Genomic DNA, 56884 nt, shown 5'->3' with positions numbered 1-56884 from the left:
CCAGCAGAAAAAGGCGGCTGCATTCCGCGTCGTCCAACCGGAGCGCCTTCGCCACCTTGAGCAGAAAGCTCTCCGAGACCTGAACGTCGCGGCCCTGCTCGAACCACGTATACCAAGTGAGGCCGACCCCAGCGAGTTGGGCCACTTCCTCACGGCGCAAGCCCGGCGTGCGTCGGCCGCCGGTCGTCGGCAAGCCAACATCGGCCGGCGTGAGCTTCGCCCTGTGCCGGATCAGGAAATCGGAAAGATCGGTTCGCGTGCGTGCGAGGGTTCGGGCGGCCAAGGTGTTGCTCTTGGTAACAGGATAATTTCTAACATTGTAACAGTTATCATTCTGCCTCGATAATTCACCTCCGACAAGGAGGCGATGATGAGTTCCCCGCACGAGACTGACACACCCCAAGCCCGGATACTGACGAACGACGCATCGTCGCCTCCGGCGAGGGCCGGCCTTCGTGAATGGCTGGGGCTGGCGCTGCTCTCGCTGCCGACCATCCTGCTCGGGCTCGACCTGACCCTTCTGCACCTGACACTTCCGGCACTGGCGGCGGACTTGCAGCCCACCAGCACGCAGGCGCTATGGATCATGGACGCCTATGGCTTCATGATCGCCGGCTTCCTCATCACCATGGGCACGCTGGGCGACCGCATCGGCCGGCGCAAGCTGCTGATGATCGGCGCGACCGCCTTCGCCATCGCTTCGGTGTTCGCCGCTTTCTCGGCCAGCGCCGTCATGCTGATCGCGGCCCGCGCCATGCTCGGCGTATCGGCAGCGACGCTGATGCCTTCGACGCTCGCCCTCATCAGCAACATCTTCAAGGACCCTCAGCAACGTGCCCTCGGCTTCGGCATTTGGGCCACCATGTTCGGTGTCGGCTATGCGCTGGGGCCTGTCGTCGGCGGCGTCCTGCTGGAGCTGTTCTGGTGGGGGGCGGCATTCCTTATCGCGGTGCCGGTCGTCTTGCTCCTGCTGATCCTTGCGCCCTTTCTTCTCCCCGAATATCGAGCCCCGAACAGTGAGCGGCTGGACCTTTTGAGCGTCGCGCTGTCGCTCGCGGCGATGCTGCCGGTCATCTACGGCATCAAGCAGATCGCAAAATACGGCATCGTGGCGGATGCACTCATCGCCATCGTCCTCGGAATAGCCTTCGCCGTTCTCTTCGTCAGGCGGCAGCGGCGGCTCGCCGATCCACTGCTCGACATGACGTTATTCTCCAACAGGGCCTTCTCGGCGGCCCTGATCGTCCTGCTCGTAGGACTTGTCGCCGTGGGCGGGGCCATGCTGCTTGTCGCGCAATATCTCCAGCTCGTAGCCGGCTATTCGCCGTTCGGCGCAGGCCTCTTGATGGGGCTTGCGGCGCTGGCGATGATCATTGGCGGCGTCACCGCGCCGCTGATCGCCCGCCATATCAGGCCCGGTTATGTCGTCGCCGCCTCGCTCGTTCTGTCCGCTATCGGCTATGTCCTTCTGGCGATCATCGGGAACGATGCGCCATCTGGGGTGGCGCTGGCGGTCTCGGGACTCGCGCTCGCCTATCTCGGTAACGGCACAATCGCCGCACTCGGCACCGACCTCGTTGTCGGCTCGGCACCGCCAGAGAAGGCGGGTTCGGCCTCGGCCATGACCGAAACCGTGCAGGACCTCGGCATCTCGCTCGGCATCGCCGTGCTCGGCAGCGTCAGCGCCGCCGTCTATCGCCACATGATTGCTCTCAGCACCCCGGAAAGCCTGAGCCAGCCGACCCGCGAGGCCGTCAGCGACAGCTTGTGGGCGGCGCTGGCTGCGCAGGCGGAATTGCCGGCGGGACTGATCGAGGAAGCGCGGGCCGCATTCACGACGGGCTTGAACGGCGCATCCGCTCTTAGTGCCGTCAGCGTGGCCGTTCTTGCGATCCTCGCGGCAGTGGCATTACGCCATGTCGGAAGGCTCGGGCAGCCGGAGGATTGAGCGCGATGCGGCGGCGATTGCGCAATACTTCCGCAGTTGACGAGCCATCGCTACTAATGCGCGGCTGCGTTCCAATGGCGTCGCTGATTCAGACGCTTGCCGTCGCCGAGTATCTGAACTTCCGCCATGCCGCCAATGCGCTCGGCGTCGCGCAATCCAGCGTTAGCGCGCGCGTGAAGGCGCTGGAGGAAGACCTTGGCATCCTCCTGTTCGAGCGTCACGCACGCGGCGTCCGATTGACCGAAGCCGGACGCCACTTCGTCGAGCGGATCGCGATCGGAGTCGATCAACTCGACCATGCAGTGAAGACTGCAGCCATCGCGGCGCTCGTGCTGCTGGTCGTGCTGCAATGGCTGCACCGCGTGCGGCGGCTGGTGCTGCTCGTGGTGCAGCCCGCATGGCGTCCGGTGCGGCTGGTGTCACTCGCGCAGCTGTCGGTTATTTCCGTGGTCGCAAGGCAGGGTGAGCAGCTATGCATGATCGCTGCATCGCACCTGCATCACATCTGCCTCATAGCCGCATCATCCCAATGCGCCTTGCGCATTGGGGCCAAGGTTTGACCCCCTTAAAGTGCGGTGTGTCTCGGGCATGGCAAAACTCTAATTATTCCCATTCATTGGCCCTTAACACGTCTATAGACAATACGCACCCCCAGGTGCGGCGTAATACATTGATTTGTAAAGGGATTTTGTGGTTTGCATCATGGGCCATTGTAGTGTTCGACCACTACAAAACGGCCGCAAACCCGCATGAATGCTGGCCCTCCAACACTACAGGGACACTACAAGAGGCGTTTTATGGCGGGTGACATGCAGATCATCAAAGCCGTTATATCGCCCGACCTAAAAATGCGGTTTAGGCAGGCTGTTGAGCGTCAAGACCGAGTGGTAAGCCAAGTTTTGCGAGACCTCATCCGCGAATACATCTGGCGGGCGTCCAAGAAGCGCCTGAACTATGGCGCGGTCTATTTGCCTTCTGGCGGCGACATCATCAGAGCGGCCATTGCCCCGGAATTGAAAGCTCAATTTGAGGCGGTCGCCCGGCAAAACAACGTCATTCCCAGTCGCGTACTGCGCGATCTTATCCGCGAGTATGTCGAGCGGCACGCGAAGGGCGACATTTGGGAACCGGGAAGGGAAATCAAGCGAAAGCAGACACTGAAAACAGGAGGCGGAAATGTCCGATAAGTTCAAGGCCAGATTCACCCGTATCAACCGGGCGGTTCAGAAGGGCCTCGCGGCGTTATTTGCGGTGATGGGGGTGCTGCTGTGCCTTGCATTCTTGCTGATGGCTCCTGACCTTTTGACCGCAGAAAGGCCCTTGGAAACCATCATGAATGCGGCGGCGGCCGTTGGCTTGTGCTGGCTGCAATGGCGTTACCGCCATATCGTCTACCCGCAGCTCCGGCGCGACTATCTGGCTGAAAAACGGGCCTGATTAGCGATTTCACGTGCTGACTTGTCGCAGAAATCCTAGTTTCTGCGACTCCTTCCCTCTTGCTGCTTCTTTTCGATTATCAGTGTCGCAATTGTTTGTCGCGATATGGAGGCATATCATTGTGATATTTGCGACAGGGGACACTATGCAGATCGGCTATGCTCGCGTTAGCACTGACGCCCAAGACTTGACCAATCAGCGCGAGCAATTAGCGGCTGCTGGCTGTACGCGCATTTTTGCCGAAAAGATCACCGGTACTCATGCTGACAGGCCAGAGTTGGACCGGATGCTAGATCATCTGAGGCCGGGCGATGTTGTGACAGTGGTGAGCCTCGACCGCTTAGCGCGTAGCACCCGTGACCTGCTGGACATTACCGAGCGGCTACACGAGGCAGGCGCGGGCCTGCGCAGCTTGTCCGAGCCGTGGGCTGACACGACCAGTGCGGCAGGCCGAATGGTGCTGACCGTGTTCGCCGGAATAGCCGAGTTTGAACGTTCTCTTATCATCGAACGTACAAGACGGGGCCGATCTGCCGCCAAGCGGCGGGGCGTGCAGTTTGGCCGTCGCCCTATCCTTTCCGCCGCCCAGGTCGAACACGCCCGCGAACTGCTGACTGAGGGCCGTACCGTGGCAGAAACGGCCGATTTGTTGGGTGTGCATCGAGCCACCCTTTACCGTGCGCTACGCGCTCATGAGAGCAGCAATGCCAAGCCGCGTGAGCTGCGGCAGGACGACCCTGCTTTTATTACGTATGGCCCGCCCTCCGATGACCTGCCGATACCACCATACCGCACCGAGAATCTAGGAAAAGCACGGTGAATGAATATTCAAATAGCATTGCTTTGCTATTGACATGAGGCGTAGCGACTCAGCATAATTACCCCATCGTTTGAATATTCAGATGGGGTGATAATGTGATTATTGCGATAGGCAATACAAAAGGGGGAGTCGGCAAAACCACATTAGCGGTACAGCTTGCCATTACCCGCGCCCTAGAAGGCCGGGAAGTGTGGTTGGTCGACGGAGATAGGCAAGGCACCGCTGCGGCGGCCATTGCCGCCCGCGCTGAGGCAGGCAAGCAACCGGGCATTGCCTGCGCTCAGTACCCAGACGGCCCCACGCTGCGGGCACAAGTCCAACAGCAACGCGACAAGTGGGGCGACATCATCATTGATGTGGGTGGCCGCGACTCTACCGCGCTACGGGCTGCGCTCATCCTGGCCGATGTTCTTGTAGTGCCCTTTGCGCCGCGTAGCTATGACGTTTGGGCGCTGGATGACATGGCGGCATTAGTTGATGAGGCCCGTAGCGTTCGAGATGGCTTGCGGGCTTTCGCTGTAATGAATCAAGCCGACCCCGGCGAGAACTCGACCGACAACGCGGACGCCGTTGCCGCTGTCGCAGAGGTTCCGCAGTTCACTTACCTGCCGACGCCGATCCGCCGTCGCAAGGCGTTTAGCAACGCCAGCGGTGCCGGGCTGTCCGTGGCGGAGATGACGCCGCGTGACCCCAAGGCTGTTGCCGAAATCAAAGCGCTGGCTACATCTCTTTTTAATCCTGTTTGAATATCCGTTGGATGTTAGGAGAATATGAAATGGCCATTCAACGTAAGCCAAAAACTGCAATTGCCAGAGAAGCGGCGGCAGATGCCTTCGTAACTGCTGCACCCGACGCAGCGGCAGCAAAACCAGTGACGTATGAGAAGGGCTTGCCCAAGGGGAAAAAGCGTCAGATCAGCCTGACTATCGCGCCGGATTTACTCCGGCAGGTGGATGAGCGCGCTGCAAAGGCAGGGATAGGCCGCGCCGCCTTTATTAGCATGGCGATCTACAAGGCTCTAGAAGAGCTTTAATAGTCAAATTCACCGCAAAGGATATTCAAAAAATATTCTTACAGAGTCCATTATGGGGGAAGTTATGGAAGATAACCAAAACGGCCCGAAACCGGTAGGTCATGCCTTACTCAGTGCTCTCGATCGCCTTAGCGCGAGCCGGGAAGCCTACGTCAAACGAGTTGAGGCGTCGGCCCTGCCCGGCGAAACTTTCGAGCAAACCGAAATGCGTTTGCGCCGTGAGCAAGATCAGCGCGACCGCGCTCGAGCGGCGATGCCGAACGGTTCTATTAAGCCGGGTTCCCCCTCCATGATTCGCAAGCCGCCGAAGGGCGATGAGCAGCCCGATTTCTTTGTTCCGGGTCTCTATGACATGGGCAGTCGGGACAACCGAAGTGTCATGGACGTGGCCGTATTTCGCTTGTCGAAGCGGGAGAAGCGGGCCGGTGAGGTTATCCGATATGACCTCCCGGATGGCTATGTAGAGGTGAAAGCAGGGCCGGACGGTATGGCTTCCGTGTGGGACTATGACATTGTGCTGATGATGGTCTCGCATCTCACCGAAGCTATGAACCGCTACAAGGAAGCCAAAGGAGAAAAACCGGGCCGCACATTTCGTCCCCACGTCTCCGACATTCTGAAATTTGCACGGCGCGGTGATGGCTCACGGCAGATAGAGGAAGTAGAAGCCGCCCTAGACCGGCTCCCGTCATCAGGATGTCGCCAGCCAGGGCGCCGGACGTGAAGGTCTTGCGGGCGGAGATCTGGTATCCGCCCTCAACCTTCTTCGCCCTGCCCGATCCGGGGATCCAGTCCGAACCGCCGCTTGAAAGGATGATGATCTTCTCCGACGCTATGCGTTTGAGAAGCGGCTCGACCGCAGTGACGTTCTGGTAGCGCCAGCGCCACGCCGGCACCGCCACCTGGTGGGTGTGCATGGACAACGCAAGTGCCGTGGAACTGCACGCGTGGGCCATGCGGCGAAGCATGTCGGCGAGCTCCGCCACTTCCAGGCCGCCTCCTCCCAGCTCTTCGGGCACGCCGGCATCGACCAGGCCGGCTTCCTTGAGAAGTGGGTAGTTTTCCGCGACGAAGATATCGTTCTCGTCAGATTGCGCTGCCCGTTCGGAAAGAATTCCGCTGATCTGGCGGACAGCTTCTGTTGCATCGAATCCTGGCTTTTCTGTTTGTTTTACTTCTGCCAGTGCGCTCGTCATTTGTGGTCTCCTCCTGCCACGTTTCTTGACGAGACCACCTTCCGCCAAAGTACTAAGGCGTTCCAGTTCAGGATCTGTATCACCCCGCTGGCGCAAATACCCCGTTTGGGTTATTCTTGCGCATTCACGGAGGCCTCAATGGAGGACCGGGGAAGCTACGGCCAATTCTGCCCCGTTTCCATGGCATCGGAGATCATATGCTCGCGGTGGACCACTTTGGTCGTGCGCGAGCTTCTCTGCGGCACGACCCGGTTCAACGACCTGCGGCGCGGCGTTCCGCGCATGTCGCCGGCGCTCCTCTCGAAACGGCTGAAGGAACTGGAGCGCGCAGGGGTCGTCTACACCAAGCGCAATGAGCAAGGCGTCGTCGAATATCATCTCACCGAGGCGGGCGAAGACTTGCGGCCGGTGATCATGGGTATCGGCTTCTGGGGGCAGCGGTGGGTAGAATCCCAGCTTTCGCTCAAGAATCTGGACCCCTCCCTGCTCATGTGGGACATGCGTCGGCACCTCAATCCGCAGCCGCTGCCGCCTCGCCGGTGCACGATTCAGTTTCAGTACCCCGAGCTACCACCATCGAAGCAGCGATGGTGGCTGCTGATCGAGAACGGGATGGTGGATCTGTGCAAGATCGACCCCGGCTTCGAGATCGACCTGCTGGTAACAAGCTCCCTTCACTGCATGACCGCCATCTGGATGGGACTGACCGTCGTGCGCAAGGAGATCGACGCGGGCCGGCTCGCGCTGGATGGCGACCCGAAGATCGCCAGCGCCATGCAGCAGTGGCTGGGGCTGAGCCCCTTCGCCAAGGAGCCCCGGCGCGTGGCCTGAGCCGCCGACGGCAGCGAACCTATTCCCAGCCTACACCGGACATCGAAACCGCCCGCCTTGCGAGCTTCAGATAGCGCTCGTGACCCTGCTCGCGCGCCGCTTTCTCCAGCCGCGCCCAGGCTGCCCGCCAGGCCGCCATTGCCGTCAACCGCATGAAGCCGTGCGCCTCCTCGGCAGGAGCGGGGCTTGCGGCGACCCGTCTTGCCTCTTCCTCCCACGTTCGCGCCACGTCATCCAGTTCAGGCCCGCTTGCCCGCAGGAATGCGGCAAAGGCCGCAGCGCCGGCGCCACCTTCGCTCTTCAGCGAGCGCGTGGCGTTGGTGAGCGCGTGAATGCCGTTCGTCCCCTCGTAAATCGCGCAGATGCGAACATCGCGCCAGTTCTGTTCGGCGCCATATTCACGGAGGTAGCCGTAACCGCCCATCACCTGGATGGCGAGATCCGCCGCGCGGATGCCGCCTTCCGTGCAGAGCCACTTGCACACGGGCGTCATGAAGGAAAGGAACGTTTCGCCTCCGGGCTGGCTCCCCTCCACCATGGCAAGATGCACCAGCGCCCGGCCGCCGACAGCCCAGGCGTCGGCTTCCTCGATCATGCGCACGACATCAGCGTGCCGGTCAATGGTGACAGGCTGACCGGAGGCGCCACGCCCCTGCCGCCGCTCTGCCGCATAACGTTGTGCGAGATCCGCCCCGCGGGCGGCATGGGCAACGCCCTGCAGAGCCACGTCAAGACGGGCGTGGTTCATCAGAGCGAACATGGCCCTGAGGCCCATGCCCTCCTCGCCCAAGAGCTCGCCTTCAGCGCCATCGAAGGCGAGCTGACAGGTCGGCGAAGCATGGAGACCGAGCTTCTCCTCGATCCTCAACACCGAAATGCGGTTGCGGGATCCATCGGCCAGATGGGACGGGCAGGCGAACAGGCTCAGCCCGCGCGAGCCATCCTCCATGCTTCCGGTGCGCGCGAGCACCAGGTGAAGGATTCCCTCGCTCATGTCCTGGTCGCCGCCGGAGATGAAGATCTTCTCGCCTTCGATGCGCCAGCGATCGCCCTCGCGGGTGGCGCGGGTACGGATGACCGAGAGGTCGGAGCCTGCCCCGGCCTCTGTCAGCGCCATGGTTGCCAGCCACCGGCCTTCGATGAGCGGCGGGATGAACCGCCGCTGCTGATCTTCCGAACCGAAGCGCAGGAGCGTGCTGATGGCGCCGGGCACCAGTCCGGCCACCATCTGGAGCGAATGGTTGGCGCCGGCGAAGATTTCGCAGATCGCGCCGTTGATGGCGACGTTCAGGTTCTGCCCCCCGAACTCTTCCGGTGCAGCCAGCCCCTGCCAGCCCTGTTCGGCGAGCTCCCGAAAGACGTCGCCGAAGCCGGTCGGCATGCGTACGCGCCCGTCTTCCAGGCGGCAACCTTCGACATCGCCGGGGGCGTTGAGCGGCGCAATTCGCTCCTCCGCGAACGCGGCAAAGTGGCTGATTACTTCGCGGGCAAGCTCGGCGTCCCAATCGGGAATCCGGCTCGCGCGGGCCACATGCTCAAGGCTGAAAAGGATGTCCTCGACAGGTGCGTGAAATTCAGGGGATGTCGTCATGGTCCACGGAAACTAGAAAACGGAGCGCGGATTGCGGGCGACGGCTGAAATGCGCTCTGACGGCGGTTCGGATTTCACGTGACGACCTCCCTCTTCAAGCTTCTGGCGGACAGTCGGCGTTCCTCCTCCCCGAATGTCCGCGTTCATGATGACCAAATGACGCTTCGCGTATCAAGTCCCGACCGGCGAAAGGGACGATCTGTCGCCCGACCGGAGAAGGCCGCTCGAGTGAGGGTCTCGGTGACCTCCCCGGACGGGTCCCGTAATGCTCGCAGGAAATCTGATAAAGCCGCTAGATCGTTCCCATGCGCTTGGCGACGGTATGGGCGGCCTTTTCGAGGTCCCGGATTACCGAACGGTTGTCGTCGGCGCGCCAGGCGAGCGCGGTTTCAATGGGCGGCAGGTCCAGCTCGACGAATGCAATGCCGGGATGGGTGAAGTAGTTGCGGGCGCGGGCTGCCAGAATCATCACGCATTCCCCGGCCGCAACAGCCGCAAGGCCCTCGCGGACGGTCGTGATCTCCGGCCCTGTCGCAATCGGCCTGCCCATGGGAGTGCTTGTCGGCAGATGGTAGGATGTCCACGCATCAGAGACGTGTCCCGGCGGCAGTTGCGCCATCGTCTCGTACTGCAGTTCCTCGGGATCAAGCAGGCCACTCCCCGCGAGACGGTGATTTTCGGGAATGACCAGCAATCGCGCATCCCGAAAGATCGTCTGTCCGCGCACAAGACCCGCACTCGGCAGCGGCAGGCGCACCACCGCCACATCAACCTGGCCGTGTACCACGGCCGAACCTTGGTTGAGGTAATTGAGCTCAAGGAAGCGCAGCTTCACATCGGGGCGCCGGCGCTGAAACTCGGCGACAACGCCGGACGTCAGCTCATAAAGACCGCCACCCAGATAACCGACGGTCAGCTCCAGGGGCCTGCCCTGGGCCCGGCGGCGCGCGTCCTTGACCGCCGTCTGAAGGGTCATCACGGAAGGCTCGATGTCGGCCAGGAACGCCTCGCCGATCGGAGTCAGCGCCACGCGGCGGCTGGTGCGTTCCAGCAGCTTTCCCCCGATCGCGTCTTCGAGCGCCTTGACGGACTCCGAGACGACCGACTGCCTGACTCCCAACATTTCCGCCGCACGCCCGAAATGCAACAATCGGGCAACGGCAATGAAGCATTCCAACTTTCTAAGATCTATCGCGCTCATCAATCGGTGTTTCCGATCAATCCGAGGGATTTTTAGCGTTGAAGCATGACTGTTTCAAGCCGTTAATGACCCCTGTGAAATGCTGCAGTCCGGCGCGAGAGAGAGGATCCATCCGGGTCTGCAGAACAATTGGAAATTTCGATCCATCCGGATGTCTTCGCGATGGGTAGATCGGAACGATAGGGAGGCCATTCCATGGAAGTCACGGAACATGCCGTGTCCTTTCCATCGTATGATCTGACCATACGAGGCACACTTTACATTCCCGAAGGCAAGCACGACACCCCTCTTCCCGCCGTTGCGCTGGGCCATGGCTGGGGAATGGTCGCGGGTGGTGATCTGGAAGACTATGCGCGCGTTATCGCAAGCCGCGGCATCGTCTGCCTGACCTTCGACTATCGCCGTCTCGGCAAGAGCGAAGGCGAACCGCGTCAGGAGATTGACCCCTCCTGGCAGCAGGAGGACTACCGCGCGGCTGTCACCTATCTCTGCTCGCGCAGCGAAGTTGATCCGAAGCGCATCGGTATCTGGGGTTCGAGCTACAGCGGCGGGCACGTCCTCGTCGTCGGCGCGACCGACGCCCGCGTGCGCTGCGTGGTCAGCCAGGTCCCGACCATCAGCGGTTACGAGGCGGGCCTGCGCAAGACCCATCCCAACAACCTGCAGGCGCTGCACGACTTCTTCGCAGAGGACCGCCTCGCGCGGCTGCGCGGCGAACCGCCGCGGACGATGAAGCAGGTGGGTCTCGACGGGGAAGCCAACGTCGCCTATCCGGGCCAGGAGTCTTACGACTACATGATGGGCCAGGCGAAGCGTTGCCCCGAATGGCGCAACGAAGTGACGGTCCGCTCGCTGGAACTGGCGCGCGCCTACGAGCCCGGCCGGTGGATCGACCGCATCGGGCCCAAACCCCTGCTGATGATCGTCGCCGAGACGGACCGGCAGACGCCGACGGACCTGCAGCTCGACGCGTTCAACCGTGCGCGGGAGCCCAAGAAGCTGCTGATCATCAAGGGAGGCCATTACGCCGTCTATACGACACACTTCGAGCAGACGAGCAAGGCGGCGGCCGACTGGTTCGAGCAGTACCTGAAAGCATGAACTGAATGAGACAAAGCCCCGGGGAGGAGCAACCCCGGCAATCAATCGGAGGAAACATGGCAAACACAGAGACTGCCTCGGGCTTTGTCGGGGCCGGAGCTACGCTATCCGAACGTCAGAAGGCACTCCGTTCGCTTCGTGCGGCGGTTTTCGGCAACCTGCTTGAGTGGTTCGACTGGACGCTCTACGGCACATTCGCCGTCTACCTGGCGGCCAACTTCTTCGACAACAGCAACCCGACCTCGGCGCTTCTGTCGGTGCTGGCCGTCTTTGCCGTGGGCTTCGTCGCCCGTCCGGTGGGCGGAATTGTCTTCGGCCGCTTCGGCGACAAGATCGGCCGCAAGAACACGCTCATCCTGACCATGTCGACGATGGCGTTGGCAAGCTTCATCATCGCTTTCATTCCGAGCTACGAGAGCATCGGCATCTGGGCTTCGGTCCTGCTGCTGACCGCCCGTCTGCTGCAGGGCCTGGCCCATGGTGGCGAGTCCGGCGTATCCTATGCCTACGTGGCCGAGATCTCCCCGCCCGAACACCGCGGCCTCTGGTCGAGCTCGGTTTTCGTAAGCGTGACGCTCGGCGTGATGGGCGCCACACTGCTCGGTATCCTGCTGACCTCCATCTTCACCAAGGAACAGATGATGGAGTACGGCTGGCGCATCGGCTTCGCCTTCGGCGGTCTGCTCGGCATCTTCGCGCTCTACATGCGCCGCGCGAGCCATGAGACGCCGGTCTACACCAAGACCTCCGCGTCAAAGGCCGAACCGCGCCCGCTGACGCGGCAGGAGAAGATCCAGATTCTCTTCAAGGTGATCTTCTTCTCCTCCTCCTCCAACGTCGCCTACTACACCTGGGTGACCTTCGCCCCCAGCATGGCCATCTCCAACCATGGCATGGATGCCAACGGCGCGTTCATCGCCAGCCTGTGCGCTCAGGTGGTGACCCTCTTCCTGCTGCCGTTCTTCGGCCATCTGGCTGACCGCTTCGGACGCAAGACCATGGTCGCGATCTATGGCTTGGGCATCATCCTGGCTCCGTTCCCGGTCAACGCCATCCTGACCTCCGAGCCGTGGACGCTGTTCGTCTCGCAGGGCATCGGCCTGGCGGTCTGGGCCATCATTGCCGCGATCTACCCGGCGCTCATCGCCGAGCAGATCCCGACCAAGCAGCGTGCTCTTGGCGTCGGCTTCCTGTCCTCGCTGTCGGTGGCGATCTTCGGCGGTACGGCCCCGTACCTCAACACCTGGCTCACCTCCATCGGCATGTCCTGGGTGTTCTCGGTCTACATCATGTTCCTCGGTCTGCTCGCGGTCATTGCCGCGACCATGATCCGGGAAACCAAGGGTATCCCGCTGAGCGAGATCAGCGGCGACTGACCCCTCCCCCTCCTGCGGCTGCCCTCTGCGGGCAGCCGCTTCTCGTTTCATCAGAATTCATCTGACAATCGGATTGCAGAACAACACAATGACCCAAGGTAAAGTAGCTGTCGTCACCGGAGCCTGCGGCGGAATTGGCAGGGCAATCTGCAAGCGCCTGAAGGCGGAGGGCATGAAGATCGTCGCGATCGACGTGGTGCCCCCGAAGGAGCCGGACAGCGATATCGATTACCGCACCTTCGACATTACCGACACGACAACGCTCCGCCAGACCGTCGAGGACATCGTTGCAACCCATGGCGCAATCGACGTCTGGGTGAACAACGCCGGCTTTCTGGAACGCCGGGAAGCCCTGGAAATCTCTGAGGAGGAGTGGAACCAGACGCTGGCGATCAACCTCACAGCCGCATTCTTCGGCGCCCAGCAGGCCGCTCGCGTGATGCGCGAGAAGGGCAAGGGCGGCAGCATCATCAACCTTTCCAGCTATGCCGGGCTTAAGGCTCGCCCCAACTGTGCCCCCTATGCCGCCGCCAAGGCTGCCATCGCCCACCTGACATCGTGCCTCGCGATCGAGTGGGGGCCCTACAACATCCGCGTCAACGCCATAGCGCCCGGCTATATCGAGACGCCCATGAGCGCCTGGATGCACCAGGACGAGCAACAGCGCACGATGCTGCTCGCCCGCACGCCGCTCGGCCGCATTGGTCAGCCGGCGGAGATCGCGGACGCCGTCGCGTTCCTGGCGGGCGAAGGCAGCAGCTACATCACCGGCCATACACTGAGCGTGGATGGAGGCATAGTGAGATCATGACGGACACCTACTGGGTCAACAAGACATTCATCGTCACCGGCGGCGCACGCGGACAAGGTGCGGCGGAGGTCAATCGCCTGCTGCGGCTTGGCGCGAATGTCGTTGTCATTGACCCGCTTGCGCCGGACAGCCCCGACTGGGCCATCGACCGCAGCCGCGCCGATCACCTGAAGATCGTGTCGGGCAGCGTGGCGGAGGAAGCGACCTGGCTTGAGGCTCTAGACGCGGTAAAGGCGCTTGGATCGCCACTCTCTGGCCTGGTGAACAACGCCGGCATCACGCTCCGCAAGACGGTGACGGAAACCACGCTCGCCGAATGGGAAAACCTGCTCAGCGTGAATCTCACCGGCGCCTTCCTCGGCATCCGCATGACCGCTCCCGCCATGGAGGCCGGCGCCTCGATCGTGAACGTGTCCTCTACGGCTGGGCTCACCGGTTATTTCAGCGCCGCCTACACGGCCAGCAAATGGGCCCTGCGCGGACTTGCGAAGGCGGCAGCCATCGAACTCGCCCCGCGCAAGATCCGGGTCAACACGATCTGCCCCGGTCTCATTGACACGCCGATGATCAACCGGCCCAACGCCGGATACAACGCAAACCAGGCAAGTGCCTTCTTCGAGGGCAACCGGGCCATGACGCCGCTCGGACGCGGAGCCGGCCCGGACGAGGTGGCGGGTGCCGTGATCTTCCTGCTGGGACCGGACAGCCGTTTCATCACGGCCGCGGACCTTGCCGTGGACGGCGGCATGATCGGCGCCGGCATTTACAGCCAGATCGGCCGCCAGGTCGGAACCATCAAGGATCCGGACTGACCCCACGCATCGTTGTTCCGCGCCGGCCGGCAACCCCGATACTCTTCCCCCAGAGCCGGCGCAAACAACCGGCGATCCGAAAACCGGGGCGCCGGTTGCCTTTCAGATCGCCTTCTCCGCTTTAAGCCGCGGAGAGCCCCCGGTGCCCGGCACTCTTCTTCCTCACGCAATTTGCGAGCCAGACTAAAGAACGCCCCAGGCCCTGAAGCGCTTGCGACCGGTCATTTCCCGCAGTGCCAATTCCTCCACCAGATTGATGGCACCCTGTTGGGTGACCTTGAGCGCCTTCTGGATCATCGTCGTGGAGACCATCGGCCGCGCAAGAACAAGCTCGATCAGTTCGGGAAGCCGGGAGTTCGACCGGCGTTTTGCCAGCCGGCGCTCCATCTGCGCCTTCGCCAACATCAGCTTGTCGTGCTCCTTGATGCCGAGTTCAACAGCAGCCTCGATGGAAGACAGAAATGCCAGCAGGCGCCGGGTCTGGTCTGGAGACCGGCGCCGCTCGCGGGCGATCGCGCGGCTGCCGAGATGCAGGCAGGGCAGATGATGCAGCGTCAGTCCTTCCCGTCGCAGGAGGGACGCCACAAGCAGCCCGCCGAGCCAGCCGCCATGCTGCAGCACATTGATCTGCTCCCACGCGTCGAGCAGTACGACCGCGCGAAGCATGGCCGGAAGCCCCTCCGTCCGTTCCAGAACCGCGGTCCATTCCGCCATGCGCGCGCTTTCGTCCCACTCGAGATCATAGACAAGCTCCGAGCGCACGCGCAGCGGCACCGGCTGTGCGGTTTCTTCCACGCTGTCGGGACGGCGTTCCACGCGCTTGCCGTCAAGAAGCAGGTTGGCCCGCTCGAGGACCGCATCCAGCGCCGCAAAGTGAGCGGCAAGCGGATCCGCCTTGTCGCCGGTTGCTCCGACAACAAGCTCATCATCCTGATGGCCAACTCCCGGCACGGACGCATGATCCCGGGATTGATCCGCCGGGCCTTCTTCCTGCGGCGCGCTCAATCCGGCCAGTTCGCGCAATCCGGCTCGTGACAGCGCCCAGTCCGGCTTCGCCGCGTGGATGCGGCGGCGGGCGCGCAGAACCGCATGGGCGCGCGTAAGCTCATGCGTCGGCGCCCGCACGTCCATGCGCTCGTCGTGGAGCACCAGGTCCTCCATCTGCACGAGTTCGCCTTCGAGCCAGAGTGCCGCGGCGGCGTCGAGGAAATGTGTGCGCTCGATCCAGCCGGTCCGCACCGGACTTGAGTGCAGACGCTCGTCCAGCCGCGCCAGTGCAGCACTCGCACTGACCACGGGCACGAGCAGATCGTGAATCGGCAACTTGTCGAACGAATAAGACATTGCCCGAGCGATACCACACGGCGCTTGCTCAAGCTAATGCAGAGTTTCTTTTTGCACTGCTCTCGGCACCTCAGCAGCACCAAGGACCCGGCGCATCGGTCACCTTCCGCGAAACCCGCATGCACGCCCGAGCCTTGATCGCCCCCGCTCGGGGCGCTCCCTGACGACGCTTGAACCCTCCGCACGCAACCACCAGATCATGGGTGGGCGGCAAAGCCCGTCGAATGACTTGCTCTGACAACAAAGACAATAATGGAGGAAGCAATTGACGGATATCACCTTTCCTGAACCTGTCATCGTGCGCATGCCTGACCGGCCCGAGCGAAAGGTGTCGACCGCTTTTGAAGCCCTTGAATGCCTGGAAAGTGCGTGGCCTCAATCGGCCCGCGGCGCCCATTGGAGACGCGCCATGATCGCCTGTCGGGATGCACTGGACGGCTGGCGAACCGGCGCTGAAGCGCGCCGCCTGTTTCTCGAAGCCGCATCCTATGCCGGCGTTGCCTACAGCGGGCGCCGGCGTTCGGTGAACGCCAGACCGCCCATCAGTCAATCCCCGCTTGCAACGTCAGCCGGTTAGCCGGCACACCTTCTTAACGCCGCGCCGGCGGGGCCACGAGCGGTGGACCGGCGAAGGTCCCCGCTTGATCCCGGCAGGCGGCAACCCGCTTCACCACCTCGGTTATCAACAGACTTTTCCACTAGAAAATCAACCAATTAGCAGTCCACCCATGCGAGTGCTAAATTTTTTTGTCTCCCCTCTTGAAAACTTTTTCGACTGAAACCAGATCGTCTCGCGCGCAACGCCGCAAGGGTTGCGTGACCTCGCTACCGGCCTCGCGGTGGCCGGTGCGGAGGGATTCGGTCAATCATTGTTTGTCCTTTAGGAGAACGAAATGACGTTCCGTCCACTGCATGATCGCATTCTAGTCCGCCGCATTGAAGCTGAGCAGAAAACTGCGGGTGGCATCATCATCCCCGACACCGCGAAGGAGAAGCCCAGCGAAGGTGAAGTGATCGCAGTCGGGCCGGGCGCGCGTGACGATTCCGGCAAGCTCATTCCGCTGGACGTCAAGGTCGGCGACCGCATCCTTTTCGGCAAGTGGTCGGGCACCGAAGTCAAGATCGATGGTGTCGACTACCTGATCATGAAGGAAAGCGATGTTCTCGGCGTGATCGAGAAGGTGGAATCCGAAAAGAAGGCCGCTTGAGGCTTCTTTCCGCATCAGTCCAAGAAAGCTGCCTATAACAGGAGTGTTCAATGGCCGCAAAAGACGTGAAGTTTAGCACTGATGCCCGCGAGCGCATGCTGCGTGGCGTCGACATTCTTGCGAATGCAGTCAAGGTCACCCTCGGCCCGAAGGGACGCAACGTCGTCATCGACAAGTCCTTCGGCGCTCCGCGCATCACCAAGGACGGCGTCTCCGTTGCCAAGGAGATCGAGCTTGAGGACAAGTTCGAGAACATGGGCGCCCAGATGGTGCGCGAGGTCGCCAGCAAGACCAACGATCTTGCCGGTGACGGTACGACCACCGCGACCGTTCTCGCCCAGGCCATCATCAAGGAGGGCGCGAAGGCCGTCGCCTCCGGCATGAATCCGATGGACCTGAAGCGCGGCATCGACAAGGCCGTTGACGCGGTTGTCGCCGAGCTGAAGGCGAACGCTCGCAAGGTTACCAAGAACGACGAGATTGCCCAGGTAGGCACGATTTCCGCCAACGGCGACTCCGAGATCGGCCGCTTCCTCGCCGAGGCCATGCAGAAGGTCGGCAACGAGGGTGTCATCACGGTTGAAGAGGCCAAGACCGCCGAGACCGAGCTTGAGGTGGTCGAGGGCATGCAGTTCGACCGCGGCTATCTCTCCCCCTATTTCATTACCAACCAGGAAAAGATGCGGGTCGAGCTGGAGGAGCCTTACGTGCTCATCCACGAGAAGAAGCTCTCGAACCTGCAGTCAATGCTTCCCATCCTCGAGGCCGTTGTCCAGTCGGGCAAGCCGCTCCTCATCATCGCCGAGGACGTCGAGGGCGAGGCCCTGGCCACGCTCGTCGTCAACAAGCTGCGCGGCGGCCTGAAGGTTGCTGCGGTCAAGGCTCCTGGCTTCGGCGACCGCCGCAAGGCCATGCTGCAGGATATCGCCATCCTGACCGGCGGCACCGCGATCTCCGAGGATCTCGGCATCAAGCTCGAGAATGTCACCCTCGAGATGCTCGGCCGCGCCAAGAAGGTCATCATCGACAAGGAGAACACCACCATCGTCGATGGCGCCGGCAGCAAGGAGGAGATCGAGGGTCGCATCAAGCAGATCAAGGCCCAGATCGAGGAGACCACCTCTGACTACGACCGCGAAAAGCTGCAGGAGCGCCTGGCCAAGCTCGCCGGTGGCGTTGCCGTGATCCGCGTCGGCGGTGCGACCGAAGTCGAGGTGAAGGAGAAGAAGGACCGCGTCGACGACGCCCTGCATGCGACCCGCGCCGCTGTCGAGGAAGGCATCCTGCCGGGTGGTGGCGTTGCCCTGCTGCGCGCTGCCAAGGCTCTCGACGGCGTCCAGACCGACAACGCCGACCAGAAGTTCGGTGTCGAGATCATCCGCCGCGCCATCGAGGCGCCGGTTCGCCAGATCGCTGAGAATGCTGGCGAGGAAGGCTCGATCATCGTCGGCAAGCTGCGTGAGAAGTCCGACTTCGCCTACGGATGGAACGCCCAGACGGGTGAGTTCGGCGACATGTTCGGGCAGGGCGTCATCGACCCCGCCAAGGTGGTTCGCACCGCTCTGCAGGATGCGGCCTCCGTCGCCGGCCTGCTGATCACCACCGAGGCGATGATCGCCGAGAAGCCAAAGAAGGAAACCGCTCCCGCGATGCCGGGCGGCGGCATGGACTTCTAAAGATCTGACGCGCTCAGAACCTCGACCAGCCCGCTCCACACCCGTGGGGCGGGTTCCTCTTTTTGAGAATAATGAGGCAGGCCCAGGAGAGCCCTACCCGTCGTGACCAGTTGAGCGCGACGGACAGTCCTGCCTCGACGGTCGTCGAGCAAGGATTATGGCACGCTGGTCCTGATCGGAAGGCTCAGCGGCGCGGCGTCTCACGCCCCAACCCGATCCCCGCCGCCGGCAGGCGGTAGAACATGGCGAGCATCAGGCTTTCAGCGATACGCTCGGCGCGCTCCATAAAAACCTGCGCCACTTCCGGTTCGCAGCGTTCCGTCACGGTTTCGCGAAAGAGCCCCAGCCAGATCTGGAAATCCTCGGGCACGACCTGTTTGAGCTTCACATGGGCAGGGACGGGGCGTCCCTTGTATGCGCCGTTCTTGAGGATGACTGCGCTCCAGAAGTCGGTCATCCTCTCCAGATGCGGCTCCCAATGATCACCGATGACGCCGTCGAAGATAGGTCCCAGCCGCGCGTCGCGGCGAACCTTGCCATAAAAGGCCCTGACCAGAGCGCCAATGAACTCGCGATTCACCTGCGGATGCTCGAGCGGCAACTCGGGAACGGGCTGGCTCGCACCGCGTTGCAAGGCGACGTTCGGTTTGGGGGCCATGGTTCCTGCCTCGTTGCGAAACAATGTGGGGCGTCCAATGCCAGTTCTTGCACCATACAGGAACCCCGCTCCATGCCACAGATCAATACGGGCGAAATAAAATCCGCCGGAGCAGAACCCCGGCGGAGACTGCAAGCCCTGCCTGTCGTCAAGGTCAGGCCCTCACCTCCTGCCGCTGGAACACGACATAGGCGAGCGTGAACAGGAGCAGCATGGCTGCGATCAGGCCGACGATCTGAGGCCACACGATGAGCAGGCTCTGCATGGTGGGCAGAGGTGCACCAATCACCGCGCCACGCAGCTGATAGGCGAACACCGGGCCTACCGAACGGGCTGCCGGATCGAGGAGGAGGCCGGTCACCTCGCCATAGAGCGTCTGCGGCGACAGGCGCGCGATCAGCTGCTGCCACTCGAAGCGGTTGACGACGCTCATCGGGTCGAACGGGTCGATGGGCGCGATCAGACCGGCAACGAGCGGAGCGATCATGCTCCAGAACACGGTGAAGATCAGCCAGACCGCCAGCGCCGCCAGCGCAGACGTGGCCGGAGAACGCACCAGCGTCGAGAAGGTGATCGCCAGCGCCAGCCACACGCCCGCGTAGGCCACCGTCACGGCAAGCCACACAACGCCGCGGAGGATATCCGCGCCCGATGGTGGCAGGCCGAGGAACAGGATTCCGAGGCCAACCATCATCAGCCACAGGGTGACGAGCGCGATCGCAATGACCAGCAGGCCACCCAGGAACTTGCCGAACAGCACAGCGTCCCGGTAGATCGGCTGGGCCAGCAGCCGGCTCATAGTGCGGCGGTTGAACTCGCCGTTGACCGCGTCGAAGCCGAGCGCGATCGCCACCAGCGGCAGCAGGAAGCCCAGGAAGGCCGCAAAGGACGGCAGCGGATCCCTGGCCACCGTGAACAGCTTGAGAAACAGATAGGGATCCTGGGCCGTCGTCTCGCGGATGCGGTCGATGGCGCCGTAGACCGCGCCGATGGCTGTCAGCAGCACGAGCAGCATGATGAGGTGCATACGCGCACTCGTCATGTGATCGGCCGCTTCCTTCAGCGCGACGGTGCCGACGCCCGTAAACGGTGAACCTTCACGCCGCATTGGCATACTCCCTGAAATAGCGGTTGTAAGCCTCATCCAGCCGTGCCCGGCGGAGGTTCATGTTCTTCAGGTTCCCTCCCGCCTGCACGATCAGGCACGCGAGCTCGGCTCGGACATCGTTGACGGCCTCTACCTGCCATGTGCCGTTCTCGGAAGCGACGACCGAGGTGACGCCGTTGGCACCGCTGAGGACACTGGGCAGGTCGATGCCCTCCACCTCGACGTCAATGACATACGAGCCACGCCCGAGCCGTTCCGCCAGCTCCTCCACCGTGCCGAAGAAGCCGATGCGCCCCTTGTTGAACAGGGCGATCCGGGTGCAGATCGACTGCACCACGTCCAGCATGTGCGAGGACAGCAGGATGGTCATGCCGCCGCGCGACAGCTCCAGAATCAGCTCCAGGAGCTCCTGCGTCGACTGCGGATCGAGGCCCGAGGTGGGCTCGTCGAGGATCGCCACCTTGCAGTCGCGCATCAGCAGCTCCGCGATGCCGAGGCGCTGGCGCATGCCGCGCGAATAGGTGCCGACGGGTCGGTCCGCGGCCTCCGTCAGGCGCACCCGCTCCAGCGCAACGGCGATGCGTTCCTTGGCCTGCTCGCGCGACAGGCCGGCAAGCCTCGCCGTGTAGGCAAGGTTCTCACGCCCTGTCATGTTGTCGTAGAAGCCGACCGCGTCCGGCAGATAGCCGACCTCCCGCTTGACCGCCAGCGGCTGGCGCAGAGGATCCTTGCCCAGGATTGTGACGGTGCCTTCGCTGGCCTCCGTCAGACCCAGCAGCATGAGGATGGTGGTCGTCTTGCCGGCGCCGTTCGGCCCAAGCAGCCCTATGACTTCCCCCTCATGGACGATGAGGTCGATGCCAGCGACGGCAACCTGACTGCCGTAACGCTTGGCGAGGCCCCTTGCCTCCAGAACCACCGCACTCATCGCCGGCCATACCTCATGACGGCACCACCCAGCACAAGAGCTGCGATGGCGATGATGCCAAGACCGGCAGCACCCCACATGGTCGAGGTCTTCACCGTGACGCGGAACTGCACATCCTGGGAAATGTCATTGTTGGCGGCACGGATATTGACCATGTAGTCGCCGGTGATCGCCTGCTCGGACGGCGTGATCTTCACGTTCACCTGGGCTGTCGAGTTGGGCGCGATCTGGGCGACTTCCTTCGGCTCGAATTCGACGTTCCAGCCTGTGGGCTGAGTGGCCGTCATCTCGATGTCCGTCGCCGGCGCCGTGCCGGTGTTGACCAGGGTGAAGGTGAAGGTGGTCTCCTTGCCCGCGACCGCCTCGCCGGAGAGGCGCTCCTGCGGACCGACGATCGCCACCTGTGGTTCGCCTGTCACGTCGAGCTTCAGGTCCGCCGTACCCGTCAGACCCTCGCCGGAAATCTCGAACCCGGCTTCATACTGTCCAGCCGAAACGCTGCGCGAGGGAATGACCTCCATGGTGACGGTCTCGGTTGAACCGGCGTTGATGGGGATGCTGGTGATCTCTTCCGAGCCATAGCCCTTCTTGAAGCGGACATGGAAACCATTCGGCACCTTCGCCGCCAGATTGAAGAGACCATCCTCCTCGCCCTCGTTCTTCACGCGGATCTTGAAGGAGAAGGTGGAGCGGGCGCTGCCGCGCAGCGCGGGAAGTTCCGGTTCGACAGAAAGGCCGGAGGCAACCTTCTCGACCTCGGAAAGCCGGATCAGCAACGGCAGGCTTACCGTGCCCTCGCTGGTCCGGGCGCGCACTTCGATCGGATAGGACTTGTCGGTTTCCGCATCCTTCGGCGGGGTAATGTCGAGCGTCAGCCGCTCGGTGCTGTCGGGAGAGACGATTGCCGCCGTCACTTCGCGCCCGCCGCCCTTGAGCGCCCATTCCCAGCCCTCCGGCACACCGGTCACTTCGAGCGCCGCCCGCTGCGGCGGCAGGTTCTGGTTGCGAAGCGACAGCGATATGGAATGGTTCTCGCCCGGCTTCAGCGTCATTTCCGGCCACGAGGTGGTCAGCCAGAATCCGCTCAGCTCTGCCTTCTGCGCCCCATTGTCCTGGGCGATCACCGGCAACGGAGCCATCAGCGACGCACCTAGGGCTGCAGCCATCAATGTCCTGGTGATTGTCCTCATCATGTTCTCCCTGATGTTCACAAGAAGCAGTCAGCGAAGCGGAGGACTGGCCTGCCATCGCGCGCAGGAACCTCGGCCCCCGCAGAAAACGGTTGATGAAGCAGACGGAATGAGTGCCCCACGGCGGGGGCGCCAGAAAGTTCGCAGTGTGCGGGAAGAGCGTGCCCGCGCGGAGGGTGGCGCGCGGCGAACGGCGGTTCTGCCTGCGCTTCCGCGACGGAGGCAGGGTGGTCGGGGCTTGGACGTGGAGAACCTGCAGCACATCTGGCGGCTGACAGACAATCATCGTCACGCTCCGGGCGGATGTCTGGATCTGCGGGACGTTGCGGGGCGGAGCGGCTCTTCAGGTGCCTGCGAATGGACCGAAGGCGCCTGCCCGCGGGCCAACGCGCGGGGACGGCCCCGTCGTCCCGCCCTGGCTATTCCTCCCCAACTCCCTTTCCGGGGTTACGCTCGGATGCGCTGGTTTGCTGGACGCTCCTCTTCAGCGAAGAATGGAACATCGTATCGCTCTCCCAAGGGCAAACTACGTCAATTGAAGTCTCGCCACCTTGGTGAGCCCGGATCTCCCCCCACGACTCACCAGGAGCCACGTGTGGAAATTCAGCTAGTTACCGACCGTGGCCGTTTCAAGAGACCAGAAGCCAAATCCCCCGGGAGAGCGCCGGGCGGGCCGACGCAACGGAAGAAGGCAGGAATGGCGGCCCGCCCATTCCCACCTGATCGTATGGAGCGGACGAGGGCCGCGCGGTGAGACGGGGCACGTCCCACCGCGATCTGATCACCGGCAGGCCGCTCAGGCTGACGTCCTGGCGGCTGCGGCAGCTTCGCCGGCAAGCTCGCGTATCTCGTCGGCACCAAGCGTTTCCTTTTCCAGAAGCTTGCGGGCGGTACGCTCCAATGCGTCCCGACGCTCGGTAAGAAGATTCACCACCCGGTCGAATGTCTGGTCGACGATCCTGCGGACCTCCTCATCCACGGCGGAGGCGGTTTCATCCGAGTAGCTGCGCTCCTGCGGGCCGTAGTACATCTGATCCCCCGCGAGGAAGGAATAGCGCTCCTTTTCCAGCGCCACATGGCCGAGCTTGTCCGACATGCCGTAGCGCGTGACCATTGCACGGGCAATGTCTGTCACCTTCGCCAGATCGTCCGCCGCCCCGGTGGACAAATGCCCGAAGACGATCTTCTCCGCCGCGCGGCCGCCGAGCAGCACGGCCATTTTGTTGAGAAGCTCCTCGCGGGTCATCAGGAAGCGATCTTCGGTCGGGCGCTGGATGGTATAGCCGAGCGCGCCAATCCCGCGCGGGATGATAGACACCTTGTGGACCACGTCGGTGCCGGGCAGCGCCATCGCCACCAGCGCGTGGCCCATCTCGTGATAGGCGACGATCTCGCGCTCCTTCGGGTTGAGCAGGCGGTTGCGCTTTTCCAGGCCCGCCACGATGCGCTCGATCGCATTGGTGAAATCCTCCATCGCCACCGCATCAGCCCTGCGGCGGGTGGCAAGCAGGGTCGCTTCGTTAACAAGATTGGCGATGTCCGCGCCGGTGAAACCGGGCGTGAGCGCCGCGATCTGCTCGGGGCTCACATCCGGAGCGAGCTTCTTCACCTTCTTCAAATGTACGCCGAGGATCTGGATGCGACCTGTCTTGTCCGGACGATCGACGAGGATCTGGCGATCGAAGCGGCCTGCGCGCAAGAGCGCCGGATCGAGAATCTCGGGCCGGTTGGTCGCCGCCAGCAGCACCACGCCGGTAGACGGATCGAAACCGTCCAGCTCCGCGAGCAGTTGGTTCAGTGTCTGCTCCTTCTCGTCGTGGCCGCCGGTGATCGGACCGATACCGCGGGCGCGGCCGACCGCGTCGAGCTCGTCAATGAAAATGATCGCCGGTGCCTTGGCGCGGGCCTGCTCGAACAGGTCGCGCACGCGGGCCGCCCCCACGCCGACGAACAGTTCCACGAACTCCGAGCCGGAAATGGAGAAGAACGGCACGCCCGCCTCCCCCGCGACAGCCCTCGCCAGCAGCGTCTTGCCCGTGCCGGGCGGGCCGACCAGCAGGATGCCCTTGGGCATGCGCGCACCGAGCCGGCTGTAGTCCTGCGGGTTCTTGAGGAACTCGACGATCTCCTTCAGCTCTTCCTTTGCCTCGTCGACGCCGGCGACATCGGCAAAGGTTACACCCGTGTCGGACTGGACATAGACCCGGGCCTTGGATTTCCCGATCTGCATCAGGCCGCCGCCAACGCCGCCGCCGATGCGCCGCAGCATGAACATCCAGATGCCAACGAAAAGCACGACCGGCACGACCCAGGAAAGCAGATCGCGCAGGAACGTGCTTTCGATCTGGCCCGTCACCACCACGCCATGCGCCTGAAGCTCCTTGGCAAGGTCAGGTTCGACACGCGTGGTGATGAACATCGGCTTGCCATCGACGGGCTCCTTGAACGTGCCCTGAATGTACTGGTCGGAAACGGCGACCTCGGCGATACGGCCTTCCTGGAGATAGGTCTCGAACTGGCTGTACGGGATCTGCGCCACCTGCGTGGCAGTCGTGTAGACGTACTGGAACGCCAGAAAAATGAAAAAGGCGATCAGCCAGTACCAGAGGTTGAATTGTGTCTTCGGGTTCATGTTCAAGGCGCTTCCGGTGTTTACGCGTTCGCGGCGCGCGCGGGAACGCCCGCAGCGCTTCGGCCGCGGCACTATGGGGCGCTACTTCATCCCGGGCTTTGTGCCAGGTCAAGAGAACCACCGTTAGGCGCGCGGTTTCCAGGCACCCACGGCGGCACAGGCCGGCGAAACCTGTCACGGCCTACCCGTCCTGGTGCCCTCGTCACCCAGGCACCCGAAACTGTTGCTTGAGCGCGGGTTTGTGGCTCCGGCTGGTGCGGGGTGAATGAGATTCCTGTTTCGGCCCCGAATTGATATTCAGAAAACCATCTCTCCATCCACTTTTTGCCGGCAAGTATTGTGCAAGCATCGCAATATTGGAGACGGCAGAGATCATGAAGACTGACTTTACGCCCCGTCTGAATGTCGTTCCTGTTCCCATGAACCGCCGTGGGACAATTCCGGCGGGCTGAGTCTCTCTCTCTCTCGCTACCCATCATCTTGCCGGAAGGATTGGCAGGTCGGGAACGAAACCTCCTCCCCGTTCCATGGCTGATCAGCTTCGGCCGAATTCTTCCGGCAGCTCCCTCCACACGCCACAGACGGGTCCATCATGACATCAGCAAGCATCATCGGGTTTTCGGGCAATATTTCCTCGCCGTCGAAGACATATGCCTTTGTCAGGCAGGTCGCGCACCAGATCGGACGTGAGTACGGCCGCTCCGTCGCCACCTACGACCTGGCTAGCCTGGGGCCCTCCTTCCGCACCGCAAACAGCGTGGCCGATCTCGATGACCACGCGAGAAGCATCGTTGAAAGCATCGAAAACGCCGATCTGCTGGTTGTCGGCAGCCCGACCTACAAGGGCAGCTATACGGGGCTCTTCAAGCACTTCTTCGACCTGCTGCATCCTGCAGCCCTGAAGGGCAAGCCCGTCCTTCTGACCGCCACCGGCGGCGGCGACAAACATGCGCTGATGGTGGAGCACCAGCTGCGGCCGCTGTTCGGTTTCTTCGAAGCCTATACGCTGCCGACGGCCATCTATGCGAATGACCGCGATTTCGCCGATGGCGCTGTCGTTTCGGACCTCGTCAGCGCGCGCATTGCGCAGGCTATCGCGCAGGCCGGTCCGTTTCTTTCAGCGATCCAGGCCGCAGGTGTAGCCGCCGAGTAACCGCCGGCGGCGCATTCCCTCCGCCCCCGGCGCACGCCGCTCGCGCGTCGCGAGGCAAATTACCTTTTCCCCTGACTGGTGAACTCCCATTGTCCGACGCCCAGCAGGGGCGAAGCCTTGTCGAGCGCGAGCTCGCTGCCGGAGAAGCTGATCGGCGTGCGGAGCCCCGGAATCCCTTCGGGTTCAATGACCATGCCGCGCGCCAGCACCTGCGGCTCTGAAAGAGCCTCCGCCACGCTGTTGATCGGCCCGGCCGGCACGCCTGCCTTTTCCAGCGCACCGATCAGTGTCGCACAGTCCATGGTCCGGGTGCGCTCGGACAGCAGCGGGGTCAGGCTTTCGCGATTGGCGACCCGCGCCGGGTTCGTGGCATAGCGCTCATCCCTGGCGAGCTCTTCCACGCCGAGCACGCCGCACAGCGCTGCGAACTGCCGGTCGTTGCCGCAGGCAATGATCATATGACCGTCGCTCGTCGGGAAAACCTGGTACGGCACGATGTTCGGATGCGCGTTGCCGAGGCGGCGCGGAACCATCCCGCCGAGCAGCCAGTTGGTCGCCTGGTTGGCGAGCACCGCAACGCCACAGTCGAGCAGCGATACGTCCACATGCTGGCCGCGCCCGGTCTTGTCGCGGGCGGCAAGGGCGGAAAGCACGCCGATGGTTCCGTAGAGGCCGGTAAAGATGTCGATCCAGGCCACGCCGACCTTCTGCGGCTCCCCCGCGGGATCGCCGGTCAGATCCATGATCCCGCACATGCCCTGGATCAGAAAGTCGTAGCCCGGCTGTGTCGCCCTGGGGCCGGTCTGCCCAAAGCCCGTGACCGAAACATAGACGAGGCGGGGATTGTCCTTTGCCAGGCTCTCGTAGTCGAGCCCGTATTTCCGGAGGCCCCCGACCTTGAAGTTTTCGATGACCACATCCGCCTCGGCGATAAGCCTTTTCAGCCGGGCCAGGTCACCGGGATCGTTGAAATCGCACACCACCGAGGACTTCCCCCGGTTGGCCGAATGGAAATAGGCCGCGACCTTCTCCACGCTGCCGTCCGGCCTTGGCCGCTCGATGAACGGGGGTCCCCACCGTCGGGTGTCGTCGCCTTCCGGGGCTTCAACCTTGATAACCTCGGCACCGAGATCTGCCAGCGTCTGGCCGATCCAGGGGCCTGCCAGAATGCGCGCCAGCTCGACAACCCGGATCCCTTCAAGCGGTGTGTTCATGTGTTTGCCTGCAATTCTGTCAGCGCGGTCCGAAGTGTAAACACGTCATTCATGTCGTGACGGCTCTGGATTTCCGGGTTCCGCGCGTCCCCTGCCACGTGAATAGCCGATTTGGTTTCGTTTTCCACCATGCTTTTGGCGGATGCGGCAAACGGTTGCGACCGCCTGCCAAGGCTCTCCATGAGATTCGTCGCGCGGAAACCAAGCTTTCGCCCCGACGGTGCACAGCCAGACCAGCGATCAGCCGGCACTGGTCAGATAGGCGATCACCGCGTCCGAAATCATCTGCCGGTGCCGATTGTAGGTCTCCGGCTCCGACAGGTCGCGGTGGAAGATCGTGCCGAAGGTGTAGCGGTTCGAGACCCGGAAGAAGCAGAAGGCGCTGATCATCATGTGGAGGTCGATGGCGTCGACGTCGCGGCGGAATACCCCTTCCCTGCGACCGCGCTCCAGAATGTCCTCCAGCGTCTTGATGATGGAGATGTTGAGCTTGCCGATCTCCGTGGAGCGCTTCATGTGCATCGCGTGGTGAATGTTCTCGATGCTGACGAGGCGCACGAAGTCCGGGTTCTGTTCATCGTGATCGAAGGTGCTGGCAATCAGCGTGCGCAGGGCCTCCACCGGCCCCATGCCCTCGAGCTTCAGATCCGCTTCCAGGGTGCGGATCTTGCGGTAGGCCTTCTCCAGAACCGCGAGGTACAGCCCCTCCTTGCTGCCGAAGTAGTAATAGATCATCCGCTTGGACGTGCGGGTCTTTTCCGCGATCGCATCGACCCGTCCGCCAGAAAGCCCGAAGGCCGCGAATTCCTCCGTGGCCACCCTCAGGATGTCCTCCCTGGTGCCTTCCGGATCGTTCTTCCGGGGTTCCCGCTCGCGTGCCATGTCCACGCCCATAACCCTCCCGTTGGCGGCCTCCTCCGGCCGCCGCAGCTCAGCGCCTAGGTCATATTGAGCTTCGTGCCATCTTTCAATGCTCGGCTCAATTGACACGAACTAGTTCGTACATTAATCCTAAAGTCAAGGAGCTAATGGGAGGAGGGCCGACGCCGGAGTGGAACCAGCCACTTCCGGAGCGGTGGCGGATGGATGCACAGCTTTCGTGCCGGCCTGATAGGAAAGGGAATCCAGGCATCTTTGACCCCGGCGATGCACATCGCCGAGGGGCGGGTGCACGGGCTGGATTACAGCTATGAATTGTTGGACCTGGATCGGCTTGACGACACGGACCTCGCACACATCATTGCCGACGCGGAGAGCCGTGGCTTCGGCGGGCTGAACGTCACCCATCCCTGCAAGCAGGACGTCATCCGGCATCTGGACAGTCTTTCACCGGAAGCCGAAGCCCTTCATGCCGTAAATACAATCGTGCTTCGGGACGGAAAACGACATGGCCACAACACCGACTGGTGGGGATTCGCGGAGAGCTTCCGCCGTGGTCTGCCGGATGCCGACCTGAGTTCCGTCGTTCAGTTGGGGGCGGGGGGCGCGGGCGCCGGAACAGCGTATGCAATTCTACGATCCGGCGCCCGCGGGCTTACGGTCTTCGACCGGGACGAAACCCGAGCAGAGAGCCTTGCCGATACGATGGGGCGATACTTTCCCGATGCCGTCGTGCGGGCAGGCAAGGATCTGGAACAGGCCATGGCGCAAGCCTCGGGCCTCATCCACGCAACGCCCATGGGCATGGCCAAGTATCCGGGGCTGCCCCTGCCCGAGGAGTTCCTGCGCCCATCGCACTGGGTTGCGGAAATCGTCTATTTTCCGCTCAACACCGCCCTGCTCATCGCTGCTCACCGGCGTGGTTGCCGGACGCTGAACGGCGGCGGCATGGCCGTGTTCCAGGCGGTGAAGGCGTTCGAGCTTTTCACCGGCATCAAGCCGGACGCGGACCGCATGCTTTGTCACTTCGCAGAACTGACAAAGGCCGACTCGCTTCAGGCGGAAAGGGCTGCGTCATGAAGACATCCATCGCGACCGTTTCGATCAGCGGTGAACTGCCCCAGAAACTGGAGGCCATCGCCAAGGCCGGCTTCGATGGTGTCGAGATTTTCGAGACCGACTTCCTCGCCTACGATCGCAGTCCGCGCGAAGTGGGGCAGATGGTGCGCGACCACGGGCTCGAAATCACCCTGTTCCAGCCGTTCCGCGACTTCGAGGGTATGCCCGAGCCGCACCGCAGCCGGACCTTCGACCGCGCCGAACGGAAGTTCGACGTGATGCAGGAGCTGGGGACGGACCTCGTGCTCGTCTGCTCGAACGTGTCGCCCATCTCGCTCGGCGGGATCGACCGGGCGGCAGCGGATTTCCACGAGCTTGGCGAACGGGCGGCGAAGCGCGGGCTGCGGGTCGGCTATGAGGCCCTGGCCTGGGGCCGTCACATCAACGATCACCGCGACGCCTGGGAGGTCGTGCGCAGGGCCAATCACCCGAACGTCGGACTGATCCTCGACAGTTTCCATTCGCTGGCGCGCAAGATCGACATCAACTCGATCCGCTCGATCCCCAGGGACAAGATCTTCATCGTCCAGCTTGCGGATGCGCCGCTGATCGACATGGACCTGCTCTACTGGAGCCGGCATTTCCGCAGCATGCCCGGCGAAGGCGACCTGCCGGTCGCCGATTTCGTGGCCGCAGTCGCGGAGACCGGTTACGACGGCTACTTCTCGCTGGAGATCTTCAACGACCAGTTCCGCGGCGGTTCGGCGAAGGCGATCGCCGCAGACGGCTACCGCTCACTCGTTTACCTCGGCGACCAGGTGCGGCGCCGTCCCGGCGCCTCGTCCCTTTCGGTGCCCGCCATGCCCGACCGGGCAAAGGTGAAGGGCGTGACCTTCATCGAATTCGCCGTGAGCGATGCCGATGCCGGCCAGCTGGTGGCCATGCTGAAGACGCTGGGCTTCCGCAGGACGCGGGTCCACCGCTCGAAGAAGGTCAGCGTCTACGAACAGAGCGAGATCCGCATTCTCGTGAACACCGAACCGGTGGGCTTCGCAAGCTCCGCCTACGCGGTGCACGGGCCGTCTGCCTATGCGATGGCGCTTGAGGTGGAGGACGCCGCGGAGGCCCACGCCCGCGCGCTGGCGCTGGGCGCCGAGCCCTTCAGCCAGCCGGTCGGCCCCGGAGAGCTCAGGATCCCCGCCATCCGTGGCGTGGGCGGCGGTATTCTCTACCTCATCGACAGGAAAACCGAGCTTGGCCGTCTGTGGGACATTGATTTCAAGCCGGCCGAGCCTGAAGAAGAAGTCGTCGACGCGCATCTCGTCACTGTCGACCATGTGGCGCAGACGGTGGCCTATGAGGAGATGCTGACCTGGATACTCTTCTACACGTCGATCTTCGAGACCCGAAAGTCACCGATGGTGGACATCATCGACCCGGCCGGCGTGGTGCGCAGCCAGGTGATCGAGAATGCCGAGGGAACGCTGCGGATCACCATGAACGGCGCGGAGAACCGCCGGACGCTGGCGGGCCATTTCATCGCGGAGAAGTTCGGCTCGGGCATTCAGCACATCGCCTTCAACACGGACGACATCTTCGCCACGGCGGCCGCATTGCGGGCAAACGGCTTCCGGCCGCTGCCGATTTCGCCGAACTACTACGGCGACGTGGAGGCCCGGTTCGGGCTTGACCCGGAGCTCACGGAGCGGCTGCGCGCGGAAAACATCCTGTATGACCGCGACGACGATGGCGAATACTTCCAGCTCTACAGCGGGACGTTCGCCGAAGGATTCTTCTTCGAGATCGTCCAGCGGACCGGCTACCGGGGGTACGGCGCGGCAAACGCAATCTTCCGGATTGCCTCGTTGAAGAAGCAGATCAGGCCGGAGGGCTTGCCGGCTGTCTGACCGTCAGCCGAGCCGCCATGCCGGCGGTTCGGGCAAGGCAGAGGGAAAGAAACGAAGTGGGAGGAACCATCCGCGCCGCGGATGGCAGATCAACAGGAGGAGAACCGACATGTTCAAGCTAACCCGCCGAACGATTCTCGGCGCGACCATGATGGCGGCAGCCACGCTCGCCGCCCCGGCCCTTGCACAGGACAAGCCGGTGCTGAAGTTCTCGGCCGTTTTCTCCGAGCAGGACATCCGCGCCGAGATGATGAAGAAACTGGCCGACGGCATCGCAGATGACTTCAAGCTGGAGACCTATCTCGGCGGCAACCTGTTCAAGCAGGGCACTGAGCTCGTCGCCATCCAGCGCGGCAACCTGCAGATGGGCAACATCGCGCCGCAGGACATTTCCAAGCAGATCCCGGAATGGTCGGTACTGACGTCGGCCTACCTGTTCCGTGACGCCGCCCATGTGACGACCTTCTTCAAGAGCGAGGTGGGTGAAGAGTTCAAGAAGAAGGCTGAAGACCAGCTGGGCATCAAGATCCTTGGCCCGACCTATTTCGGCGCCCGTCAGGTTGGCCTGAAACCCAACAAGAAGATCAACACTCCCGCCGACATGGCCGGCATCAAGCTGCGCATGCCCGGCGGTGACGCCTGGCAGTTCCTGGGCGAGGCTCTCGGCGCGAACCCGGTTCCCGTTGCATATGCAGAGGTCTATACCGCGCTGCAGACCGGCGCCATCGATGGCCAGGACAACCCGCTGCCGAACGTCAAGAACATGAAGTTCTACGAGGTCATGTCGCAGATCGTGCTGACCTCGCACCTCATCGGCTATGACCTGCTCGTCATCTCCAAGGACGCTTGGGACAAGATGACCCCCGAGCAGCAGGAGAAGTTCCAGAAGGTCGCCGACGAGGCGATGAAGTGGAGCGAAGACCAGCACGTCGCGCAGGAACAGAGCCTGATCGAGGAATTCAAGAACTACGGCCTCGAGATCTACGAGCCGGATCAGGACGCCTTCCGCAAGTTCGCGCAGGAAAAGTACCTCAGCTCCGACCTGGCCAAGTCCTGGCCCGAGGGCATTCTCGACAAGATCGCGGCAATGTAATTCTTCACATTGCTGACGGTTTCGCAGACAGGGCGCGCCGGTGACGCGGCGCGCTCCCGCAGGGGAGGAATGACGGAATGTATGAAAGACTGGCAGCCGCCGGCCACTGGCTCAGACGGCGGGCGGAGAACATTCTGTGCGCGATGCTGTTCGCGATGTTCGTCGTGTTCGTTCTCCAGATCATATTCCGCTACCTCCTCAACCTTTCGATCGGCTGGACGCACGAGATCAGCGTCTCCCTGTGGATCTGGATCGTGCTGTTCGGCTCGGCTTTCGTGATCCGGGAATCGGAAGAGATCCGGTTCGATCTCATTTGGGGTAGCACCAGCGACAAGGGACGCCGCATCATGCAGATCATCTGCTCGATTGCTCTGGTCGTCCTCTTCGGCATCTCGCTGCCCGGCATCTATGACTACGTCAACTTCATGAAGGTGGAGAAAACGGCCTATCTGAAGATCCGTTTCGACTATCTCTATTCCATCTACGTCGTCTTCACGGTCGCGATGATCGTCCGCTACATCTGGCTCGGCATCCAGGCCATCCGCGGCAAGGCACCAGAAGCCTACGATCCCACCAAGGCGAGTTCCGGCGTATGAGCATTGCAAGTCCCTTTTCCCTTTCCGTCGTCGCCATCACCATCCTTGCCCTGCTGGGCATGCCGATCGGCCTTTCCATGATCGCCGGATCGGCGCTCTACCTGTTCCTGGTCGGCGCGGACATGGGCATCGTCGCCGAGCAGTTCCTGAACGGCATGTACTCGAACTACGTCATCCTGGCGGTGCCGCTGTTCATCCTGGCCGCCGAGTTCATGAACGTGGGTTCGATGACCGAGCGCCTGCTCGATTTCTGCAATGTCCTGGTGGGCCGCTTCCGGGGCGGGCTGGCGCAGATCAACATTGTACAGAGCATCATCTTCGCCGGCATGTCGGGCTCAGCCATCGCCGATGCCGCGGGTAGCGGACGCATGATGCAGAAAATGATGACGCGCGACGGCCGTTACACGCCGAGCTACGCTGCAGCACTGACTGCCGTCACCTCGGTTGTCGGCCCGATCATCCCGCCGTCCATCCCGATGATCCTCTACGCGCTCATGTCGGATGCGTCGATCGGCTATCTCTTCATCGCAGGCACGGTGCCTGGACTGCTGATGTCGGCCCTGCAGATGTTGCAAGTGGCGATCGATGCGCGCCGCGGAAATTTCCCGGTCGAGGATCCGGTGCCGATGCGCGAGATCCCGCGCATCACCATCCGCGCCTTCCCGGCGCTGATGATGCCGGTGGTGCTGCTCGGCTGCATCTACACGGGTATCACAACCCCGACCGAGGCCGCCGCGATCGCCGCCGCCTATGCGCTCGTGATTTCCGTGGTGATCTATCGCAGCATCAGCGTCAAGGATTTCTACGCCTCGCTCTACACAAGTGCGAAGTCGTCCGCTTCGATCGGAATGCTGATCGCCGGCGCGCTGGTCTTCAACTACGTGGTGACGATCGAGAACATTCCGGATGCCATCCGGGTGCTCCTCACCGACATGGAGCTTACACCCACCGGTTTCCTCATCCTCGTCAACGTGATCCTGCTGCTGCTCGGCTGCGTGCTGGAAGGCACGGCGATCCTGCTCATCATCGTGCCGGTGTTCATCCCGACGGCGCAGGCGCTCGGCATCGACCTCGTGCACTTCGGCGTGGTTGTCGTGGTGAACATCATGCTCGGGTTGGTCACCCCGCCCTACGGTCTGCTCCTGTTCATCATGACCAACATCGCCGGCTGCCCGGTGCGCGACATCATCCGCGATGCGCTGCCGTTCATTGTCTGGATGGTCATCTGCCTGATCATCATCACCTTCGTGCCGGAGACGGTCCTGTGGCTGCCCCGGCTGTTCGGATACCAGGGTTAGGGAAGGAGACCCCATGCGCCCCATCTATATTCTCAACGGACCGAACCTGAACCGCCTCGGCAAGCGGGAGCCGGAGATCTACGGCACCACGACGCTTGCCGAGATCGAGCAATGGTGCCGCGAGGCGGCGGGTGAGCGTCCGGTCGTGTTCCGCCAGACGAACAGCGAGGAACGGCTGATCGAGTGGGTTCACGAGGCGATCGACGAGGCCGACGGCATCATCATCAATCCGGCGGCCTTCACCTTCACGTCGCTGGCGCTGCTCGACGCGCTCAAGATGTTCAAGGGACCGATCATCGAGTTCCACATCAGCAACGTCCATCGCCGCGAGTCGATCTACCACAAGTCGTATGTCTCGATGACGGCAACGACTATGATGGCGGGACTGGGCGCGGAAGGGTATCCTATTGCCGTGAAGGCGCTAGAGTCGCTCATCGCCCGCGGCGCGCGGTGACGCGATCTGCAAGGCGGACGACCAGGTTTCAGGCAGTGCGGGATGTCCGGGGATTCCTGAGCTGCACGCCAAGCGGGGCGGCTTGTCCGCCCCGCTTTGGTCTTGCGCACTACAGCTCCTGCCGTCGCAACCGCAGCGAATTGGCGATCACGCTGACGGACGACAGCGACATGGCCGCCGCTGCGATGACCGGCGACAGCAGAAGCGCCATCACCGGATAGAGAATGCCCGCCGCGATCGGCACGCCTGCCGCATTGTAGATGAAGGCGAAAAACAGGTTCTGCCGGATGTTGCGCATGGTGGCCCGGCTGATCTGGCGCGCGCGGACAAGGCCCTGCAGGTCGCCGCGGATGAGCGTCACGCCGGCGCTATGGATCGCGACATCGGTGCCCGTGCCCATCGCAACGCCGACATCCGCTGCCGCAAGCGCAGGCGCGTCGTTCACGCCATCGCCAGCCATTGCGACGACACGGCCCTCGCCGCGCAGCTGCGACACGATACGGCTCTTTTCCTCCGGCAATACATCTGCCACCACCTCGGTGATACCAAGGCGGCGGGCGACGGCATGCGCAGTGGTCTCGTTGTCGCCCGTCAGCATGACGATTCTCACGCCATCCGCCACAAGCGCCTTCACAGCGTCGGGCGTCGTCGGCTTGATCGGATCGGAGATACCGAAGAGACCGGCCGCGCAACCGTCCATGGCGGCGAAGATGACCGTGGCTCCTTCCTGCCGCAGCTCCTCCGCCTTTCCGGCAAGGCCCGCCACATCCACACCCGCTTCTTCCATGATACGCTGGCCGCCGATGACGAGCTGCCTGCCTTCAACAGTTCCTGTGACGCCCTTGCCCACCGGGCTGTCGAAGGAGGAGGCCTCACTCAGGGAGATCCCCCGTTCGTTCGCGGCCTCGACGATGGCATGCGCCAGCGGGTGCTCGCTCGATCGCTCCAGAGAGGCTGCGAGCCGCAGCAGGTCGCCTTCATCCACACCGTCGGCCGCGACGATGGCCGTCACTTTCGGCCGGCCTTCGGTGAGTGTTCCGGTCTTGTCGACAACAATCGTGTCGATCTTCTCGAAACGTTCCAGCGCCTCGGCGTCGCGTATCAGTACGCCCATGCTGGCCGCCCGGCCGACGCCGACCATGACCGACATGGGCGTGGCGAGCCCCAGCGCGCAGGGACAGGCTATGATGAGGACGGCGACAGCGGCCACGAGAGCGTAGCTGAAACGGGGCTCAGGGCCGAAGATCATCCAGGCGGCGAAGGCGATGACGGCCACCGCAATCACTGCCGGCACGAACCAGCCGGAGACCTGATCGGCCAAGCGCTGGATCGGCGCGCGGGAGCGCTGTGCCTCGGCGACCATCTGGACAATCCGGGCGAGCATCGTGTCCCGCCCGACCTTGCGCGCTTCCATTACGAAGGCGCCGGTCTGGTTGATGGTGCCGCCGATGAGTTCCGCGCCCATTTCCTTGGTGACGGGCATTGCTTCGCCTGTGATCATGGACTCGTCCACCGAGCTGCGGCCCTCCAGCAGAACGCCGTCGACCGGCACCTTTTCGCCGGGCCGCACGCGCAAGCGGTCGCCAACTTCGATAAGCTCCAGCGGCACTTCCTCCTCCGCTCCGTCGGGACCAACGCGCCGCGCGGTCTTCGGCGCCAGGTCGAGCAACGCGCGGATGGCCCCGCCCGTCTGCTCGCGGGCTCGGAGCTCCAGCACCTGCCCCAGCAGGACAAGGACGGTGATCACGGCAGAGGCCTCGAAATAGACAGCCACGGACCCGTCATGCGACCGGAACGCTTCCGGAAACAGGCCGGGCGCCAAGGTTGCCACGATGCTGTAGAGCCAGGCCACGCCGGTACCCATCGCGATCAGCGTGAACATGTTGAGATGGCGCGTGACGATAGACTTCCACCCGCGTTCGAAGAACGGCCACCCGGCCCAGAGCACGACGGGCGTCGCAAGCACCAGCTGGATCCAGTTCGACGTCTGCTGGCGGATCACCCCATGGAGGTCCACCAGATGCCCGCCCATCTCCAGCACAAAGACCGGGATGGTGAGCAGAAGCCCGATCCAGAACCGCCGGGTCATGTCCACGAGTTCGGGATTGGGACCGGTGTCCAGCGACACCACCTCCGGTTCCAACGCCATGCCGCAGATCGGGCAGCTACCCGGACCGATCTGCCGGATCTCGGGATGCATCGGGCAGGTATAGACGGTTCCAGGACCCAGGTCTGCGCGCGGAGCAACAGTTTTCCGGTGCCCCCCATGGTGATGATGGTGGCCGTGCTGATCGTGCCCGTGGCAGCAACCATGAGACTTCTGGGCAGTCTCATTGGATTGGCAGCAGTGATGCGTCTGCGCTTTCTCTTGCGGTTTCTCGTGAGGCCCGCAGCAATGATGCTTGCCACCGTGGCCGGAGTGGTTTTCTGTCATCGTTTCTCCACCTGCCTCTTGGGGCGGTTCCTGGAAAATGGAATCCATCTGGCATCCGGAACCGCGGAAACCGTTGGGGCTGCTACCGGACAAGCTCGCAGCCCCAGGGAGGCCGCCGCAGGGGCGAACCTTTGGCAGCCTGATCCGATCAAAGGCTGATAATCTCCCAATAGCACACTATTTGCTCGACACCGATGTTCCATGGCATGGATCAAGCCAGGTGGAATTATGAGGGTCCGGACCCCAAAACCACGGTGCCGCATGACAGACAGAGGCCCGCGATCGGCTCGCGGGCCTCTATTTGCGCAGTGTGGCAAGCCTCAGTGCTCGGTCACTTCCTGCCGATTGAGCTGCACACCCGCAACTTCAGAACCGACGGGCGATTGCGCTCCATGAACACTGTATTGGTGGCAATCCGCTTGCGTCGGCTCGTGCCTTCCGGCTCGCCGGTATTCGGATTCACATCGTATTTCGGGAAATTGGAAGAGGAGATGTCCAGCCGGATGCGATGCCCCTTCTTGAACAGGTTCGCCGTTGCGAAGGGAGCAATGGTGATCTTGAAGACCTCTCCCGGCTGCACCGGTTCCGGCCGGTCAAAGCCGTTGCGGTAGCGCACGCGGAAAATACCGTCCGTGATGTTGAGCGCATAACCGCGCGGATAGTCCTCAGAGGGGGGATACACGTCGACCAGCTTGGCGGTGAAATCCGTGTCCGGCGCGTCGGTGGTCACCCAAAGCTCCACCTCCACCGGTCCGATAACGGCAAGATCCTCTTCGAGCGGCTCCGTCTCGAAACTCAGCACGTCATGCCTCGCGGTCAGCGGAAGTCCGGGGTTCCTGCATCCGAAGAACTGTTCCGATTCCACCTGATTGAAACCGCCGCCGGTGAAGATCGGCTCGCCGGAGGTCAGCGCGCCGCCGATGGTCGGGACAGGGTTGGAGGGGTCGAAATCGTAACTGATCGAAGCGCTCTCCTCATCCGGCACCCTTTCCTTCAGGGCCATGTCGGCATGCAGGAAAAGGTTGAACTCCCGCGATTCCGGCAGGGGCCAGTCGCTGCTTTCGATCCAGCGGCCGCCATGGTCGAGATGTCCTTCTTCAGTCTTGCGGCCGCTACCCGTTCCCATCAGGAAGATGTGGACGCGGCCGGCGAGGTCATGGGCCACGTCACCCTTCAGGTAACGGGCGAACCACTTCTCGCGGTAGGCCAGCCAATCCTCGTCGATCTGGCCGTCGAAGGTCGCTTCGGGACCGAAATCCACGTCGCCGAAGACCCGGCACGACCTGTTGCCGTGCGTCCAGGGCCCCATGATGAGCGTCAGCGGACGGTCCGGGTCGCCTTTCAGGCCCATGTAGTTCTCGAGCGTCGTCGTGACATAGGCATCGAACCAGCTCGACATGAAGACGATCGGAACCTTCGGGAATGTCTTGTAGTATCCGGCTGCGTAGATGCCGACCTTCTTCCAGAAGTCGTTGAAGGTGCCCTGCTGCCACTGCTCCAGCAAGTAATCCTCGTACTCCGGATTCCAGCGGATCGGCGAGCGTCCCTTCGTCCACGGCATCCGGGTGAACCAGTCGTGGAGATTTTCAGCCGCGATGGCTGCAGCGGTGCGCTCGTCCGTCCCTTCCTGCGCGTGATTGTAGGCCCAGGTCGCCTGCTTCAGCTCGAAGGCGCCGCCCTGGCGGATTCCACAGGTGTAGGCGTTGGAGAAGCCGCCGGAATCCACAGCCATTGCGGCCAGGCCCGGCGGGTTGAGGCAGGCCAGCGCCATCTGGGTGTGCGCGCCATAGGAAAGGCCCTGCGTGCCGATCATGCCATTGGTCCAGGGCTGGGAGACCAGCCACTGCATCGTGTCGTACCCGTCCTCGCCTTCCGACAGGTATTTCACGAACGTTCCTTCGCTGTCGTAGCGGCCGCGGCAGTCCTGCCACACGACGATGAAACCGCGGCGGACGTAGTGGATGGCAAGCTCCTCGCGCGTCTTTGGCGCCGGGTTCTTCACTGAGCGTTCCGTCCGTGAGGTGCCGCGCTTGTTGTAGGGCGTGCGCTCCAGAATGACCGGCAGGGGCGTGTCCACCGGCCGTCCGTCTACCGCTAGGCGGTAGACGTCCGTCGCCAGATGAACGCCGTCCCGCATCACAACCATGACGTTGCGATGCACGACGACATCATCAGCCACCGGCTCAGGTGGCGTCAGCTCGTTGGGAACAAAGCTCATTTGGCAATCCGTACATCCTGGGCGACGGTGCGCTCGGACAGGTTCGGCGTGAAGTCGATACCGTCACGTGCCGCCCAGTAGATCTTCTGGAAGTAGAGCGGCACGATCGCCTGGTCTTCCATTGCGATACGGGTTGCGATCTGCAGCTTTTCCATGCGCTTTTCCTGATCGAACTCTCCGATCGCGCTCTGCAGCGCGGCGTCGAATTCAGGGTTGGAATAGCGCATGCGGTTGAAACCGCCGGTGCCCGCCTCCTTGTCATAGGTCTGCAGAAGCGCGCGCAGGTTGGCTTCCGCATTCGGCGTGGACGAACCAAGCGAGAAGACGAAGGCGCCGTATTCACCCTTGGTCGCGGCGGACGAATAGACGTTGTAAGGCTGCGTCTGCACGCCGTTGACCTTCAGGCCGCCGCGGGCCAGCAGCTGGCCGATGGCCTGCGTGATATCGCCGTCACCGGGGAAGCGGTCGTTGGACGAGTAGATCGTGATGCCGAAGCCATCCGGGAACCCGGCTTCCGCCAGCAGGGCCTTCGCCCCGGCGGGATCCGCCGAACCGGGCTGCAGATCCGGGACATAGCCTCCGAGCACCGACGGCACGATCTGCACCGACGGCACGCCGGCGCCATTGAGCACCCGGTCAACGAGCATCTGCCGGTCGATCATCTTGGAGATCGCCTTGCGGACACGCGCGTCGCGGAACGGATTGGGTTCGATCGGATTGCCGGCGGCATCCACGACGCCCGGCGCAATGTTGTCGCGCATGCTGAGCGCGAGATAGACAAGGCGGCCGGATTCAACGGGGAAGACCTTGATGTTCGAGGTACCCTCAAGCCGCGGCACATCCGAGGGCGAGACGGCGTCGATGATGTCGACCGAGCCCGAGAGAAGAGCTGCCGTGCGGGCGGCGTCATTCGGGATGAAGCGGATTTCGACGTTCTCGAAGTCAGGCTTCTCGCCCCAGTAGCCCTCATACGCCGCAAGCTTCAGGTACTCGGCCGGGCGCCATTCGACGAACTTGTACGGCCCGGTGCCGATGGCGGCCTTGCCGGAGTTGAAGTCCTCCAGCGTGGCATTTTCGGTCGCTTTCTTCGAGACCATGAAGACGCGGCCAATCTGTTCCATCAGGGCCGGGTTCGGGGCCTTGGTGATGACGCGGAACTTGTAGTCATCGATCTTCTCCAGTCGGTCGATCGAGCTCACCATGTCGGAGAACGGAGCCGGGCTGTTCGGCACCTCGTCGGTGCGGTCCAGCGAATAGATGACATCATCGACCGTAAAGGGCGAACCATCGTGGAAGGTCACGTCCTTCCGGATGGAGATTTCCCAGGTCAGCGGATCGATGTTGGTCCATTCGGTCGCCAGATGCGGGTGCATCTGCAGGTTCTCGTCCGTCCGCAGCAGCGTCTCGAACATGTTGTCGGCAGTCATCTGGTTGTTGCCGGTGCGCGAGAACTGCGGATCGATCGCCGAAGGCTCGTTGGCGCGCCCGATCACCACGTCGGCAGCCAGCGCCGTAAGCGCCGACAAAGACAGCAGAGCCGCGGCAAGCGCCGCTGCATTGCCCCATCTTTTCAGAGATTTCATGATGCGTTCTCCCTTCCCTTTTCGTTGAGATCAAAATCGGGCCGCCGCTCGAGATCGTTGAGGTGGCAGGCACTCTTGCGGCCATCGGCGAGCGTGCGAAGTGCAGGACGCTCCATGCGGCAGCGGTCCATCGCAAACGGACAGCGCGGGTGGAAATGGCATCCCGACGGCGGATTGATGGGTGACGGAATTTCGCCCTTGATGGTCTGGAATGTCCTGTGCCGGCGGTCGATACGAGGGATTTCGGCCAGCAGAGCCGCAGTGTAGGGATGATTGGGGCTGTCGAAGATTTGCGCGGCCGTGCCTTCCTCGACGATCCGCCCGAGATACATGATCACCACGCGGTCAGCGATGTGGTTGACCACGCTCAGGTCATGGCTGATGAACAGGTAGGTCAGGTTCAGCTGTTCGCGCAGGTCCATGAACAGATTGAGGATCTGCGCCTGGATGGAAATGTCGAGGGCGGCGATGCTCTCGTCGCAGACGAGGAACTCCGGCTTGACCGCCAGCGCCCGAGCGATACCAATGCGCTGGCGCTGTCCGCCCGAGAACTGATGCGGATAGCGGCCCGCCATGGAAGGGTCGAGCCCGACCGTCACAAGAAGGTCCTCGACATAGGCGCGCTTCTCGCTGCGCGCGATCAGCCCGTGGGCAAGCGGCGCCTCGCCGATGATGTCGATCACCCGCTTACGCGGATTGAGCGAGGACATCGGGTCCTGGAAGATGATCTGCGTGTTGAGCCTTGCGCGCCTGGCAGCCTGTCCGGCAAGCGTGCGGCGCTCCACGCCCTCGATGTAGACCTCGCCCTCTGTGGGCGGCAGCATGCCGGCGATGATGCGGCCGAGGGTCGATTTCCCGCAGCCCGACTCGCCTACTAGGCCCACCACCTCGCCGCGGCGAACCTGCAGGTCCACACCGTCCAGCGCGTGAACCACCGGTGGCTGCGCGGCCGCGCCGAGCCGGATCGCAATCCTCTCCGCAAAGTCCGGCCGCGAGGAGAAGCGCTTGGAGACGTTCCTAACTTCCGCGAACACATCCGTCATGGCAGCGTCTCCAGTTGCGCGTCGGCCAGCGGGTGGAAGCAACGCCACCGGTGGGCGCGACTGCCGGCCGTTTCCGGCGGCTCCTTGAGGCACATGTCGGTGGCATAGTCGCAGCGCGTACGAAAGGCGCAGCCTTCCGGGCGGTTGAGCGGATGGGGTGCGGCTCCGCGGATCTGTTGGAGCCGCGCACCGCGCCGATTTGCCGCCGGGGCTGAGCCGATGAGGCCGGCGGTGTAGGGATGGCGCGGCGAGTCGAGCACTTCGTCGACCGTGCCCTGTTCCACGATCCGCCCGGCGTACATGACGGCCACGCGGTCAGCGAGACCGGCCACCACGCCCAGGTCGTGGCTGATCCAGATAAGGCCCATCCCGAATTCGCGGCAGAGCTTCTGCACTTCCGACAGGATCTGGCTCTGGATCGTGACGTCCAGGGCCGTTGTCGGCTCGTCCGCGATGATCAGGTCCGGCTTGTGCAGGAGCGCGATGGCGATTGCCACGCGCTGGCGCATGCCGCCGGAAAATTCGTGCGGATAGCTTTCGATGCGGGTTTCCGGCTGCGATATGCCAACCATGCGGAGCGCTTCGATGGACCGCGCCAGCGCCTCTTCCCGGCCGACATTGTCGTGCGCCAGCACCGTCTCGATCATGTGCGTCTTAATCGAGAGCACGGGGTTGAGCGTCATCATCGGATCCTGGAAGATCATGGCGATGCGATTGCCGCGCAGGCTGCGGAGACGTTCCTCGCTCGCGTTCAAGAGCTCCTCGCCCCTGAAGAGGATGGAGCCGCCCACGTTGCGCCCCGGCGGATCCACCAAACCCAGGATCGAGAACCCGGTGATGGACTTGCCCGAGCCGGACTCGCCGACGAGGCCGAGGATTTCGCCCCGCTTCAGCGTGAGGCTGACGCCATCGACGGATTTCACCACCCCCTGCGGGGTGAAGAAGTGGGTCTGCAGGTCGCGGACCTCGAGGATCGTTTCTGCGGTTTTCAGTTCCATCATGCCGCAAGCCTCGGGTTGAAGACTTCACGCAGTCGGTCGCCAACGATGTTGATCGAAAAGACCAGGGTGAGGAGCAGCAGTCCGGGGAAGACGCTTATCCAGTAGAGCCCGGCGAGCAGGACCTGATAGCCATTGGAGATCAGCAGGCCGAGGGACGGCTCCGTAATGGGCAGGCCAATGCCGAGGAAGCTGAGCGTGGCCTCCGTCGCGATCGCATTCGCGATCTGGATGGTGCCGATCACCATCAGCGGCGGCAGGCAGTTCGGCAGCAGATGGGAGAACAGGATCCGCCCCCAGCCCAGGCCGAGGCAGCGCGCCGCCTCCACGTAGTCCTTGTTGACCTCCACCAGCGCCGCGCCGCGGGCCGCCCGCGCGAAATAGGCCCACTGCACCAGCACCAGCGCCAGGATCACCTTCCACGTGCCCTGCCCCAAGATGGCGAGGATCAGGAGAGCGATCAGGATTGTCGGAAAGCCCAGCATCAGGTCGACAATGCGCATGATCAGCGCGTCGAGCCTGCCGCGGGCATAGGCCGCCAGCAAGCCAAGGGCAGATCCCACCGCCAGCGCCAGAAATCCCGCAAGGAGGCCCACGCCGAGGCTGGTCCGCAAACCATAGAGCATGGCCGAGAGCATATCGCGGCCCTGCGTGTCGGTACCGAGCCAGTAGGTCATGCCGCTCATGCTTTTCGACAGCGGGGGCAGCCGCGCATCGAAAAAGTCGATCTGCATCAGGTCGTATGGATTCTGCGGCGCGAGCCACGGGGCGAAGATGGCCGCGAACACGAGGATGAGGCAGACGACGAACGCGATGGTCGCCTTGGTGCTGGCAAAGATGCCGTTCAGCGCCGTCGACAGCATGCCGTTCCCGAGCAGGCGTAAGGTCAGCGCGCTCATTGGGCCTTGCTCCTGATGCGCGGGTCGAGAATGGAGTAGAGAATGTCGACGATCAGGTTGATCGTGATGAACATGGTTACGACGACGAGGATGTAGGCAACGACGATGGGCCTATCGAGAACCCGGATGCTGTCGATGATCAGCTTGCCAACGCCGGGCCAGGAAAAGATCGTTTCCGTCACCACCGCGAAGGCAATCAGCGAGCCGAACTCGACGCCGATCACCGTGATGATCGGTATCAGGATGTTCTTCAGCACATGGACCAGCACGATGCGCCTGGAGGACAGCCCGCGCGCCCGCGCAAACTTGATGAAGTCGAGCGGCATCGTCTCCTGGACACCAGCGCGCGTGAGCCGGATCACCAGCGCAATCTTGGCCAGCGACAGGTTGACGGCGGGGAGGATCAGATGCCGGATGCCGTCCCAGGTCGCGAAGCTTGTCTCAACGCCGAAGATCGTGCCCGTCTGGCCGCGACCGGTGGACGGCAGCCAGCCCAGATAGACCGAGAAGATCATGATCAGCATCATGCCCTGCCAGAAATTGGGCAGGCTGAAGCCGAGGATCGATCCGGTCATGATCGTCTCGTCGACGGTGGTGCCGCGGCGCAGCCCCGACCAGAGCCCCAGCGGAATGCCAATGATGATTGACAGGAAAAGCGCGCTGAAGGCCAGTTCCAGCGTCGCGGGCAGACGCTGCAGAATGATGCTGATCGACGGCTGGTTGTAGACGAAGGACGTACCCAGATCCCCGTGGAGGGCATTCCACAGAAACAGGCCGTATTGCACGATGAGCGGCTTGTCGAGGCCGAGCGAACGGGTCACCTGCTCGCGCTCGGCCATGGTCGCATCTGCCGGCAGGAGGATCTCCAGGGGATCGCCGATGGCATAAACGCCAGCGAACACTATCACCGACGTCACGAACAGTACGGCCAGCGCCTGCAAGAGACGGCGGATCACAAATGCAGTCAATCGGGCCTCCTCACCAAGCGTCAGTCCTCCGGCGCTTGAAGAGAAGCAAATCACGCGCGGGATATGCTTGCAATATTATGAGTTAAGTGCGAATTTTTATGCGTTTTGCGCATAAATCCGGGGAGGCGGATGAAACTCAAGAACCTGGAAGCCTATCGCGCCGTCATGAGCACGGGCTCCACACAGGCGGCGGCCGCACTCCTGGGGATATCACAGTCGGCGATCAGCCGGCGCATCAGCCAGCTTGAGGAGGAATTGGGGCTGGAGCTTTTCTACAGGGACGGCGTGCGTCTCGTGCCCTCCCGCGCCAACAAGATGGCCGAACCGCTGGTGGCCGACGTGCTGGAGCGGCTGCACACGTTGCGGGAAGCCGCGCAACACATCCGCCTCGGTCAGCACGCGAGCGCCATGCTACGGATCGCCGTACCACCGGGAATCTCGCGGCGCATCATGCCGGCGATCATCGCCGATTTCCTGAAGGAATGCCCGGACATACGCCTCGAGGTTCTGCACGGAACCTATGACGTCATCCAGCGCATGCTGGAGGAGAAACAGGCGGAGATCGCCTTTCTCCGCTTGCCCTACGCATCAACCATCCTGACGCGTTCGGATGTCATCGAGACGAAATCGGTCTGTGTCATGCAGCGCGGACACAGGCTTTCGGAACTCAGCGTCATACGACCGTCCGATCTCAAAGGCGAGCCTCTCGTGCTGCTCGGTTGGCGCCGCGCTCCCCGGCACGACCTCGATCTGGTGTTCTCTGCCCACGGGATTGCGCCGACAATCCGCATCGAGGCGCATTCCGTGGCCTCGGCTTGCGGCTTCTCCGCCCAGGGAATCGGCATCTCGATCGTCAATGCGCTGCTGGTCCAGGACTGCACGGATCTCGAGATCGACATCCGGCCGTTCGAGCCGGCGGTTCCACACCAGTTTGCCTTCGTCTACACGGACCAGCCGCGCCTGCCGCCGATCGGGCTGGAGTTCATCCGGCACGCGACCGCGGCACTGAAGAAGCTGAGCGCCACGGCCCTACCCCGGAGGAACGGACATTCCTTCTGAAGGCTGGCGAGACTGTCCTGAAGGCCTTCGGCGTCCGTCTACGGCAGGCTCTTGCCTTCTGCGGTCAGGCCAGCTCGAACCGGATGTCGTGCGCGCCTTCCCAGAGCACCTTGCGGCCGAGCTCCGGCAGCTTGTCAAGGTTCGAGGTAAGCGTGATGAAGTGGTTGCCGGCAAGCTGGCCTACCTTCGACGAAAAGTCCACGCCACCATAGGCAAGCAGGATTTCCGTCTCGCTGATGCCACCCGGGTAGAGGATGACCTGGCCCGGTGCCGGGTGGCTGGTCGCGTTCTCGTAGCCAACGCCAAAGCTGTAATCACCGAGCGGAATCCAGACGCCCTCACCCGACCAGCGCACATGCACGATCTTGCCCTCGAAGGGCATGCGCTCGAGGAAGGCCTTGCAGGTCTGCGGAGCCTTTTCCGTTTCCAGCACCGCGTCAAAGACGAAGGGACCAGCAGTCACTTTGATTTTCATGAGTTTTCCCGATCTGACTGCAGCCGCTCCGGGAACCGGTGTCCCGCCCGGAACGGCCCTGAACAAGACTAAAGGGTGCGCGTGCGCGCCGTTTGGTATTGGCCGTCGCCCTTGCGACCGACGAGCTCTCCGTTCCGGATCATGACGCGTCCGCGCAGGATCACTGTCGTCGGCCAGCCGGTCACTTCGACACCCTCGTAGGGCGTGTAGTCCGCGCCGTCGTGCAGATCCGCATGGCGGATGGTTTTCTTGACCGACGGATCCCAGATGGCAATGTCCGCATCGGAGCCGATCGCGATCGTGCCCTTCTCAGGGTAGAGCCCATAGGTCCTGGCATGGTTGGTCGCCGTCAGCGCGACGAAGCGCGGCAGGTCGATGCGGCCCTTCATGACGCCTTCGGAGAACAGGATAGGCATACGCGTCTCAACGCCGGGAATGCCGTTGGGGATATGGCGGAAACTCTCGAGCGCCTTCGGCGCCCGCTTGCCGTGCTCGTCGTCATACCTGAAGGGGCAGTGGTCGGAGGAGAACAGGTCGAACACGCCCGTTTCGATGCCGCGCCAGCAATCCTCCTGCGCCGCCTTGTCCCGGGGCGGCGGCGAGCAGACGAACTTCGCGCCCTCCCAATCCATGCCATCCAGGTCCTCGGCGGTGAGCATCAGGTACTGCGGGCAGGTCTCGCTGTAGACCTTCAGGCCACGCGCGCGGGCCCGCGAAATTTCATCCATGGCCTGGCCGTTCGAGACATGCACGATGACGATTGGCACCTCGGCGATCTCGGCCAGCGTGAGCGCCCGGTGCGTGGCCTCGCGTTCGGCGGCGATGGGCCTCGTCGTGGCGTGGGCGCGTGGTGCCACGTCTCCGGCCGCCTCGTGCTTTTCCACGAGATAGCGGATGGCATCCTCATTCTCGCAGTGGATCATCACGGTCGAGCCGGTCTGGCGAGCGACGTCCAGCGTCTTCAGGATCTCCGCGTCGTTGAGGCGGAGATTTTCGTAGGTCATGAAGACCTTGAACGAAGCGTAGCCTTCCTCCGCAAGAGCGGCCAGTTCCTGACCGAGCAGCGTCGGGCTCGCGTCCGAAACGATCAGGTGGAAGCTCACGTCCGTATAGCAGCTGCCTTCGGCCAGCTCGTGATAGGCGTTCAGCGCCTCGCGCAGCGGACGGCCCTTCTCCTGGAGGCAGAAAGGCATGATCGTGGTGTTGCCGCCGAAAAGTGCGGAAAGCGTGCCGCTCTCGAAGTCATCTGCCATCGAGATGCCCTCGCCGGACGGCTGCGAAATGTGGACATGGCTGTCGATGCCGCCGGGCAGCACATACTTGCCGGTGGCGTCGATGACTTCGGTAGCGCCCTCCAGGGCCGCGCCAATCTGGACGATCTTTCCGTCCCTGATGCCGATGTCGGCCTTGAAGACATCGGATGCGGTCGCGATGGTTCCGCCCCTGATGATGAGATCGAACGTGCTCATGGACAGCCTCAATGGTGCAGGATCTTGCCGAGGAACGCCTCGGTGCGGGGATTGTGGCGGGAGGTGAAGAACTCTTCGGTCGGACGGTCTTCGATGATTTCACCCCGGTCTATGAAGACCATCCGCGTCGCAACCTTGCGCGCGAAACCCATCTCGTGGGTGACAATCATCATTGTCATACCCTCGGCGGCAAGGCTGGTCATGACGTCCAGCACTTCCGAAATCATTTCGGGATCGAGCGCCGACGTGGGCTCGTCGAACAGCATCGCCTTGGGGTTCATGGCGAGCGCCCGGGCGATCGCAACGCGCTGCTGCTGGCCGCCCGAGAGCTGGCTCGGAAACTTGTGGGCATGGTCGGCGAGGCCGACGCGATCGAGCAGTGTCATAGCGGTCTTGCGTGCTGCGCTTTCGCTGCGCCCGAGCACGATGCGCTGGGCGAGCATGACGTTCTCGACGATGCGCAGGTGCGGGAACAGCTCGAAGTTCTGGAAGACCATGCCGACCAGTGTACGCAGCTCCGGCAGGTTGGTGCGCGGATCGTTCACCTCGATGCCGTCGACCTTGATCGAGCCTTCGCTGATCGGCTCAAGCGCATTGACGCACTTGATGAGCGTGGACTTGCCCGAACCCGAAGGCCCGCAGATGACCACCACCTCGCCCTTGTCGACGCGCGTGGTGCAGTTCTTGAGGACAGGGAAGCTGCCGTAATATTTGCTGACGCCGGTGATCTCGATCATCATCGCTCTCCGTGGAAACGGCGGATTGAATAGGGCGACAGGTCCCGGCCGGGATCGCGCCCCAGTACGAGTTGCGCAGTGAGCTGGCCCACGATCGGCCCGAGCGTGAAGCCATTGGACGTGACGGCGTTGAAAAAGCCCGGCATCGCCGGGTGCTCGCCGAGGATCGGCGCGCCATCGATGTTGATGTTCATCGCTGCCCAGGTCCGGATGACATGCAGCTTGCGCAGGCCGGGCACGACATGCTGCGCCACCCAGAGGTTGCCCTCGATGCTCGACAGCAACGGGCGCGGATGGCTGTGCACGGGATCGAGTCCGGCGGTCCAGCCGCCGCCGATGAGAAAATTGCCGTTGGCCGCCTGCTTCAGCGTCAGGTGCCGGTCGGCATGGGCTACGAGATGGGAGATGGCGGGCGCGGCAGCCTCTGTAACCACCATCTGCAGCGGAGCGCCGAAGACAGGCACCTCAAGACCAAGCATCCGGCCGATCCGCGAAGCGAAAGCACCAGCCGCGTTGACCACCCTGCCCGCGCGGATCAGCCCGCGGGAAGTCATGATCCTGTAGCCCGAGCCGTCCCGTTCGATGGCGAGAACCTCCGTCCGGTCGAATACACGTGCGCCGGTGGCAACGGCCGCGTCCAGCACGTGGCGGGTGGCGACCAGGGGATTGATCTTGCCTTCGAGCGGGCAGTAGGCCGCGCCGATCATGCGGGGCGACAGGAGCGGCTCGAGGCGCTCAAGCTCCGTCTTTCCGATGACGTGGCATTCAATGCCCATCTGCCGTTCGACGCGGGTCTTTCCCTCCAGGAAACGGAGATGGTCCTCAGTCTCGGCGACCATCAGACCGCCGGTAATCTTCATCTCGAAATCGCGACCCAGCTCCTTCTCGAGCTGTTGCCAGAGCAGAATGGAGTCCCTTTGCAGTGGCAGCGTCCGCGCGGCGGGCGCGCCTCCTGCCTCGGCACGCGCACCGTGATCGAATGACAGCAGCTGCGCATGGAGACTGCCCGCATTGCCACCGGAGGCGAGGCCGCCCGGATAGGCGCGTTCGAGAACCACGACGTCCTCGCCCGCGCGGGCAAGGAACAGGGCGGTGGACAGGCCCGCAATGCCTGCGCCGATGATGACGGTTGAAACCTCTCCGACAGGCAGCGGGTCGGGATGCGGCAGCGGCGGACGCTCCGGCAACAGGGCCCGCTTGTGGCCGCCCCATTCGGGCTTCTCCAAGGCCAGCGCGGCGAGAGGAACCGGACGCAACGGCATTTGCGGCGCAAGCAGGCCGTTGGTTTCGCTGACCGGGCGCCCGGCAAGCCGGGTCAATATGCGGCTGCAATAGCGGCTCTGGCAACGGCCCATGCCGGCGCGGGTGAGACGCTTCAGCGTCGAAATGTCGGGAGGGCTCGTCTCCGCCGTCCCCTTCAGCGTGCCCGCAAGAACACTCTCGCAGCGGCAGGCTATGGCTGTGTCTTCGACGGAAGCTTCCGGCGCTACTGGCGCGAAGAGCTTCCAAAGCGCCGCCTGAAAGGCGGTTGCTCGCTCGAGCTTGCGCAGAGCCGTCTTGTCAGGCTCCGCCTTCAGGCCAAGCTTCCGGGCCGCGGCGAGCCCTGCAAGCCGGCCAGCCGCCATGGCGATGTGAGCCCCGCCGAACCGGGCAGCTTCGCCGACAATATGGACATTCGGCAGCGAACTTTCGCCGTCCGGCCCGCAGACGGCCTGCAAGGTCCCGTCCTCCCGCACGCTATGGGCACAGCCCAGCAAGCGCGAGAGTTCATTGGAGGAGGTGAAATCGCCACCGAGGAGCACCGTATCGGCTTCCAGGACTTCCGCGCCGTGCGGCCCGGAGAGCGTGACGGAAGCGACGCGTCCGTCGCCCTGGATGGAGGTCACGTTGGACCGCCATGCGAACTGCACGCCGGCCTGGCTCAGGCGGAGAATTTCCTTCATGCCCTTGACGGCAAGGGCGGGGTCATGGCGCAGTAGCGCGGCAGCCTCGGCCGGACGGGCCCATGGAGCGGCAGCACGCTCGACGAGCCGCACCACCGTGCCGCCAGCCTTCACGATTTCGGCGGCAACCTGAATGTTGAGAGGGCCGTTGCCTGCGATGACGACGCGCCGTCCCGGCAACGTGCCATAGCTGCGCAGCAGCGTCTGGGCGGCGCCGGTGGTCATCACGCCCGGAAGCGTCCAGCCGGGAACGGGCGCGGGCCGCTCGAATGCACCCGTGCCGATGACGAGCATCTTCGGATGGCAGTAGAAAGCGCCCTCCGGGCCAAGGCAGGCGATGACCGGAATTCCATCGTCGTCAAGCGCCGCGCCCCAGACCGTAACATCCCCCAGAATGGTGACGCCGAGCCTCTGTGCCTCGGCTATGAGCCTTGCCCCGTCGCCTGCCTGGCGGTCTCCGGCGAGCCCCTCGCGGGCAGCATCGGTGTTCGGCTGCTTGTAGAACTGCCCGCCGGCGGTGTGGCGCTCGTCCACGATGGTGACCGATGCGCCGGCCGCCGCGGCGGCAATGGCGGCGGAAAGACCGGCTGGACCGGAGCCCACCACCAGCAGGTCCATGTAACGTCGCTCGATCTCCTCCGGGACGGGCCGGAGATCGGCGAGCGCCGGCGAGGCTATGTCCGGCTTTGGCTGCTGGCGCTCGATGCGCATGCCATCGGCCACCACGGTCATGCAGGCCCGCTGACTCGTGCGCCCGTCCACCGTCACGAGGCAGTCATGACACACGCCCATGCCGCAGAACACGCCGCGCTTCCTTCCGGCGGCGTCCGTGGAAAAGTCGGGCCGGCCGTGACGCGTCAGCGCCGCCGCAACCGAGAGGCCAGCTTCCACGGTGTATGGTACGCCATCCACGTGGATGGTTGCCTGGGCGCTCTGTTGCGTCGGAGCCAGCATCGTTCGTTCCCCGGTTCAGCGTGGGAAGCGGAGGTTGAACCGCTCCACAAGGGCCTTCATCTCGGCATCCTTTTCGGGTGGAAGCGGCAGGCGGGGCGGCAGCGGCTTGCCCGCCGCAAAGCCCATGTGATTGAGCAGCGACTTGGTGCCCGCCACATAGGCCTGACCGCCCACGGCATTGATGATCGGCAGCCACTCAAGGTACAGGGCACGGGCCTCGTCGTACTTCTTTTCGTCGGCGGCGAGCTCGAAGATGCGGGCCATCGGCCCCGGCGCGACGTTGGAAGCCACCGCAACCCATCCCTGCGCGCCCATGACGAAGGACTCGAAACCCATGATGCCGCCGAAGGGCGTCATGTTTTCGCCCGCCAGGCGGATGATATCGCGGATGCGGAACACCTCGAGCGTCGATTCCTTGACGTAGTCGCAACCCTCGATCTCCGCGATGCGGGCGAGCAGCTCCGGCTTCATGTCGACGTTGGACGTCGCCGGGTTGTTGTAGACCATGATCGGGACGGAAATCGCCGCGGCAATGGTTTTGTAGTGCTCAACCAGCTCGTCATCGGTGGGCGTCGAGTAGAACGGCGGAATGATCATGACGCCGTCGGCGCCGAACGCTTCCGCCTTCCGGCTGAGGCGGACGGCCTCCCGGGTGTCTTCCGCGCCTGTTCCGATCAGCACCGGAACGCGGCCCGCGGCCGCCTCGATGACCGTGCGGGCGACGCTGTCCCATTCCTCATCGGAGAGCGAGAGAAATTCACCGGTCGAGCCGAGCGGAATCAGCCCATGGACCCCCTGCTCGATCTGCCAATTGGTGAGATCGGCCAGCGCGGAGAGGTTGGGGCGGCCATTCTCATCGACCGGGGTAATCATCACGGTGTAGACACCGCGGAACTTCTTAGACATGCACTTTTCCCTTGTCTGGAAACCGTCACCGCTTCTGCGGCGAGGCAACGGCCGTGGACTGGCCGAACTTCCGCTCGATCCGCCGCTGAACGAAATCCCAGGCGGTGGTGAGCAGCAGGTAGTAGATGGCGGCCACGGCGAAGAGCTCGAGCACCATGAACTTCTCCTGGATCAGCACCTGCGTGCGGCGGAGCAGCTCTTCCATGGAGATGACCGACGTGACCGAGGTCGTCTTGAGCAGGCCGTTCACCGAGTTGCCGAGCGGCGGAATGATGATCTTGAAGGCCTGCGGAGCCACGATATGACGCATGATCTGATGCTCGGTCATGCCGAGGGCGCGGGCGGCGCGCGACTGGCCTTCGGGTACCGCCTCGATGCCCGCGCGGATGATCTCGGCGAGATAGGCCGCCTCGTTCAGCGCCAGGCCAAGAAGCGCGGCCTCGACCACCGAGAAGCGGATGCCGAGCTGCGGCAAAGCCGTGTAGATGACAATCAGCTGCACCAGGAGCGGCGTGCCCCGGAAAAGCCAGACGTAGAACCAGGCGATCCCGCGCAGCGGTACAAGCTTTGAGCGCCGCATGAGCGCGATGACGAAGCCGAGGATCAGGCCAGCGACCAGCGACACGGCGGTCAGCCAGATCGTGGTGAAGACGCCGCCGAGGATGAACGGGTTGAAGAGATAGTCAAAGAAGCCGGACCAGCTCCAGATCGACATGGGTCAGCCTTTCAATCCGGGGGTGTAGGCGGCGCCGGCCACGCGGCGCCGCAGTCAGGGGCGTGCGCCTGCCGGGATCAGCGGCCCGGACCCTTCACCGAATAGTCCGTTTCCGGCATCGGAACGCCGTAGCTGTCGAACAGGGCAGCGAGTGAACCGTCCGCCTTCATCTCCTTGAGAACTTCCGATACGGCGTCGGCAAGCGCAGGGCTCTTCATCGCGAAGGCAACCGGGGCCGGATAGAGGCCGCTTACCGCACGGCGGAAGTCACCGCGGGCGTCGTATTCCTTGGCGACGGCATCGATCGACACCACACCGTCGACCTGGCCGGCGCGCAGGGCCTGATAGGCGAGCGCGAAATTGTCGAAGGTCTGGATGACGAGACCTTCCTTGCCGGCAGCCTTGAGTTCCTCGTCGAGCAGGCGGGTCTTGGTTTCCTCGAAGCCCCCGATCTCCACGCCGATGCGCAGGCCGGCGAGATCCTCCTTGGTCTTCACGGCCTCATTGCCGGAAGCCACGGAGACGCTGATTGCCTGATCCTCGTAGGGGATCATCTGCATCATGCCCGCGCGCTCTTCGGTGAAGAAGATGCCGGTGTTGATCATGTCCCAGCGGCCGGCGCTGAGACCGGGGATCATCGCAGAGAACTCGATGTGGACGTATTCGGGCGTCAGGCAAAGCCGCTTGGCGATCTCCGTGCCGAGCTCGACGCGCATACCCTTCAGCTCGCCCGCCGAGTCGACATACTGCAGCGGAGGCAGCGTCGGGTTCGTGGACATGACGAGCACGCCGGGCTTGATCAGCTCGGAATCGGCAACCTTCGGCGTGCAGTCCCCGGCAAGAACGGCAACGGTGGATGCGAGCAGGACTGCGGCGGCGGAAGAAACCTTGCGAAGCAACATGAAACCCTCTGGACTGGTTGTTTTCGGCGAACGCTTGTCTCGTTCGCATAATTTTGGTATACCATTCCTATACACTCGGCGACGATGCGTTGCAAGCGCTTTTCGCTGACCTCGCGAAACAGGTGAAAAATCGGAAGAGCCGGCGTGAAGCTGCTAGTATGTCGTCAGAACGTTCCTGCGGACCTGGTCCAGATGAATCGTCATCGCTTCGCGCGCCGCCTGCGGATCACGGGCGGCGAGGGCCCTCAGGATCGCCTGATGGTCTTCGAGGCCCGGCTTGCGCTGGGCAAGCTTGCGCTGGCGCTCGAAGATCGTCGTATAACGGCGCATCCGGACGATTGTCTCCGCCATGAAGGGATTGCCGCTTGCCGCGCCAATGCTATCGTGGAGCACGTCATCGAAGGCCCAGACAACGGCCGGCTCGGGGTCAGGGTCGGCATCCAGAGCTTCGAGCATTTCCGCGAGCCGCTTGACTTCGGCGGCGTCGATCGCCTCCGCCGCCAGCGCCGCAGCCGTCGGCTCGAGAAGCATTCGCACCGAGATTGCGTTCAGGTAATCCGTGAGGGCGATGATGCGGACCGTCAGCACCCCCTTGTCGTTGCGAATCAGGAGCCCCTGGCCCTCCAGGCGCCCGAGCGCATCGCGCATCGGCGACCGCGAGACACCGAGGCGTTCGGCCAGACGCCTTTCTTGGACCACGGTGCCGCCGGCAAGCCTGGCCGCAAGAATTTCCTCGAGAAGCGCGTCGTAGGTCTCGTCGGCGAGGCTCTTGTTGGCGGCGGCACTTTCAACCATAGCTTTGTGTTCCTCTCACAATTCCCCCGCGTTGCTATGAACGATGGAGTGACCCGTGAAAAGTCCCCCGGACAGGAACGCAGCCGCAGGAGGAACGGAAGAAGGGAGACATGGGCGTGAGCATTTCTGAAACCAGAGCCGACAGCGGCAAGCCTTTGCGACACGGCGACAAGCTCGCCGCTCAGGCCTATCGGGCGGTGTCCGACATGATCCGGCGGCGGCGGCTTGCCGCGGGGCACGTCATTGTCGAGGCCCGTCTGGCCGAGCTTCTGGGCGTGTCGCGCACGCCACTCCGCGAAGCGCTCCAGCGCCTGGAGGGCGAAGGCCTCGTCCGCAAGGGTGACGGACGGAACTACGTCGTGCGCCATGTCGACATCGGCGAATACATCCAGAGCCTGAAGCTGCGCCTGCTGATCGAGCCGCACGCGGCGGTGCAGTCCATGCCCTTCATCCCGGCGCGCAAGCTCATCGAGGTGCGCCGCGAGACGGAAGAGCTGATGAACGCGACCAGCTACCATATCGACGTTCACTGGGACGCGGATGACCATCTGCACAACCTGATCATCGACTATTGCGATAATCAGGTGATGGCGGAAGTGCTCCGCAACCTTCGCGCGACCACCCGCCTGTTCGAGATAGACCAGCTGCAAGACAGGCTGAAGCCCGACGCCAAGGAGCATCTGGAAATCATCGACGCTCTGGAGCGCGCTGATGCCGACGCCTGCTTCAAGGCCGTCGCCAACCATATCGAAAGTTTGATTGCCTTCGCCCGGCTGCATATCGGCATTGCCGAGTGATCCGGGCCTTGTCAGTTGCCCGGATACCCCCTCCAAACCGCGACCGGCACCCGCGCTGCGTCAGGACCAGCAACAGGCGCCGGCGCTGGGCCACTGAGGAACTCATGCTCGCCGCTCCTGACCGATCGCCGCGACAACGTCTTGCGTCCCACGGAGATCAAGGCTCGACGGGAGCGTCCAGCTCCAATTCTGGGGGGCCGCTCCGCGTTGCGCGAGGTGTCATCCGGGCTGCTTGGCAGAGAGGCCACCTGCTCTGACATGGCTCGCGGCCGCCAGCCGGATCGGGCCGCCTTCGGGTAGCCAGATGCAAAGGAGCGCGGTGCTTCGCGACATGACCTCACCTACTCTGCGGCCAGCCGCTGCCCAGGTGAAGACGTCAGCTCGCTTCTCGAGCTTTCCGGCAAAATTTCGAGGATCGCGTTATAGACCCGCTCGCAGCACCGGCCGTCCCGGAACGCGAAGAACGACTCCCGCCGCTGCGCATAGACCGGATCCTCCTGACCCTCCAGCACCTTCTGGATGGCGTCCAGGACCTGGTCCCCGGTTTCGACGACCGGCCCGAAGCCGTGCTCGCGATAATCGAAGTAGCCACGCGTGTAGACGTGATCTCCGGCGAAAAACTCGTCACGGTCAAACTGGAAATACACTATCGGGCGATAAATGTATGCGCATTCGAAGGCAACGGAGGAATAGTCGGNAAGCCACGATCTACGTGTGGCGTAAGAAGTTCGGCAGCATGGAAACGGACGAGGTCAAACGCCTGAAGGCGCTGGAGGCCGAAAACGCCAGGCTGCGTAAGTTGCTGGTCGACCGGGAGCTGGAAATCGATGTGATGAAGGAGATCAACTCAAAAAAATGGTAGGCGCACAGGCTCGTCTGGCGCAGGCGAGGTACGCCATCTCTCGTGGCGTCTCCCAGCGTCGGGCCTGTGCGCTGATGGATGTTTCCCGTTCCGGTTTGTATTACACGCTGAAGATGCCTACGAAGGATGCCCCGGTGATTGAGGTTATGCAACGCCTATCAGGTCAGTACCCACGCTTTGGTTCTCGTCGTATCCGTGTCTTCCTGGGCCGCGAAGGCATTCAGGTTGGCCAGGAGCGCTGTTCACGTCTATGGCGGGAAGCAGGGCTCCAAGTGCCTGCGAAACGTAAGCGGCGCCGTGTGGCGAGCTCGCTGCCTCGACCATGCCTGCCGACTGGCCGGAATAGCGTCTGGAGCTACGACTTTGTGTACGACGCCTGCGCCAACGGTCAGACACTTAAATGTTTGACGGTGGTGGACGAATACACGCGGGAATGCTTGGCGATTGACGTTGCCGGCAGCATCCGTGCCCAGCGGGTAATCGAGGTGCTCAGCCGCTTGGTCAGCCTGCGTGGCGCACCAAAATACCTTCGAAGTGATAACGGCCCCGAGTTCGTTAGTACACAGCTGCTGC

51 protein-coding genes and 4 pseudogenes (1 of these 55 cut by a window edge) are annotated in these 56884 nt (G+C 63.1%); 27 read left to right on the top strand and 28 right to left on the bottom strand.

The features are described 5' to 3' along the window. Positions 1 to 283, bottom strand: partial view of a helix-turn-helix transcriptional regulator gene (locus ABD906_RS01310; protein ID WP_345097779.1) — the beginning only. Its footprint begins 548 nt before the window's first position; the window shows 283 of its 831 coding nt (coding positions 1–283); it begins with the start codon at positions 281 to 283; its stop codon lies off the left edge, out of view. A gap of 87 nt (positions 284 to 370) precedes the next feature. Between ABD906_RS01310 and ABD906_RS01305 the strand changes: the two genes are divergently transcribed. The 8 genes and pseudogenes from ABD906_RS01305 to ABD906_RS01270 all read left to right on the top strand — a co-directional run. Further along, positions 371 to 1948 (top strand): MFS transporter, encoded by a 1578-nt coding sequence (locus ABD906_RS01305; RefSeq protein WP_345097778.1) that lies wholly within the window; start codon positions 371 to 373, stop codon positions 1946 to 1948. A gap of 74 nt (positions 1949 to 2022) precedes the next feature. After that, a pseudogene (locus ABD906_RS01300) lies at positions 2023 to 2274 on the top strand (LysR family transcriptional regulator); the annotation flags it as partial. 483 nt (positions 2275 to 2757) lie between these two features. Continuing rightward, positions 2758 to 3135 carry a hypothetical protein gene (locus tag ABD906_RS01295; RefSeq protein WP_345097777.1) on the top strand — a complete coding sequence of 126 codons (378 nt, stop codon included), beginning with the start codon at positions 2758 to 2760 and terminating at the stop codon, positions 3133 to 3135. After that, positions 3125 to 3385: a hypothetical protein gene (locus ABD906_RS01290; protein ID WP_345097776.1), complete on the top strand. Its 261-nt coding sequence runs from the start codon at positions 3125 to 3127 to the stop codon at positions 3383 to 3385. Before ABD906_RS01295 ends, ABD906_RS01290 begins: the two co-directional genes overlap by 11 nt. A gap of 145 nt (positions 3386 to 3530) precedes the next feature. After that, a complete protein-coding gene (locus tag ABD906_RS01285) occupies positions 3531 to 4205 on the top strand; it encodes a recombinase family protein (RefSeq protein WP_345097775.1) in 675 nt (224 codons plus the stop codon). Between the two features lie 95 nt (positions 4206 to 4300). Next, complete coding sequence (locus ABD906_RS01280) at positions 4301 to 4951, top strand: AAA family ATPase (RefSeq protein ID WP_345097774.1); 651 nt, start codon at positions 4301 to 4303, stop codon at positions 4949 to 4951. A gap of 29 nt (positions 4952 to 4980) precedes the next feature. Continuing rightward, positions 4981 to 5238: a hypothetical protein gene (locus ABD906_RS01275; protein WP_345097773.1), complete on the top strand. Its 258-nt coding sequence runs from the start codon at positions 4981 to 4983 to the stop codon at positions 5236 to 5238. Positions 5239 to 5290: 52 nt separating this feature from the next. Beyond that, positions 5291 to 5869: pseudogene (locus ABD906_RS01270) on the top strand (replication initiator protein A); the annotation flags it as partial. Here the strand turns inward: ABD906_RS01270 and ABD906_RS16075 are convergent. Next, on the bottom strand, positions 5784 to 6434 hold the full coding sequence (locus ABD906_RS16075) for an acyl-CoA dehydrogenase family protein (protein ID WP_425549979.1): 651 nt from the start codon (positions 6432 to 6434) through the stop codon (positions 5784 to 5786). The pseudogene ABD906_RS01270 and the gene ABD906_RS16075 sit on opposite strands and share 86 nt — an antisense overlap. A gap of 138 nt (positions 6435 to 6572) precedes the next feature. Here ABD906_RS16075 and ABD906_RS01260 point away from each other — a divergent pair, with 138 nt between their 5' ends. After that, a complete protein-coding gene (locus ABD906_RS01260; protein ID WP_345097772.1) occupies positions 6573 to 7265 on the top strand; it encodes a winged helix-turn-helix transcriptional regulator in 693 nt (230 codons plus the stop codon). A gap of 19 nt (positions 7266 to 7284) precedes the next feature. On the opposite strand, the gene ABD906_RS01255 is transcribed toward ABD906_RS01260, so the two are convergent. Next, a complete protein-coding gene (locus ABD906_RS01255) occupies positions 7285 to 8856 on the bottom strand; it encodes an acyl-CoA dehydrogenase family protein (protein ID WP_345097771.1) in 1572 nt (523 codons plus the stop codon). Positions 8857 to 9148: 292 nt separating this feature from the next. Beyond that, positions 9149 to 10057, bottom strand: a complete 909-nt coding sequence (locus ABD906_RS01250) for a LysR family transcriptional regulator (RefSeq protein WP_345097770.1) — start codon at positions 10055 to 10057, stop codon at positions 9149 to 9151. Positions 10058 to 10252: 195 nt separating this feature from the next. Between ABD906_RS01250 and ABD906_RS01245 the strand changes: the two genes are divergently transcribed. The 4 genes from ABD906_RS01245 (at position 10253) to ABD906_RS01230 (ending at position 14157) form a co-directional block, all read left to right on the top strand. Continuing rightward, entirely contained in the window at positions 10253 to 11158 is a 906-nt protein-coding gene (locus tag ABD906_RS01245) for an alpha/beta hydrolase (RefSeq protein ID WP_345097769.1), read from the top strand. Between the two features lie 56 nt (positions 11159 to 11214). After that, positions 11215 to 12534, top strand: a complete 1320-nt coding sequence (locus ABD906_RS01240; RefSeq protein ID WP_345097768.1) for an MFS transporter — start codon at positions 11215 to 11217, stop codon at positions 12532 to 12534. Between the two features lie 88 nt (positions 12535 to 12622). Then, a complete protein-coding gene (locus ABD906_RS01235; RefSeq protein WP_345097767.1) occupies positions 12623 to 13345 on the top strand; it encodes an SDR family NAD(P)-dependent oxidoreductase in 723 nt (240 codons plus the stop codon). Further along, entirely contained in the window at positions 13342 to 14157 is an 816-nt protein-coding gene (locus ABD906_RS01230) for an SDR family NAD(P)-dependent oxidoreductase (RefSeq protein WP_345097766.1), read from the top strand. The genes ABD906_RS01235 and ABD906_RS01230 overlap by 4 nt, the downstream gene beginning before the upstream one ends. Positions 14158 to 14340: 183 nt before the next feature. Here ABD906_RS01230 and ABD906_RS01225 read toward each other — a convergent pair whose 3' ends face one another. Continuing rightward, complete coding sequence (locus ABD906_RS01225) at positions 14341 to 15501, bottom strand: RHE_PE00001 family protein (RefSeq protein WP_345097765.1); 1161 nt, start codon at positions 15499 to 15501, stop codon at positions 14341 to 14343. Positions 15502 to 15766: 265 nt separating this feature from the next. On the opposite strand from ABD906_RS01225, the gene ABD906_RS01220 reads away from it, so the two are divergent. The 3 genes from ABD906_RS01220 to groL all read left to right on the top strand — a co-directional run bounded on the left by ABD906_RS01220 (position 15767) and on the right by groL (position 18385). Beyond that, complete coding sequence (locus tag ABD906_RS01220) at positions 15767 to 16078, top strand: DUF982 domain-containing protein (RefSeq protein WP_345097764.1); 312 nt, start codon at positions 15767 to 15769, stop codon at positions 16076 to 16078. A 316-nt stretch (positions 16079 to 16394) separates the two neighbouring features. Beyond that, positions 16395 to 16709 (top strand): co-chaperone GroES, encoded by a 315-nt coding sequence (gene groES, locus ABD906_RS01215; protein WP_345097763.1) that lies wholly within the window; start codon positions 16395 to 16397, stop codon positions 16707 to 16709. A 50-nt stretch (positions 16710 to 16759) separates the two neighbouring features. Continuing rightward, on the top strand, positions 16760 to 18385 hold the full coding sequence (gene groL / locus ABD906_RS01210; protein WP_345097762.1) for a chaperonin GroEL: 1626 nt from the start codon (positions 16760 to 16762) through the stop codon (positions 18383 to 18385). A 184-nt stretch (positions 18386 to 18569) separates the two neighbouring features. On the opposite strand, the gene ABD906_RS01205 is transcribed toward groL, so the two are convergent. The 5 genes from ABD906_RS01205 to ftsH all read right to left on the bottom strand — a co-directional run bounded on the left by ABD906_RS01205 (position 18570) and on the right by ftsH (position 24901). Next, positions 18570 to 19043: a group III truncated hemoglobin gene (locus ABD906_RS01205; RefSeq protein ID WP_345097761.1), complete on the bottom strand. Its 474-nt coding sequence runs from the start codon at positions 19041 to 19043 to the stop codon at positions 18570 to 18572. 154 nt (positions 19044 to 19197) lie between these two features. Continuing rightward, the gene (locus ABD906_RS01200; protein ID WP_345097760.1) at positions 19198 to 20151 is read right to left on the bottom strand and encodes an ABC transporter permease; all 954 of its coding nucleotides are present in this window, start codon (positions 20149 to 20151) and stop codon (positions 19198 to 19200) included. Continuing rightward, on the bottom strand, positions 20141 to 21079 hold the full coding sequence (locus tag ABD906_RS01195) for an ABC transporter ATP-binding protein (protein WP_345097759.1): 939 nt from the start codon (positions 21077 to 21079) through the stop codon (positions 20141 to 20143). The genes ABD906_RS01200 and ABD906_RS01195 overlap by 11 nt, the downstream gene beginning before the upstream one ends. Beyond that, positions 21076 to 22245, bottom strand: a complete 1170-nt coding sequence (locus tag ABD906_RS01190) for a COG1470 family protein (RefSeq protein ID WP_345097758.1) — start codon at positions 22243 to 22245, stop codon at positions 21076 to 21078. The genes ABD906_RS01195 and ABD906_RS01190 overlap by 4 nt, the downstream gene beginning before the upstream one ends. 820 nt (positions 22246 to 23065) lie before the next feature. Then, positions 23066 to 24901 (bottom strand): ATP-dependent zinc metalloprotease FtsH, encoded by a 1836-nt coding sequence (ftsH, locus tag ABD906_RS01185; RefSeq protein ID WP_345097757.1) that lies wholly within the window; start codon positions 24899 to 24901, stop codon positions 23066 to 23068. Between the two features lie 592 nt (positions 24902 to 25493). On the opposite strand from ftsH, the gene msuE reads away from it, so the two are divergent. After that, entirely contained in the window at positions 25494 to 26054 is a 561-nt protein-coding gene (gene msuE, locus ABD906_RS01180) for an FMN reductase (protein ID WP_345097756.1), read from the top strand. 59 nt (positions 26055 to 26113) lie between these two features. Here msuE and ABD906_RS01175 read toward each other — a convergent pair whose 3' ends face one another. Beyond that, complete coding sequence (locus ABD906_RS01175; RefSeq protein ID WP_345097755.1) at positions 26114 to 27268, bottom strand: CaiB/BaiF CoA transferase family protein; 1155 nt, start codon at positions 27266 to 27268, stop codon at positions 26114 to 26116. A gap of 240 nt (positions 27269 to 27508) precedes the next feature. Beyond that, positions 27509 to 28150, bottom strand: a complete 642-nt coding sequence (locus ABD906_RS01170; protein ID WP_345097871.1) for a TetR/AcrR family transcriptional regulator — start codon at positions 28148 to 28150, stop codon at positions 27509 to 27511. 204 nt (positions 28151 to 28354) lie between these two features. On the opposite strand from ABD906_RS01170, the gene ABD906_RS01165 reads away from it, so the two are divergent. The 6 genes from ABD906_RS01165 (at position 28355) to ABD906_RS01140 (ending at position 34554) form a co-directional block, all read left to right on the top strand. Beyond that, positions 28355 to 29227 carry a shikimate dehydrogenase gene (locus ABD906_RS01165; RefSeq protein WP_345097754.1) on the top strand — a complete coding sequence of 291 codons (873 nt, stop codon included), beginning with the start codon at positions 28355 to 28357 and terminating at the stop codon, positions 29225 to 29227. Then, positions 29224 to 31113: a bifunctional sugar phosphate isomerase/epimerase/4-hydroxyphenylpyruvate dioxygenase family protein gene (locus ABD906_RS01160; RefSeq protein ID WP_345097753.1), complete on the top strand. Its 1890-nt coding sequence runs from the start codon at positions 29224 to 29226 to the stop codon at positions 31111 to 31113. The genes ABD906_RS01165 and ABD906_RS01160 overlap by 4 nt, the downstream gene beginning before the upstream one ends. 109 nt (positions 31114 to 31222) lie before the next feature. Then, positions 31223 to 32206, top strand: a complete 984-nt coding sequence (locus ABD906_RS01155) for a sialic acid TRAP transporter substrate-binding protein SiaP (RefSeq protein ID WP_345097752.1) — start codon at positions 31223 to 31225, stop codon at positions 32204 to 32206. A 77-nt stretch (positions 32207 to 32283) separates the two neighbouring features. Further along, entirely contained in the window at positions 32284 to 32802 is a 519-nt protein-coding gene (locus ABD906_RS01150) for a TRAP transporter small permease (protein ID WP_345097751.1), read from the top strand. Beyond that, entirely contained in the window at positions 32799 to 34100 is a 1302-nt protein-coding gene (locus ABD906_RS01145; RefSeq protein ID WP_345097750.1) for a TRAP transporter large permease, read from the top strand. The genes ABD906_RS01150 and ABD906_RS01145 overlap by 4 nt, the downstream gene beginning before the upstream one ends. Positions 34101 to 34113: 13 nt before the next feature. Further along, positions 34114 to 34554, top strand: a complete 441-nt coding sequence (locus ABD906_RS01140) for a type II 3-dehydroquinate dehydratase (protein WP_345097748.1) — start codon at positions 34114 to 34116, stop codon at positions 34552 to 34554. 109 nt (positions 34555 to 34663) lie between these two features. Here ABD906_RS01140 and ABD906_RS01135 read toward each other — a convergent pair whose 3' ends face one another. Then, positions 34664 to 36754: a copper-transporting P-type ATPase gene (locus ABD906_RS01135; protein WP_378187868.1), complete on the bottom strand. Its 2091-nt coding sequence runs from the start codon at positions 36752 to 36754 to the stop codon at positions 34664 to 34666. A gap of 66 nt (positions 36755 to 36820) precedes the next feature. Here ABD906_RS01135 and ABD906_RS01130 point away from each other — a divergent pair, with 66 nt between their 5' ends. After that, complete coding sequence (locus ABD906_RS01130; protein ID WP_345097891.1) at positions 36821 to 37147, top strand: hypothetical protein; 327 nt, start codon at positions 36821 to 36823, stop codon at positions 37145 to 37147. 172 nt (positions 37148 to 37319) lie between these two features. On the opposite strand, the gene ABD906_RS01125 is transcribed toward ABD906_RS01130, so the two are convergent. From ABD906_RS01125 to ABD906_RS01100, 6 genes are read right to left on the bottom strand one after another with little or no spacing between them, the layout of a single operon-like run. Further along, positions 37320 to 39206, bottom strand: a complete 1887-nt coding sequence (locus ABD906_RS01125; protein WP_345097746.1) for a CocE/NonD family hydrolase — start codon at positions 39204 to 39206, stop codon at positions 37320 to 37322. Continuing rightward, positions 39203 to 40789, bottom strand: coding sequence for an ABC transporter substrate-binding protein (locus ABD906_RS01120; RefSeq protein ID WP_345097745.1), 1587 nt, complete (start codon positions 40787 to 40789; stop codon positions 39203 to 39205). Before ABD906_RS01120 ends, ABD906_RS01125 begins: the two co-directional genes overlap by 4 nt. After that, positions 40786 to 41832, bottom strand: a complete 1047-nt coding sequence (locus ABD906_RS01115) for an ABC transporter ATP-binding protein (protein ID WP_345097744.1) — start codon at positions 41830 to 41832, stop codon at positions 40786 to 40788. Before ABD906_RS01115 ends, ABD906_RS01120 begins: the two co-directional genes overlap by 4 nt. Next, positions 41829 to 42833: an ABC transporter ATP-binding protein gene (locus ABD906_RS01110; RefSeq protein ID WP_345097742.1), complete on the bottom strand. Its 1005-nt coding sequence runs from the start codon at positions 42831 to 42833 to the stop codon at positions 41829 to 41831. Before ABD906_RS01110 ends, ABD906_RS01115 begins: the two co-directional genes overlap by 4 nt. Further along, positions 42830 to 43729: an ABC transporter permease gene (locus ABD906_RS01105; protein WP_345097741.1), complete on the bottom strand. Its 900-nt coding sequence runs from the start codon at positions 43727 to 43729 to the stop codon at positions 42830 to 42832. The genes ABD906_RS01110 and ABD906_RS01105 overlap by 4 nt, the downstream gene beginning before the upstream one ends. After that, a complete protein-coding gene (locus ABD906_RS01100) occupies positions 43726 to 44697 on the bottom strand; it encodes an ABC transporter permease (protein ID WP_345097740.1) in 972 nt (323 codons plus the stop codon). The genes ABD906_RS01105 and ABD906_RS01100 overlap by 4 nt, the downstream gene beginning before the upstream one ends. A 129-nt stretch (positions 44698 to 44826) precedes the next feature. Here ABD906_RS01100 and ABD906_RS01095 point away from each other — a divergent pair, with 129 nt between their 5' ends. Then, positions 44827 to 45756, top strand: coding sequence for a LysR substrate-binding domain-containing protein (locus ABD906_RS01095; RefSeq protein ID WP_345097739.1), 930 nt, complete (start codon positions 44827 to 44829; stop codon positions 45754 to 45756). Between the two features lie 64 nt (positions 45757 to 45820). Here the strand turns inward: ABD906_RS01095 and ABD906_RS01090 are convergent, their stop codons facing one another. The 8 genes from ABD906_RS01090 to ABD906_RS01055 form a co-directional block, all read right to left on the bottom strand. Beyond that, on the bottom strand, positions 45821 to 46231 hold the full coding sequence (locus ABD906_RS01090) for a DUF3830 family protein (RefSeq protein ID WP_345097738.1): 411 nt from the start codon (positions 46229 to 46231) through the stop codon (positions 45821 to 45823). Between the two features lie 68 nt (positions 46232 to 46299). Continuing rightward, positions 46300 to 47700, bottom strand: a complete 1401-nt coding sequence (hydA, locus tag ABD906_RS01085) for a dihydropyrimidinase (RefSeq protein WP_345097737.1) — start codon at positions 47698 to 47700, stop codon at positions 46300 to 46302. Positions 47701 to 47708: 8 nt separating this feature from the next. Beyond that, positions 47709 to 48437, bottom strand: coding sequence for an amino acid ABC transporter ATP-binding protein (locus ABD906_RS01080; RefSeq protein ID WP_345097736.1), 729 nt, complete (start codon positions 48435 to 48437; stop codon positions 47709 to 47711). Then, on the bottom strand, positions 48437 to 51334 hold the full coding sequence (locus ABD906_RS01075; RefSeq protein ID WP_345097735.1) for an FAD-dependent oxidoreductase: 2898 nt from the start codon (positions 51332 to 51334) through the stop codon (positions 48437 to 48439). The genes ABD906_RS01080 and ABD906_RS01075 overlap by 1 nt, the downstream gene beginning before the upstream one ends. Positions 51335 to 51349: 15 nt before the next feature. Next, positions 51350 to 52240: a dihydrodipicolinate synthase family protein gene (locus ABD906_RS01070; RefSeq protein ID WP_345097734.1), complete on the bottom strand. Its 891-nt coding sequence runs from the start codon at positions 52238 to 52240 to the stop codon at positions 51350 to 51352. A 25-nt stretch (positions 52241 to 52265) separates the two neighbouring features. Continuing rightward, the gene (locus tag ABD906_RS01065; RefSeq protein WP_345097733.1) at positions 52266 to 52955 is read right to left on the bottom strand and encodes an amino acid ABC transporter permease; all 690 of its coding nucleotides are present in this window, start codon (positions 52953 to 52955) and stop codon (positions 52266 to 52268) included. Positions 52956 to 53032: 77 nt separating this feature from the next. After that, positions 53033 to 53857, bottom strand: coding sequence for an ABC transporter substrate-binding protein (locus ABD906_RS01060; RefSeq protein WP_345097732.1), 825 nt, complete (start codon positions 53855 to 53857; stop codon positions 53033 to 53035). 153 nt (positions 53858 to 54010) lie between these two features. Beyond that, complete coding sequence (locus ABD906_RS01055) at positions 54011 to 54652, bottom strand: GntR family transcriptional regulator (protein WP_345097731.1); 642 nt, start codon at positions 54650 to 54652, stop codon at positions 54011 to 54013. 116 nt (positions 54653 to 54768) lie between these two features. Between ABD906_RS01055 and ABD906_RS01050 the strand changes: the two genes are divergently transcribed. Continuing rightward, positions 54769 to 55449 (top strand): GntR family transcriptional regulator, encoded by a 681-nt coding sequence (locus tag ABD906_RS01050; RefSeq protein ID WP_345097730.1) that lies wholly within the window; start codon positions 54769 to 54771, stop codon positions 55447 to 55449. A 341-nt stretch (positions 55450 to 55790) separates the two neighbouring features. On the opposite strand, the pseudogene ABD906_RS01045 reads toward ABD906_RS01050, so the two are convergent. After that, positions 55791 to 56132: pseudogene (locus tag ABD906_RS01045) on the bottom strand (CDP-glycerol glycerophosphotransferase family protein); the annotation flags it as partial. Positions 56133 to 56152: 20 nt separating this feature from the next. On the opposite strand from ABD906_RS01045, the pseudogene ABD906_RS01040 reads away from it, so the two are divergent. Then, positions 56153 to 56884 (top strand): annotated as a pseudogene (locus ABD906_RS01040) (IS3 family transposase); the annotation flags it as partial.

The sequence above is a fragment of the Chelativorans composti genome (assembly GCF_039541695.1).
Lineage (GTDB): Bacteria > Pseudomonadota > Alphaproteobacteria > Rhizobiales > Rhizobiaceae > Chelativorans > Chelativorans composti.
The sequence above is the reverse complement of the archived record's forward strand: the minus strand, read 5'-3'. Positions and strand labels throughout refer to the sequence as shown.

Bases quoted from the DNA above. Each gene is read 5' to 3' on its own strand.
- ABD906_RS01305 (WP_345097778.1), top strand. From the start codon at position 371: ATGAGTTCCCCGCACGAGACTGACACACCCCAAGCCCGGATACTGACG.
- ABD906_RS01295 (WP_345097777.1), top strand. From the start codon at position 2,758: ATGCAGATCATCAAAGCCGTTATATCGCCCGACCTAAAAATGCGGTTT.
- ABD906_RS01290 (WP_345097776.1), top strand. From the start codon at position 3,125: ATGTCCGATAAGTTCAAGGCCAGATTCACCCGTATCAACCGGGCGGTT.
- ABD906_RS01285 (WP_345097775.1), top strand. From the start codon at position 3,531: ATGCAGATCGGCTATGCTCGCGTTAGCACTGACGCCCAAGACTTGACC.
- ABD906_RS01275 (WP_345097773.1), top strand. From the start codon at position 4,981: ATGGCCATTCAACGTAAGCCAAAAACTGCAATTGCCAGAGAAGCGGCG.
- ABD906_RS16075 (WP_425549979.1), bottom strand. From the start codon at position 6,434: ATGACGAGCGCACTGGCAGAAGTAAAACAAACAGAAAAGCCAGGATTC.
- ABD906_RS01260 (WP_345097772.1), top strand. From the start codon at position 6,573: ATGGAGGACCGGGGAAGCTACGGCCAATTCTGCCCCGTTTCCATGGCA.
- ABD906_RS01255 (WP_345097771.1), bottom strand. From the start codon at position 8,856: ATGACGACATCCCCTGAATTTCACGCACCTGTCGAGGACATCCTTTTC.
- ABD906_RS01250 (WP_345097770.1), bottom strand. From the start codon at position 10,057: ATGAGCGCGATAGATCTTAGAAAGTTGGAATGCTTCATTGCCGTTGCC.
- ABD906_RS01245 (WP_345097769.1), top strand. From the start codon at position 10,253: ATGGAAGTCACGGAACATGCCGTGTCCTTTCCATCGTATGATCTGACC.
- ABD906_RS01240 (WP_345097768.1), top strand. From the start codon at position 11,215: ATGGCAAACACAGAGACTGCCTCGGGCTTTGTCGGGGCCGGAGCTACG.
- ABD906_RS01235 (WP_345097767.1), top strand. From the start codon at position 12,623: ATGACCCAAGGTAAAGTAGCTGTCGTCACCGGAGCCTGCGGCGGAATT.
- ABD906_RS01230 (WP_345097766.1), top strand. From the start codon at position 13,342: ATGACGGACACCTACTGGGTCAACAAGACATTCATCGTCACCGGCGGC.
- ABD906_RS01225 (WP_345097765.1), bottom strand. From the start codon at position 15,501: ATGTCTTATTCGTTCGACAAGTTGCCGATTCACGATCTGCTCGTGCCC.
- groES (WP_345097763.1), top strand. From the start codon at position 16,395: ATGACGTTCCGTCCACTGCATGATCGCATTCTAGTCCGCCGCATTGAA.
- groL (WP_345097762.1), top strand. From the start codon at position 16,760: ATGGCCGCAAAAGACGTGAAGTTTAGCACTGATGCCCGCGAGCGCATG.
- ABD906_RS01205 (WP_345097761.1), bottom strand. From the start codon at position 19,043: ATGGCCCCCAAACCGAACGTCGCCTTGCAACGCGGTGCGAGCCAGCCC.
- ABD906_RS01200 (WP_345097760.1), bottom strand. From the start codon at position 20,151: ATGCGGCGTGAAGGTTCACCGTTTACGGGCGTCGGCACCGTCGCGCTG.
- ABD906_RS01195 (WP_345097759.1), bottom strand. From the start codon at position 21,079: ATGAGTGCGGTGGTTCTGGAGGCAAGGGGCCTCGCCAAGCGTTACGGC.
- ABD906_RS01190 (WP_345097758.1), bottom strand. From the start codon at position 22,245: ATGGCTGCAGCCCTAGGTGCGTCGCTGATGGCTCCGTTGCCGGTGATC.
- ftsH (WP_345097757.1), bottom strand. From the start codon at position 24,901: ATGAACCCGAAGACACAATTCAACCTCTGGTACTGGCTGATCGCCTTT.
- msuE (WP_345097756.1), top strand. From the start codon at position 25,494: ATGACATCAGCAAGCATCATCGGGTTTTCGGGCAATATTTCCTCGCCG.
- ABD906_RS01175 (WP_345097755.1), bottom strand. From the start codon at position 27,268: ATGAACACACCGCTTGAAGGGATCCGGGTTGTCGAGCTGGCGCGCATT.
- ABD906_RS01170 (WP_345097871.1), bottom strand. From the start codon at position 28,150: ATGGCACGCGAGCGGGAACCCCGGAAGAACGATCCGGAAGGCACCAGG.
- ABD906_RS01165 (WP_345097754.1), top strand. From the start codon at position 28,355: ATGCACAGCTTTCGTGCCGGCCTGATAGGAAAGGGAATCCAGGCATCT.
- ABD906_RS01160 (WP_345097753.1), top strand. From the start codon at position 29,224: ATGAAGACATCCATCGCGACCGTTTCGATCAGCGGTGAACTGCCCCAG.
- ABD906_RS01155 (WP_345097752.1), top strand. From the start codon at position 31,223: ATGTTCAAGCTAACCCGCCGAACGATTCTCGGCGCGACCATGATGGCG.
- ABD906_RS01150 (WP_345097751.1), top strand. From the start codon at position 32,284: ATGTATGAAAGACTGGCAGCCGCCGGCCACTGGCTCAGACGGCGGGCG.
- ABD906_RS01145 (WP_345097750.1), top strand. From the start codon at position 32,799: ATGAGCATTGCAAGTCCCTTTTCCCTTTCCGTCGTCGCCATCACCATC.
- ABD906_RS01140 (WP_345097748.1), top strand. From the start codon at position 34,114: ATGCGCCCCATCTATATTCTCAACGGACCGAACCTGAACCGCCTCGGC.
- ABD906_RS01135 (WP_378187868.1), bottom strand. From the start codon at position 36,754: ATGCATCCCGAGATCCGGCAGATCGGTCCGGGTAGCTGCCCGATCTGC.
- ABD906_RS01130 (WP_345097891.1), top strand. From the start codon at position 36,821: ATGGTGATGATGGTGGCCGTGCTGATCGTGCCCGTGGCAGCAACCATG.
- ABD906_RS01125 (WP_345097746.1), bottom strand. From the start codon at position 39,206: ATGAGCTTTGTTCCCAACGAGCTGACGCCACCTGAGCCGGTGGCTGAT.
- ABD906_RS01120 (WP_345097745.1), bottom strand. From the start codon at position 40,789: ATGAAATCTCTGAAAAGATGGGGCAATGCAGCGGCGCTTGCCGCGGCT.
- ABD906_RS01115 (WP_345097744.1), bottom strand. From the start codon at position 41,832: ATGACGGATGTGTTCGCGGAAGTTAGGAACGTCTCCAAGCGCTTCTCC.
- ABD906_RS01110 (WP_345097742.1), bottom strand. From the start codon at position 42,833: ATGATGGAACTGAAAACCGCAGAAACGATCCTCGAGGTCCGCGACCTG.
- ABD906_RS01105 (WP_345097741.1), bottom strand. From the start codon at position 43,729: ATGAGCGCGCTGACCTTACGCCTGCTCGGGAACGGCATGCTGTCGACG.
- ABD906_RS01095 (WP_345097739.1), top strand. From the start codon at position 44,827: ATGAAACTCAAGAACCTGGAAGCCTATCGCGCCGTCATGAGCACGGGC.
- ABD906_RS01090 (WP_345097738.1), bottom strand. From the start codon at position 46,231: ATGAAAATCAAAGTGACTGCTGGTCCCTTCGTCTTTGACGCGGTGCTG.
- hydA (WP_345097737.1), bottom strand. From the start codon at position 47,700: ATGAGCACGTTCGATCTCATCATCAGGGGCGGAACCATCGCGACCGCA.
- ABD906_RS01080 (WP_345097736.1), bottom strand. From the start codon at position 48,437: ATGATCGAGATCACCGGCGTCAGCAAATATTACGGCAGCTTCCCTGTC.
- ABD906_RS01075 (WP_345097735.1), bottom strand. From the start codon at position 51,334: ATGCTGGCTCCGACGCAACAGAGCGCCCAGGCAACCATCCACGTGGAT.
- ABD906_RS01070 (WP_345097734.1), bottom strand. From the start codon at position 52,240: ATGTCTAAGAAGTTCCGCGGTGTCTACACCGTGATGATTACCCCGGTC.
- ABD906_RS01065 (WP_345097733.1), bottom strand. From the start codon at position 52,955: ATGTCGATCTGGAGCTGGTCCGGCTTCTTTGACTATCTCTTCAACCCG.
- ABD906_RS01060 (WP_345097732.1), bottom strand. From the start codon at position 53,857: ATGTTGCTTCGCAAGGTTTCTTCCGCCGCCGCAGTCCTGCTCGCATCC.
- ABD906_RS01055 (WP_345097731.1), bottom strand. From the start codon at position 54,652: ATGGTTGAAAGTGCCGCCGCCAACAAGAGCCTCGCCGACGAGACCTAC.